Raw genomic sequence first — 55,691 nt, forward strand, 5'->3', positions numbered from 1 at the left:
GAGTTGGGCGAGTACCACCGACCACAAGACCATCGGCACCATGTACCTGGTCACGACATTCGTCTTCTTCCTGCTCGGCGGCGTGATGGCGCTGCTGATGCGGGCCGAACTCGCCCGCCCGGGGCTCCAGTTCCTGTCCGCCGAGCAGTACAACCAGGCGTTCACGATGCACGGCACCGTGATGCTGCTGATGTTCGCGACACCGCTGTTCGCGGGGTTCACCAATTGGATCATGCCGTTGCAGATCGGCGCGCCCGACGTGGCGTTCCCACGGCTGAACATGCTGGCCTACTGGCTCTACCTGTTCGGCTCGGTGATCGCCGTGGGCGGTTTCCTCACCCCGCAGGGTGCGGCCGACTTCGGCTGGTTCGCCTACTCCCCGTTGTCCAGCGTGGTGAACTCCCCCGGTATCGGCGCGGACATGTGGACCATGGGGCTGGCGCTGTCGGGGTTCGGCACGATCGTCGGCGCGGTCAACTTCATCACCACCATCGTCTGCATGCGCGCCCCCGGCATGACGATCTTCCGCATGCCGATCTTCTGCTGGAACGTGCTGCTCACCTCGCTGCTGGTGCTGTTCGCCTTCCCGGTGCTGGCGGCCGCGCTGCTGTGCCTGGAGGCCGACCGGAAGTTCGGCGCGCACGTCTTCGACGCGGCCAACGGCGGCGCCATCCTGTGGCAGCACCTCTTCTGGTTCTTCGGCCACCCGGAGGTCTACATCATCGCGCTGCCGTTCTTCGGGATCGTCACCGAGGTGATCCCGGTGTTCGCCCGCAAACCCATCTTCGGATACCTGGGCCTGGTCGCGGCCACGATCTCCATCGCCGGTCTGTCGGTCACGGTGTGGGCGCACCACATGTTCGTGACCGGGGCCGTGCTGCTGCCGTTCTTCTCGTTCATGACGTTCCTCATCGCGGTACCGACCGGGGTGAAGTTCTTCAACTGGATCGGCACCATGTGGCGGGGGTCGCTCAGTTTCGAGACACCGATGCTGTGGTCCATCGGCTTCCTCGTCACCTTCCTCTTCGGCGGGCTGACCGGGGTGATCCTCGCCTCGCCGCCGCTGGACTTCCACGTGTCGGACTCGTACTTCGTGGTCGCGCACTTCCACTACGTCGTCTTCGGCACCGTGGTGTTCTCGATGTTCGCGGGCTTCCACTTCTGGTGGCCCAAGATGACGGGCAAGATGCTCGACGAGCGCCTCGGGAAGATCACCTTCTGGACGCTGTTCTTCGGGTTCCACGGCACCTTCCTGATCCAGCACTGGCTGGGCGCCGAGGGCATGCCGCGCCGCTACGCCGACTATCTCGCCGCGGACGGGTTCACCACGCTCAACACCGTCTCCACCATCAGCTCCTTCCTGCTCGGCCTTTCGATGCTGCCCTTTCTCTACAACGTCTGGAAGACCGCGAAGTACGGGAAGAAGGTCGACGTGGACGACCCCTGGGGCTACGGCCGTTCGCTGGAATGGGCGACCTCCTGCCCGCCCCCGCGGCACAACTTCGTGACGCTGCCGCGCATCCGCTCCGAGTCCCCGGCGTTCGATCTGCACCACCCGGAGATCGCGAGCTTCGACGACACCACCAACCGCCCCGACCAGGCCGTGGTGATGGCCCCGGGCGAGAAGCACAAGCTGCAGTAGGAGCCCAGGGCCGACGACCGGAGGAGCACGCGTGCGCACGGACAGCACGGACGGCACGGGAGACACCGACCGCACAGGTGGCACGGAGGGCGGGAACGGCACAGGAGGCGCCCGGGGCCGGCACGGCGACGACCCCTCGGGGCTGCACCGGATCGAGGGTTACCTGCTGTGGAGCGCCGAGGTGGCGCGGGCCCGCCGCGAGGCCGGCGGGTTCACCGAGCACCTGCCGTGGCTGACGACCGCCCAGCGCGAGGAGGTCGAACGGGTCTACGTCGCGGACCGGCTGCGGCTGTCCCGCGAGACGCTGCGGCGCATCGTCGACCGGGCCGCGGAACTGCGCGAGGAGTACGCCGCGCGCTACCGGGAGCTCCGGCGGCGCTGCGTGGCGGCGGCCGTGGTCGGGGGTGGGGCGGCGGCCGGCGCGCTCGGTGCCGCCGCGTACCTGGCCAGGTGACCGGGGCCGGACACCCGGCCGGTTCACCGGGGCCGGACGCCGCGGCCGGGTGACCGCCACGGGAAGCCCGTCGGGCGGGCAGGGGCGGACGGGGAGGAGGGATCGGGCGGGACCCCCGCGCCGGTAGGATCGCCCCTGCCATGGAGAAGCCAGCCACGTATTCCAGCCTCGTCGCCGTCGGTGACTCCTTCACCGAGGGCATGTCGGACCTGCTGCCCGACGGTTCCTACCGCGGGTGGGCGGACCTGCTCGCGGCCCGGCTCGCCGCGGCCGCCCGGGAGGCGGGCGGCGACGGCGTGCGGTACGCCAACCTCGCCGTGCGCGGCAAGCTGATCCGGCAGATCGCCGACGAGCAGGTGGACGCGGCGGCCGCGATGCGGCCGGACGTGATCACGCTGGTCGGCGGGCTCAACGACGTCCTGCGGCCCGGCTGCGACGTGGCCGAGGTGTGCCGGGTGCTGGAGAGCTGCGTGCAGCGCCTCGCGCCGGCCTGCGAGAGGCTGGTGCTGATGCGCAGCCCGATCAGGCGCGGCCCGGTGGCCACCCGGTTCCTGCCGCGGATGGTGGAGCTGTTCGACTTCGTGGAGTCGCTGGCGGCCGCGCACGGCGCGGTCGTCGTCGACCTGTACGGGGCGCACGTGCTGGGCGACGGCCGGATGTGGGCGGAGGACCGGCTGCACCTGACCGCGGAGGGCCACGAGCGGGTGGCCGAGGCGGTCTGGCAGGGGCTGGGCCTGCCCGCGGGCGCGGACTGGACCCGGCCGCTGCCGCCGGAGGTGCGCGCGGGCTGGGCCGCTCGCCGCATGTCGGACGCGCGCTTCACCCGTACCCATCTGCTGCCCTGGATCGGCCGCCGGCTGACCGGACGCTCCAGCGGCGACGGGCGCAGCCCCAAGCGGGCCGAGCTGCTGCCCTACGACCTGCCGCCCGGCCTGCCGCTGCCCGGCGCGGTGCCCGGTAGCGAGGGCTGACCGCACGCGGCACCCCCCGCGACCAGTAGAATCAGCACACGTGACAGCCAAGCCGCGTATCCCGAATGTCCTCGCCGGTCGCTATGCCTCAGCGGAGCTGGCCGCGCTGTGGTCGCCCGAGCAGAAGGTGGTGCTGGAGCGCCGGCTGTGGCTGGCGGTGCTGCGGGCCCAGGCGGACCTGGGCATCGAGGTGCCCCCGGGCGCGATCGCGGACTACGAACGGGTGCTGGAGCAGGTCGACCTCGACTCCATTGCGGAGCGCGAGAAGGTCACCCGGCACGACGTGAAGGCCCGGATCGAGGAGTTCAACGCGCTCGCCGGGCACGAGCAGGTCCACAAGGGCATGACCTCGCGCGACCTGACCGAGAACGTCGAGCAGCTCCAGATCCGGCTGTCGCTGGAGCACGCGCGGGACCGTACGGTCGCGGTGCTGGCCCGGCTCGGGCAGCTTGCCGCGCAGTACGGCGAGCTGGTGGTGGCCGGCCGCTCGCACAACGTCGCGGCGCAGGCGACCACCCTCGGCAAGCGGTTCGCGACGGCGGCCGACGAGTTGCTGGTGGCGTTCGGGCGGGTCGAGGAGCTGCTGGAGCGCTACCCGCTGCGCGGCGTGAAGGGCCCGGTCGGCACCGCCCAGGACATGCTGGACCTGCTCGGCGGCGACAGCGGCAAGCTCGCCGACCTGGAGCGCAGGGTCGCCGAACACCTGGGCTTCTCCCGGGCGTTCAGCTCCGTCGGCCAGGTCTACCCGCGCTCGCTGGACTACGAGGCGGTGACCGCGCTGGTGCAGTTGGCGGCGGCGCCGTCGTCGACGGCGAAGACGATCCGGCTGATGGCCGGCCACGAACTGGTCACCGAGGGCTTCAAGCCCGGCCAGGTCGGCTCCTCGGCGATGCCGCACAAGATGAACACGCGTTCCTGCGAGCGGGTCAACGGCCTGATGGTGGTGCTGCGCGGCTACGCCTCGATGACCGGGGAGCTGGCCGGCGACCAGTGGAACGAGGGCGACGTGTCCTGTTCGGTGGTGCGCCGGGTGGCGCTGCCCGACGCGTTCTTCGCGTTCGACGGGCTGCTGGAGACGTTCCTGACGGTGCTGGACGAGTTCGGGGTGTTCCCGGCCGTCGTGGCGCGCGAGCTGGACCGCTACCTGCCGTTCCTGGCCACCACGAAGGTCCTGATGGGCGCGGTGCGGGCCGGGGTGGGCCGGGAGGCCGCCCACGAGGCGATCAAGGAGAACGCGGTGGCGTCGGCGCTGGCGATGCGCGAGCAGGGCACCGAGCGCAACGAGTTGCTGGACCGGCTGGCCGCCGACACCCGTATCCCGCTGGACCGCGGGGCGCTGGACGCGCTGATGGCCGACCGGTTGTCGTTCACCGGTGCCGCCGCCGACCAGGTCGCGGAGGTCGCGCGCCGGGTCGAGGAGGTCGTCAAGGCCCACCCGCAGGCGGCCGCCTACCGGCCCGGGGCGATCCTCTGACCCCGGAGGAGGAGGCGCAGGCCCGCACCCGCAGGCTGCCCGACATCGTCGGGCCGGGGCTGAGGGTGCTGTTCTGCGGGATCAACCCCGGGCTGCTGTCGGCGTACCGGGGCGAGCACTTCGCCCGGCCGGGCAATCGGTTCTGGCCGGCGCTGCACGCCTCGGGCTTCACCCCGCGCCGGTACGCGCCCGCCGAGCAGCACGGCGCGCTCGCGCTCGGCTTCGGGCTGACGAACCTGGCCGGGCGGGCGACCGCGCGCGCCGACGAACTGGCCGGGGAGGAGCTGGTGGCCGGCGGTGCGCGGCTGGCGGCGAAGGTCGCCCGGTACGAGCCGCGGTGGCTGGCGGTGCTGGGGGTGAGCGCCTACCGGGTGGCGTTCGCCGACCGGCACGCCGCCGTCGGCCCGCAGCAGCGCACGCTGGGCGCGACCCGCGTGTGGGTGCTGCCGAGCCCCAGCGGGCTCAACGCGCACTGGCCGCCGGCGGCGCTGGCCGCGGAGTTCGCCCGGCTGCACGCGGCTGCCTTCCCCGGTGCCCCGGGCGTGCACCCGGGCGGCGTGCACCCGGGCGACGTCAAGGGCGCGCGTCCACCGGCGGTGTGAGCAGGCGGCACGCGGCGTCCACGAAGTCCGCGACGAGCGGGCTGCCGTCATCCGCGCGGGCGGCCACGACGACCTGGCACGGCTCGATGCCGTCCACGGGCACCACCGCGAGGTCGTCGCGCTCGGCGCAGCGCCGGTCGTAGGCGGGTACCAGGGCCACCGAGCGGCCGTCCGCGACGCCTTCGAGCTTGTCCTCGAAGGTCTCCGCGAGCAGCGGGCCGAGCGGGGCCCGGGTGCCGTCGGGGTGGGGGTCGAGCCGCCAGAAGCCGGTCCAGGCCGCGGCCATGCCCGCGCAGGCGACGAGGGGTTCGCCGGCGAAGTCGTCCGGGCCGACCGACTCCTTCCCGGCCAGGCGGTGGTCCGCCGGCACCAGCAGCGCCCGCGGCTCGTCGTAGAGCACGCTGACGCGCAGGCCGTCGTCCGGGATGGGCAGCGGGGTGCGGGCGACGAGCACGTCGACCTTGCGCTCGGGCAGGGCGCGGGTCTCGTCCCAGTCCAGGTGCCGGGTGCGGACGTGGGCCCGCGGGTGGCGGCGGCGCACCTCCCGTACGGCGGCGGTGACGACGAGGTCCTCGACGTATCCGACGGTGACGGTGTGCTGCGGCCCGGCCGAGCGGGCGGCGCGGGTCGCCTGCCCGGCGGCTTGCAGGAGGGCCTGCGCCTGCGGCAGGAAGGCCGCCCCGGCCGCGGTGAGGGCGCTGCCCTGGGTGGTGCGGTCCAGCAGCCGCACCCCGAGGGTTTCTTCCAGCCGCTGGATCTGGCGGCTGAGCGAGGGCTGGGCGATGTGCAGTTCCTGCGCGGCGCGGGCGTAGTGCAGATGCTCGGCGACGACGGTGAAGTACCGGACCAGCCGCAGGTCGAGGTCCGGGTCGGGGCCGGCCGCCTGCGGGCCGGGCGCCGTTGCGGGCTCGGTGGCATCGGTCATTCCGCCAGCGTACTCGTGATGCAGATCGCGTATGACGTGGTGCGAAACAGGTCTTGGACGCCCCCGTCCGGGCGGAGGTTGACTCGTGTCAGTCCCGCCGAGGCCGCTGCCCGGGGGACGTCGACCAGCAACCCACTCCTGAACCGAGGGTGTCCGCCATGGGCAAGTACACAGGCAAGAACGTCGTGATCACCGGAGGCAGCACGGGCCTGGGCCTGGCCACCGCCCGGCTCTTCGTGGACGGGGGCGCCCGCGTCCTGATCACCGGGCGCGGCCGGGACGCGCTGGACGCGGCCCGCGCGCAGCTCGGCGACCGGGCGGTCGCGGTGCGCGGTGACGCCTCCTCGCTGCCGGACCTGGAGGCGCTGGCCGACCGGGTGAAGGCCGAACTGGGCAGCGTGGACGCCCTGTTCGCCAACGCCGGCATCAACGGCTTCGCGCCCTTCGAGGCGACCGGCGAGGAGCTGTACGACCAGCTGATGACCGTCAACGCCAAGGGGCCGTACTTCACCGTGCAGAAGCTCGCCCCGCTGCTGGCCGAGGGCAGCGGCGTGGTGCTCACCACCTCGGTGGTCAACGTGCTCGGGATGCCGACGCTGAGCGCCTACGCGGCGAGCAAGGCGGCGCTGCGCTCCATGACCCGCAGCCTGGCCCGCGAGCTGCTGCCGCGCAAGGTCCGCGTCAATGCGGTCAGCCCCGGCCCGATCGACTCGGGCATCCTGGAGAAGTCGATGCCCGCGGAGGCCGCCGAGCAGACCCGGGCGCAGATGGCCGCGCAGCTACCGATGCTGCGGGTGGGCACCCCGGACGAGGTGGCCCGGGCGGTCGCCTTCCTCGCCTTCGACGCCACCTTCACCACCGGCGCGGAATTCCCGGTGGACGGCGGCGGCTCCCAGTTGTGACGGCGGCGGTCACCTGGGCGTCCGGCGCCTGGTAACTTCGCCGGACGGCGGGTCGGCGCCGCGGGGGCGCGGCGGGCGGCGGGGCGCCGGCGGCACTCGCCGCGCGGCTCCGCGCCGGGTACGATCCGCCACACACAGGTACAGGCTGGGAGGACACACCTTGGAGCGCCTCACCGGCGGGGACCCCTCCCTGCTCAGGCGGATCAACTCCGCGGTCGTCCTCCACGCCCTGCGCGGCGCGCAGACCCCCACCCTCACCGAGCTGGTGCACAGCACCGGGCTGTCCCGGCCCACGGTCGAGGGGGTCATCGAGGGCCTGACCGAGTCCGACCTCGTGGTCGAGGTCGCCCCGGAGCCGGGGGACACCCGCAAGCAGGGCCGCCCGGCCCGCCGCTTCCGCTTCCACGCCGAGGCGGGCCACCTGCTGGGCGTGGAGATCGGCGCCCACCAGGTCCGGGCGGTGCTCGCCGACCTGAGCGGCCAGGTGCTCGACACGCTCGGCCACGAGGTGGCGGAGGCGGCCTGCGCCGACGACCGGATCGAGCGGGTCCGCGGCACCGTGGCGGACCTGCTGCGCCGGGCCGGCGTGGCGCGCAGCACCCTGTGGGCGGTCGGGGTGGGCAGCCCGGGCATCGTGGAGGCGGGCGGCGAGGTGCGGCTCGGCACCGCGCTGCCGGGCTGGACCGGGCTGCCGCTCGGCGAGCGGCTGCAACGCTCCTTCCGCTGCCCGGTGCTGGTGGAGAACGACGCGAACCTGGCGGCGGTCGCCGAGCACTGGAAGGGCGCGGCGGTCGGCACCGACGACGTGGTCTTCGTGCTCGCCGGGCTGAGCCCGGGCGCCGGTTCGCTGATCGGCGGGCGGCTGCACCGCGGTTTCGGCGGCGCGGCCGGGGAGATCGGCGCACTGCACCTGCTGGGGCGCGAGGTGACGCCCGAGCACCTGCTGTCCACCACCGGCACGCCCCTGCACCCGCTGGACGAGCCCGCCGTGGAGCGGGTGTTCGCGCTGGCCCGCGAGGGGGACGTGCAGGCGAAGGACGCGGTGGACCGGTACCTGCGGCGGCTGGTGCACGACGTGGCGGCGCTGGTGCTGGCGATCGACCCGGAGCTGGTGGTGATCGGCGGCTGGGCGGCCGGGCTGGACGGAGTGCTGGAGCCGCTGCGCGCGGAGTTGGCCCGCTACTGCCTGCGGCCGCCGAACGTGGTGCTGTCCGCGCTTGGCCAGGAGGCGATCGCCACGGGGGCGCTGCGGCTGGCGCTGGACCACGTGGAGGAGCAGTTGTTCGCGGTCGAGCAGACGTCGCTGCCCCGGCACTGAGCCCTCCGGCGGGCGGCCGCTCGAAGGGACCGCCGCCCGCCGCCGACAGACGCCGCCGGCCCGCGCCCGTAGGGATACGGGAGCGGGCCGGCGGTGTCGGTCCGTACGGCGGCGGGCGGCGGGCGCCTGCGCGGTGGGTCAGGACGCCCGGCGGGTGTCGGGCTGGTCGTGCAGGACCTCCAGCGCGCCGGAGTCGCCGAAGGTGAGCCGGCAGGTGTCGGCGCGGTAGGTCGCGACGGAGGCGGCCGCGACGCCGCCCTGGGCGTAGTACCGGGTGGTGACCACCAGCACGGGCGCACCGGGCAGCCGGTCGAGTTGCCTGGCGTCCTCCGCGCGGGCCGAGCCGAGCTCCACGGCGCGGTCCTCGCCCTCCAGGTCCAGCGCGTGCAGTTCCCGCAGCACGGCGGGGCCGTGCTCGGCGGGGGTCAGCAGCGCGGAGAGGCCGGGCACCGAGGCGGTGGGCACGTAGAGCAGCTCGGTGGCGACCGGCTGGCCCTGCACGACCCGCTCGCGGCGGACGGTGTGCACCGCCTCCTCGCGGCCGGTGCCGAGCAGCGCGGCGATCGGGGCCGGTGCGGCCGCCTCGACGCAGCCGACGGTGCTCCACGCGTCGCGCACGGCGCCGGGCCACACGTTGGCCGACGGGCCCACGGACACACCGATCCGGGGCGGCGCGACGGTGGTGCCGACACCGCGCCGGCGCTGGAGCCGGCCCTCCAGCTCCAGTTGTTCGAGCGCCTGGCGGAGCGTGGCCCGCGCGACGCCGAAGCGCGCGGCCAGGTCCCGCTCGTTCGGCAGGATCTCGCCGACCTCGAACTCCGAGTCCAGGGCGTCGTTCAGCACGGTCTTGAGGTGCCAGTACTTCGGCTCCTGCACCGCTTCGAGCTGCGTGGTCCCCACCCTGTCCTCGCAATCGCCGTGATCGTGGCCGCCGGGACCGGCGGGGTCAGATCTTGTGAAGCCTTGTTTCCGAACCAGTCTTTATTAAAGGTCCTTGCACTACTAGGACGATAGAGGCGCGTCGCGAACTTGGTCAAGACCAATCCTCGAAGCCGCCCGCGCCCGGTGCGGCCCGGTCCATCCGGCGTTCACGCGATGTTGACGGTGTGCTGCAATGGGCGCCGGTGGAGCAGGACGATCATCGAGGAGCAGGACGATGGACCAGGTCAGCGTGGTCACCGGCGGCAGTCGCGGCATCGGGGCGGCGGTGGCGCTGCGGCTGGCCGGGGCCGGCCACCGGGTCGCGATCGGCTACGAGCGCGCCCGGGACGCGGCCGAGGACGTCGCCCGGCAGGTCCGCGAGGCCGGCGGGACCTGCCTGGTGCACCAGGTCGACACCAGCGACGAGCAGCAGGTCGACGCGCTCTTCGACGCGGTGCGCGAGGCGCTCGGCCCGGTCACCGGCCTGGTGAACAACGCGGGCGTCACCGGGCCGCTCGGCCGCTTCGCGCAGACCCCCGTGGAGGTGATGCGCCGGGTGGTGGACGTCAACGTGATGGGCGCGCTGATCTGTGCCCGCCGCGCGGTGCTGGACATGTCCACGCGGCACGGCGGGGCCGGCGGCGCAATCGTGAACGTGTCCTCCGGCGGGGCCACCCTGGGCAGCCCGGGCGAGTACGTCCACTACGCGGCGAGCAAGGCGGCGGTCGACGCGATGACGCTCGGCCTGTCGAAGGAGCTGGCCGAGGAGGGCGTGCGGGTCAACTCGGTGCAGCCCGGGATGATCGTGACCGACATCCACGCGGCCATGGGCGACCCGCAGCGGCCGTGGCGCAAGAGCGACCGCATCCCGATGCGGCGGCCGGGGCAGCCGGAGGAGGTGGCCGGCGCGGTGGCGTGGCTGCTGTCGCCGGACGCGTCGTACACCACGGGCGCGGTCCTGCGGGTGGCCGGCGGGCTGTAGCCGCAGGACCGGTCTCCGGCACCGGACCGCGATCTTTCCGCGGCGGAAGTGTTGACCTGGGCATGTCCGAAACCCGACGGTGATACGGGGTAACGCCGGGGAAACCCGCGCGGGGCCGAGCGGGGGCACAATCCCTGTGCCCCGCAACCGACTTCGGACAACTTCAGAGGAGCACCATGCCCGGTTCCGTCGCCGCCGACGCCGCGAAGCCCGCACCCGCACCGCCGCCGGGGGGTGACAACATCCTGGAGCGGTGGTTCCGGATATCCCAGCGCGGCTCCACGCCCGGACGGGAGGTGCGGGGCGGTTTCGCGACCTTCTTCGCGATGGCCTACATCCTGGTGCTCAACCCGATCATCCTCAGCGGCGGCAGCGCGCACCCGGTGCTGGACAAGTACGGCCACCACCTCTCGCAGGGGCAGGTGCTGACCGTGACCGCGCTGGTGGCCGCGGTGATGACGGTGATCATGGGGGTCGGCGGCAACCTGCCGCTGGCCATCGCCACCGGGCTCGGCCTGAACGCGGTGGTCGCCTACCAGTTGGCGCCGAAGATGAGCTGGCCGGACGCGATGGGCCTGGTGGTCCTAGAGGGCCTGCTCATCTGCGTGCTGGTCGTCACCGGGCTGCGGCAGGCGATCATGGACGCCATCCCCGAGGCGATCAAGAAGGCGATCGCGGTCGGCATCGGGATGTTCATCTGCTTCATCGGCCTGGTCGACGCCGGTTTCGTGACCCGCATCCCGGACGCCGCCGGGAACACCACGCCGGTTCAGCTCGGCGGGTCCGGCACGCTGACCGGCTGGCCGGTGCTGGTCTTCTGCGTCGGGGTGCTGCTCACCATCTCCCTGGTGGCCCGCCGGATGCGCGGCGCGATCCTGATCAGCATCGTGGTCATGACGATCGTGGCGCTGGTCGTCAACAAGGTCGCGGACATCCCGGACCTGGCCTGGGGCCTGAACCCGCCGACCGTGCCGCACAAGGCGGTCTCGACCCCGGACTTCGGGCTGGTGGGGCACTTCAGCCTGTTCGGCGGGTTCCGCGACGCCGGGGTGGTGACGTGCGTCCTGTCGGTGTTCACGCTGGTGCTGTCGGACTTCTTCGACGCCATGGGCACGATCATGGGCATCTCCAGCGAGGCGGGGCTGCTCGACGACGAGGGCCGGGTGCCCCACATCGGCCGGGTGCTCTTCATCGACGGCGCGGCGGCGGTCGCGGGCGGGGTGGCCTCGTCCTCCTCGAACACCGCGTACGTGGAGTCGGCGGCGGGTGTCGGCGAGGGCGCGCGCACCGGGCTGGCGAGCGTGGTGACCGGGGCGCTGTTCGCGCTGGCCCTCTTCCTCTCGCCGCTGGCGGGCGTGGTGCCCTCGCAGGCCGCGGCCCCCGCGCTGGTCGCGGTCGGCTTCCTGCTGATGGCGCAGGTGCGGACGATCGACTGGACCGCGTACGACACCGCCATCCCCGCGTTCCTGACCATCGCGGTGATGCCCTTCACCTACAGCATCACCAACGGCATCGGCGCGGGCTTCCTGTCCTACGTGGTGCTCAAGGCCACGCTGGGCAAGGCGCGCGAGGTGCACCCGCTGGTGTGGTGCGTGTCGGTGTTCTTCCTCGCCTACTTCGCGATCGACCCGCTCCAGCAGGCGTTCGGCGTCAAGTAGCCGCCGGGCGGTCCGCCGGGCCCGCCTCCTCCCGCGTACGCCGTCCGCGGTCCGCCGGAGGAGGGGGCCGGCGAACCGCGAACGACCTTCGAAGCTCCGACCGGGACGGGGGCGCCCGGTCGGAGCCGCTGGCCGGGCCGGTGCGCGACCGGCCCGTACCAAGACAACTCCGCCCATCCCGGCTGAGTTCCCGTCCCCCGCGCGTGAATGCGCAGCATCCTCATCGTCCCCGAGATCGCCACCGAGCTCTCCCGTCCCCCGCGCGTGAATGCGCAGCGCGTCCCGCGGGGCGCGGCCCCGGCCGGCTCCGGCGGAGCGCGGGGCCTGGCGTTCCCGCCGCCGGCCGCCTCGGCACGGGTGAGGCTTCGGGCGAGGCGGCAGGAATGCGGCGAAGCCTCGGAAAGGGCGAGTTGACCGGAAAGGTGGCGCCTTTACCATCCGGTCACGGTGTGTTCGTGGTCGCGCAACACGGGTTCGGCAGGGTGGGCTGCATGCCGCATTCGACCTCCGCTGCCTCCGCCCCCGCACGGCGCCGTCACAGGGGCCGTCACCTCACCCTCGCAGCAGTGCTGCCGGCCGCGCTCGCCGCGGCGTTCATGGCCGCCGGGCCGGCCGGAGGAGCGGCGCCGACCGTGTCGGCGGCCGTGCTGGCCACCGTCGCCGCCGGCCTGCTGTGGCACCGCGGCCGGGGCACCGCGCGACGCTCGCCCCGTACCGGCGCCTGCGCCGGCGGGAGCACCGGAACCACCGGGATCACCGGCGGCGGGGCCGCTCCGGCCGAAGCCCCGTCCCCCGCCGCCGAAGGCACCGGCACCGGCACCGGCACCACGCTGTGGCGGCTGCGCACGACCGTACGCGACACGCCCGGCACGCTCGGCGCGGTGTGCACGGCGCTGGCCGACCGGCGGATCGACATCGTTTCCCTCCAGACGCACCCGCTGGCGGACGGCACCGTGGACGAGTTCCTGCTGCGGGCGCCGTCCGGGCTCCCGGCGACGGCACTGGAGGCGGCCGTCGAGGGCGCCGGCGGCGCCGACACCTGGCTGGAGCGGGCCGACGCCCACGATCTGGTGGACATGCCCACCCGGGTGCTCGGCCTGGCCACCCGCACCGCGCTGGACGCCGCCGAACTGCCGCTGGCACTGCGCCGGCTCCTCGGCCGCTGCACGATCGGCTCGACGCCCGCCGGGCAGCCCGGGCAGCCCGAGGAGCTCGGCGGGGGCGCGCGCGAGGAACCGTACGGGCACGGGCCGCTCCAGGAGGCGGACGCGAGCGGCGGCACACCCGAGGCGCTGCCCACGGTCATGCGGCTGCGCGATCCCGCCGGCGGCCTGATCACCGTGCGGCGGGCGCAACCGCCTTTCACGCCGACGGAGTTCGCCAGGGCGCGTGCGCTGGTGGAGCTCGACGCCCTGCTCGGGACGCGGGTGCCGCGCCGCCGCGACGTCCTCACCGTCCCCCAGGGCAGCGAGATCGGCCTGCGCCGCGCCCGCCCCGAGGACCGGCCGGCGGCCCGGTCGATGCACGCGCGCTGCACCCCGGCGACCCTCGCCCGCCGCTACCACGGCCCGGTCGGCGACGCGGACCGCTACCTCACCCACCTGCTCGACCCCCGCTTCGGCCAGTCGCTCGCCGTCGAGACCCCCGACGGCCGGGTCGTGGGCCTCGGACACCTGCTGTGGGACGGTGACGAGAGCGAGGTCGCGCTCCTCGTCGAGGACGCCTGGCAGCGCCGCGGCGTCGGCACCACCCTGCTGCGCCGACTGGTCGAACTCGCCGCGGACGCGGGCCGCGAGAGCGTCTACGCGGTGGCGCAGTCGGCCAACACCGGCATGGTCGCCGCGATGCGCGCGCTGGAGTTGCCGCTGGACTACCAGGTCGAGGACGGCACCCTCGTCATCACCGCCGCGCTTCCCACCGCGTCGGGCGGCGGGCCGGCGGCGCTGCCCTGGACGGTGAGCGACCGCCCGGCCTGACCGCGCCCCGGGCCGCGCCACCCGGGTGCCACCTCCCGAGCCGCGCCACCCGGGCCCCCTCCGCCCGGGGCCCCTGTCGCACCGCGCGCCCGCCGCACGCGCGGCGGCCGGGAGGGGCGCACGTGCACGGCCGGGGAGCGCGGCCCCGGCCCGTTCGGGGCCCCTGACCAGGCGTTGCGCCGCCCGCCCGGCCCCGTGCGGCCATCCGGGGTGACGCCGCGCCACCCGGCGTACGAAGATGACCGCATGTCGTCTCTCACCAGCAGTCCACTGCCCCGCCAGGTCGCCGACGCCTACGTCGACGAGTTGGTCGCTCTCGACCCGGCCCTCGGCACCTACCTCGGCGCGCCGGGCAGCGCGCGCCGGCTGCCCGACCACTCGCCCGCCGGCACGCGGGCCCTGGCCGACCTGGCCCGCCGGACCCTGGCGGCACTGGCCGAGGCCGAGGCGCGGCCCGGCGGCGACAGCCCGCAGGAGCGGCGCTGCGCCCGCCTGCTCCGCGACCGGCTCTCCGCCGAGATCGAGATCCACGAGGCCGGCGAGCACCTGCGGGCGGTCAGCAACATCAGCTCCCCGCTGCACACCATCCGCGAGACCTTCACGCTGATGCCGCTGGCGACCGCGGAGGACCACGCCGACCTCGCCGCCCGGCTGCGCGCGGTGCCCGCCTCGGTGGCCGGCTACCGCGCCACGCTGGAGGAGGGCCTGGCCGCCGGCCTGCTCGCCGGCCCCCGGCAGGTGGAGACGGTGATCGGCCAGCTCGGCACGTGGGTCGGCGACGAGGGCGGGAGCAGTTGGTTCGCGCAGCTCACCGTGGACGGCCCGGCCGATCAGCGCGCCGAGCTGGACGCGGCGGCCGGCGAGGCCACCGCGGCCTTCGCACAGGTCCGCGACTGGCTGCGGGACACGTACGCCCCGGCCGTCGAGGGCGCCCCGGACACCGTGGGCCGCGAGCGGTACGCCCGCTGGGCCCGCTACTGGATGGGCGCGGACCTGGACCTGGAGGAGGCGTACGCCTACGGCTGGTCGGAGTTCCACCGGCTGCTCGCCGAGATGCGCGCCGAGGCGGGCAAGATCCTCCCCGACACCGACCCGTGGGAGGTGCTGCGCCACCTGGAGGCGCACGGCACCGTCGTCGAGGGCGTGGACGAGGTCCGCGCGTGGCTCCAGTCCCTGATGGACGAGGCGATCCGCGCGCTGGACGGCACCCACTTCGAACTGGCCGAGCGGGTCAAGCGGGTGGAGGCGCACATCGCCCCGCCCGGCGGCGCCTCGGCGCCGTACTACACCGCGCCCACCGAGGACTTCAGCCGGCCCGGGCGCACCTGGCTGCCGACGATGGGGCTGACCCGCTTCCCGGTCTACGACCTGGTCTCCACCTGGTACCACGAGGGTGTGCCGGGCCACCACCTCCAGCTCGCGCAGTGGGCGCACATCGCCGACACCCTCTCCCGCTACCAGGCCACGGTCGGCATGGTCAGCGCCAACGTCGAGGGCTGGGCGCTGTACGCGGAGCGGCTGATGGACGAGCTCGGCTTCCTCACCGACCCGGAGCGGCGACTGGGCTACCTCGACGCGCAGATGATGCGGGCGGTGCGGGTGATCATCGACACCGGCATGCACCTGGAACTGGAGATCCCCGCCGACTCGCCCTTCCACCCCGGTGAGCGCTGGACGCCGGAGCTGGGCCACGCCTTCTTCTCCTCCCACAGCGGCAGCCCGGCGACGCTGATCGACAGCGAGCTGATCCGCTACCTGGGCATGCCGGCGCAGGCGATCGGCTACAAGATGGGCGAGCGCACCTGGCTGGCCGGCCGCGCCGCCGCGCGCGCCGCCCGAGGTGACGCGTTCGACCTCAAGGCGTGGCACATGGCGGCGCTGTCGCTGGGCTCGCTGGGTCTGGACGACCTCCTCGCGGAGCTGTCCGTGCTGTGAGCCGGGCGGCGGGAGCGGGCTCCGGACGGCCGCCCGGAGCCCGGTCCCGGGCGGTGCGGGGGAGGCGCTGCCGGGCCGGGTGACCAGGGCGTAAGGTGCGGGAGAGAGGGTCGGCACCACGCTCGCGCGCACCTGCGGCGTCCGGTGCGCGGGGTCCGGCTCCCGCTTCCTTCCGTTGGCGACAAGGCGGTTCGGCCCGATGACTCTGCATGCTTCCCACGACGGCGGGAGCCTGGTGCTCAGCCAGGGCCGGCTCATCCTGCGCGAGCAGTTGCCCGAGGAGGCCGCGCTGCTCGCCGAGGGCAAGCCCGGCGCGTTCACCTGGATCGACGGGGTGCCGGGCGAGGGCACGTCGAGCGCGGCCACGATGACCGTCGCCGCGGCGAGCGCCGGGGTCTACCGGCCCGGCTGGGGGCTGTTCGTGATCCAGCGCGCCGAGGACCTGACCGCGCTCGGCGGGGTCGGCTTCCACGGCGCGCCGGACCGCGGCGCGGTCGAGATCGGCTACGACCTCGCGGCGTCGGCACGGGGCCGGGGGTGGGCCACGGACGCGGCCCGCGCGCTGTGCCAGTGGGCGCTGGGGCAGCCGGACGTGGCGGTCGTCCTGGCCACCACCGAGCCCGGCAACCGCGCCTCGCAGGCGGTCCTGGAGCGCATCGGCTTCGTCCGGGTCGCGGACCGCGGGGAGCTGTGGGCGTACGAACTCACCGCGATGCCCGGCTGACATCCGCGCCCCGCCGGGTTCGCGCGGCTCAGCCGGCGGCGGCCCGCAGCCGCACGCTGGAGCCGTCGCGGTCCTTGACCACCCGGAGCTGCGCGGGGATACGCTGCCGCAGGTCGGCGACGTGGCTGACGATGCCGACGGCGCGGTCGCGTTCGCGCAGCCCGTCCAGCACGTCGAGCACCTCGTCGAGGGTCTGCTCGTCGAGGCTGCCGAAGCCCTCGTCGATGAAGAGCGTGTCCAGCCGCATGCCGCCCGCCTCGTCGGTGACGACGTCGGCCAGGCCGAGCGCCAGCGCGAGGGACGCGAAGAACGTCTCGCCGCCGGAGAGCGTCGAGGTGTCGCGTTCGGTGCCGGTCCAGGCGTCCACCACCACCAGGCCCAGGCCGGACTTGGCGCGGTTGCCCGCGCGGGCGTCGCTGTGGGCCAGCGTGTAGCGGCCCGCCGACATCCGCTGGAGCCGCACGCCGGCGGCCGCGGCGACCTGTTCCAGGCGCGCGGCCAGGACGTAGGTCTCCAGCTCCATCCGGTACCGGTTCTCGGCCGAGTTGCCCGACGCCAGGTCCGCCAGCCGTTTGAGCCGCTCGAACTCCGCCCGGGCGGGGGCGAGTTCGCGGGCCCGGGCGGTGGCGACCCCGGTCAGGCGGTCCAGTTCCCGGCAGCGGGTCGCGGCGGCGGACTCCGCCGCGGACGCGTCCCGCAGCCGCCGGTGCGCCTGGTCGGCGTCCGCCCGTGCGCGTTCGGGGGCCGCGGGCGGCAGCGCGGCGGCGGCAGCCGGCTCCGGTGCGGCGAGCGCCGCCTCGATCGCGGCCTCCTCGCGCTCCCAGGCTGCCACGTCCCGCTCGGCGCGGGCCAGTTCGGCCGGCGGCAGCAGCGCCGCGGCGGCCTCGGCTGGCGACCCGAACCCGGCCGTACGGGCGGCCGCGGCGAGCGCGGCGGCCGCGTCGGCGAGCTGTCGCTCGCAGTCGGCGCGGTCCCTCGCCGCGTCGGCCGCGCGTTCCAGCCGGGCGATCCGCGCGCTCAGGTCCGCGTGCCGGGCCCGTACGGTGGCGTGGCCGGCGCGCGCCCTGGCCAGTTCTTCCGCCACCTGCCGGTGCTGCTCGTCGAGTTCCTCGCGCCGGGAGGTGCGCGCCGCGGTCCGGCTGAGGGCCTGCTCGCGCTGGGCGGTCCGCCGCTGGTGCTCCTCCTCGGCCCGGGCCAGGTCGCGGCGCGCGTCGGCGAGACCGCCGGCGCCGCGCACCGCGGCCGCGTGCTCGGCGGCGGCCTCCGCGTGGGCGGCGACGAGTGCGGGGTACGGCGCGGTCCCGGCGGCGGCGCCCGCCGCGTCGAGGGCCGCGCGCAGCCGGGCGGTCGTCTCGCCCGCCGCGGTGTGCGCCGAACGGCGCCGCTCGTAGGCGGCGTTCGCGGCGTCCTCGTCGGCGGAGCTGACCTGCCGGCCGGCCTCGGGCCGGGCCGGGGCGGGGTGGTCCTCGGCGCCGCACACCCGGCACGGCTCGCCGTCGACCAGGCTCGCGGCCAGTTCCGCGGCGATCCCGGCGATCCGGGCCTCCCGGGCGTCCTGCCACGCCTCGCGGGCGTCGGCGGCGAGGTCCCGCGCCTCGCGCGCGGCCTGCTCCGCCCGAGTCACCTCCGATGCCAGCCGGTCCCGTTCGGCCGCGGCGTCCCGGCGGGCCCGGGCCGACTCCACCTTCCCGGCCAGGCCCTCGGCGCGCGCGGCGGACTCCGCGGCGGCCTCCACCCTGTCCTGGAACCGGCCGCGCTCCCCCGCCCAGCGCTCCAGCCACGCCTGCGCCTCGCGCACCGCGCCCTCGTCCGCGCGTTCCTCGCGGGCCAGCGCCTCCCGACGGCGGCCGATGTCCTCCAACCGCGCCTCCGTCGCTGCGGCCGCGGCCAACCCTCCCAGTTCCTCCCGCAGTTGCCCGACCCTGCGGGCGATCGCGGCGTCCGGGCCCCCGGCGGCCCGCTCCCCCACCCGGACCGCGCCCTCACTCGCCCGCTCCACCCCCGGGCCCGGTCGGCCGTCGGCTGCGGAGCGCGCGGCGCCCGCACCGTCCCGCTCCCCTCCACCGCCCGTGCCCGGCGCGCTCCCAGCGGCCGGAGGGGGCTCGGTGTCCCGGCGGTCCCCCGCCGCGGCGCCGGCCCGCTGGGCGGGCAGCACCTCCGAGCCGCCGCCCCGGGCCGCCGGCGGCCTCCCGGCCACCTCCCCGTCCCGCACCTCCCCGTCCCGCGCGAGGAGTTCGCCGACGGCCGCGGCCGCCTTCCGCGTCTCCCGCTCGGCGGCGCGGGCCTCCTCGCAACGAGCGGCCGCCTTCCCGTGCAGGCCCAGCGCGGGATCGACGGTGAGGGCGCGCCGGGCCCGATCGAGGCGGGCCCGGACGGCACGGCGGGCGTCCTGCTGCGCGGCGGCCTCGTCCGCCCGCGCGCGGGCCTCGCGGTACCGGCCCTGGAGGGCGGCAAGTTCGCGTGCGGCGGCGGCCTTCTCGGCGGCGTCGAGGTGCGCGTCCTCGGCGAGGCGTACGGCACTGCGGGCGATGTCGTACCGCTCCCGGGCGTCGGAGCGGGCGAGGGCGGCATCGGCGAGCAGGGCCGTGTCGAAGCCTGAGCCGGGGTCCGTGCCGGCCCCGGGGGCGGCGTCGTCGTGCCCCGCCGCCTGCCGCATCCGCGCCGCGATCTGCCGCAGTTCGCCGTCGGCCGCGGCGAGCCGCTGGTCGGCCTCCTGCCGGCGGTCACGCAGCCAGCGTTCGACGGCCCTGAACCGGCGGGTGTCGAAGAGACGGCCGAGCAGCGCGGCCCGCTCCACCGCGCCCGCGCGCAGGAACGTCGCGAACTCGCCCTGCGGCAGCAGCACCACCTGGCAGAACTGCTCGCAGCTCATCCCGACGAGTTGCCGCACCTCCTCCCCGATCTCCTGGTGCGACTTCGACACGCCCCGCCACTCGCCGCCGACGTGCTCACGCAGCAGGGTGACCGCCTTGTCCACGGTGGTGCCGGTGCCGCGCTTCTTGGCGCGCACCTGTTCCGGGCGCCGGGTGACCTCCAGCCGCCGCCCGGCGAGGGTGAGTTCGAGTACCACCTCGGTCGCGGTGCCGGCGGCGGCGTGGTCGCTGCGCAGCCGGTTGGCCGGCCGGGCTCCGGGCACCTGTCCGTACAGCGCGTAGCAGACCGCGTCGAGGACGGAGGTCTTGCCGGCGCCGGTGGGCCCGTGCAGCAGGAACAGCCCCGCGGCGGACAGCTCGTCGAAGTCGACGTGCTGGGTGCCGGCGAAGGGGCCGAACGCGGTGAGGTCGAGGCGGTGCAGGCGCATCAGTCGCGCTCCGTCCGTACGGCGTCGGCCCGCACCGCGTCGAACGCGTCCCGCAGCACGCCGCGTTCGGCCCGGTCGGGGGTGGTGCCCCGGACGTGCGCGACGAAGTCCTCGGCGATCTGCCGGTCGGTCCGGCCGCGCAGCCTGCGGGCGTAGGTGGCCAGTGGGTCCTCGGCCTCCCGGTCCGGCTCGAAGGCGAGCGCGAGGACGTGCGGGAAGCGCTGGGCGAGGGCGGCCATGGGTTCGTGCGGGCGGTGGGGGTCGGTCAGGGTCGCCTCGACCCAGGAGCCGGTGTGCGGTTCGAGCGCGGGGTCGGCGAGCAGGTCGTCGAGGCGGCCGCGCAGCCGGGCGAGCGGGCGCGGCACCGGGGTGTCCAGGCGCCGCGCGCCGACCGCGCCCTGCGGATCGAGGTCGACCAGCCACATGCTCTTGCGGTGGTGCTGCTCGGAGAAGGAGTAGGCGAGCGGCGAACCGGAGTACCGCACCCGGTCGTTGATGCTCTGGCAGCCGTGCAGGTGGCCGAGCGCGACGTAGTGGACGCCGTCGAACACCTCGGCGGGGACCGCCTCCACACCGCCCGCGGTGATGTCGCGCTCGCTCTCGCACGGGGCCGCTCCGGTGACGAAGGCGTGCGCGGCGACGACGGCGCGGGTGCCGTCCGGCCGGGTGGCGAGGTCGGCCCGCACCCGGTCCATGGCGGCGCCGAGGACCGCGGTGTGGTCGGCCCGCTCGGCGTCGAACTCGGCCCGTACCAGAGCCGGTTCGAGGTAGGGCAGGCCGTAGACGGCGACGTCGCCGTGCGGCGGGTCGGGCAGCAGCACGGGGTGGTGGCAGGTCGCGGGGTCGGTGCGCAGGTGGACGCCGGCGCGGCCCATCAGCCCGGCTCCGACACCGAGCCGGCGCGCCGAGTCGTGGTTGCCCGAGGTCAGGACGGTCGGCACGCCGAGGTCGGCGAGCGCGTGCAGCACCCCGTCGTAGAGCTCGATCGCGGCCAGCGGGGGCACCGCGCGGTCGTAGACGTCGCCCGCCACGATCACGGCGTCGACCTGTTCGGTGCGCGCGGTGGCCACCAGGTGGTCGAGGAAGGTGCGCTGGGCGCCGAGCATGCTCACCCGGTGGAAGGACCGACCGAGGTGCCAGTCCGAGGTGTGCAGGAATCTCACGCCGCCGCTCCGAACCGCACCCGTCCCCCTCACCGTTCCGGGCGTCCGCCCGCCGACCAGCACCGTACTACCGATCACCGCGCGCCTTTGACCGCACACCCCCGATGGGCCCGCGCGTCCTGGCCGGCCCGCCCGGCCCCGGGGCCCGGCCCGGCGCCGCACCCGGCACCCGGCACCCGGCACCCGGCACCGGTGGACGGCCGGGGCGGGGGTCAGGAGACGTCCACGTACGCGCTGCCCTCGGTGGCGCAGGCGGCGGCGCCGGAGGTGGCGTCGGCGAGCCAGGAGCGAAACGCGGCGACGTCGGGTTCCGGCACGCCGAGGTGGAAGGTGACGTCGGCGCCGTACTCGACCTCGCGCACCGCGTGGCCGGCGGCGCGCAGTTCGTTCTCCAGCCGTCCGGCGCGCTGGTGGCCGACGGTGACGGTGAGCAGCGCGAGCAGCCGCCGCTCGACGGTGCCGACCGTGTCGAGCGCCGCGGACACGGCGCCGCCGTAGGCGCGGGCCAGCCCGCCGGCACCGAGTTGCACGCCGCCGTAGTAGCGGGTCACGACGGCCACGGTGTCGCGCATCTCGCGGCCCAGCAGCACCTGGAGCATGGGGGTGCCGGCGGTGCCGCCGGGCTCGCCGTCGTCGCTCGCCCGGTGCAGGCGGCCGTCGGGACCGACGACGTACGCGAAGCAGTTGTGGGTGGCGGCCGGGTGCTCCCTGCGGACCGCGCGCACGAACGCCTCGGCCTCCTCCTGGCTGGGGGCCGGGGCCAGCGCGCACCGGAACCGCGAGCGTTTGATCTCGCTTTCGTACACGCCCGGGCCCGCCACCGTGAGATACCGATCCACCACCTGTTCAGCCTAAGGGCTGTCCCGCATTCCCCGACGGGCGTGCGACGACAGCTACGGCGCCTCGCTTCGTTGTCGGGCTCATCCACATACGACCCGGTATGAGGACGACCCTCCGCCTTGCGATCCACCGCATCTGACGCCGCACGCTGATCCGCCGGGGATTGCGGGACAGCCCTTGGTGCGGCGGGAATCATGGCGCCGGGTGGGGCGTTGACCGGGCAGGACGCGCGGGGAAGCGCGCGGACGACGGGCGGGTCCGAGGCGAGGGGCTGGTTGGCGGTATGTACGCGGACACGGACAGGGCGCGGAAGATCCTGACCGAGGGCGGTGACACCTGGGCCGTGGTCGGCCTGTCGAACAACGCCTCGCGGCCGGCCTACGGGGTGGCGGCGGCGCTCCAGCGCTTCGGAAAGCGCGTGGTTCCGGTGCACTTCAAGGCCGAGACGGTCCACGGCGAGCAGGGGTACGCGAAGCTTGCGGACATCCCCTTCCCGATCGACGTGGTGGATGTCTTCGTGCACTCCGCGTGGGCTGGCGCGGTGGCCGACGAGGCGGTGGAGGCGGGTGCCAAGGCGGTCTGGTTCCAGCTCGACGTGATCGACGAGAAGGCGTACGAGCGGGTGCGCGCCGCCGGGGTCGACATGGTGATGGACCTGTGCCCCGCGATCGAGATACGGCGGCTCTGAGCGGGCCGAGGCGCTGAGCAGCGGGGCGGGGCCCGCCGACCCCGGGGTCGGCGCGGTCGAGGGACGCGGGTCCGGCGGCGGGTTCGCCGGGCACGGCGGGTCCGGTCAGCCCGGTCGGCATGGTGAGCCGGCGCGGTCGGCCGGCGCGGCGGGTCCGCGCGGCGTGGCGGGTCCGCGCGTTCAGACGCCGAGGCCGTCGAGCAGCACCGCGCCGGGCAGCGACGCGACCAGTTTGCCGGGCACGATGAGCTTGCCGCGCCGCGCTCCGCTGCCGATGACCACGTAGGGCTTCTCGGCCACGGCGGCGTCCACGAGGAGGGGCCAGCCGTCCGGCAGCCCGACCGGGGTGATCCCGCCGTACTCCATGCCCGTCGCGCTCACCGCGGTGTCCATCGGGGCGAAGGACGCCTTGCGGGCCCCGAGGTGGCGGCGGACGGTGCCGTTGACGTCGACCCGGGTGGTGGAGAGCACCACGCAGGCGGCGAGGGTCACCTCGCCGCCTCGCTTGCCCGCGACCACGACGCAGTTGGCGGACTGCTCCAGCAGCTCGCGGCCGTAGGCCAGCACGAAGTCCGCGGTGTCCGCCTTGTCGGGGTCGGTGTCCACGTGCACCATGTCCGCGGTCACCGCGGCGGCGACCGGCGCGGGCAGCAACTCGCGTCGCTCGGTGGCGGGCAGGGCGTCGTCGAATGAGCCGATCGGTGCGCGCATACCGGCAATCTAGCAACGCCGGCCGGGTGGTCGCGCAGGCCGGCGGCACGCCGTCGAGCGGGGTCGGGCTGCGTCGTGCGAGGTGCCGGCGCGCCCCCGGCGCACGCACGGCGGGGGTGCCCTGACCGGTGGCGGGGCGGCGGCCCGCGCGCGTCGTGCGGAGCGGCGCCGGTGCCGGGTGGGGGTGCGGGCAGGGGCACCGCCGGGTGCGGGTGCCGCGCGGGTGCCGGTGCCGGTCAGGCTCCGGCGGGGGTCTCCAACCCCGGGAGGTCGAGGCGCTGTTCGGGCGGCACCCCAGCAGGGTCCGGGGTCGGAGCCGGGGTGCGCAGGGGCGGCTGCCAGCCGGTGTCGGCCGCCCAGCGGCGCACGATCCTGGCGGGGGCGCCCGCCACCACCGCGTGGTCGGGCACCTCCCCCCGTACGACGGAGCCCGCGGCCACGACCACGTTCCGGCCGAGCCGGGCGCCGGGCAGCACCACGCTGTCCACACCCAGCCAGCTACCGGAGCCGATCTCCACGGGCGCGGAGCTGGGCCACTGCTCGCCGATCGCCTGGTCGGGGTCCTGGTAGGAGTGGTTGGTGCTGGTCACGTAGACGTTCGGGCCGCAGTAGACCTTGTCGCCGATGGTGATCGGCGCCATGGCCACCACGTGGCTGTCGCGGCCGATGACGACGCCGTCGCCGATGCGGATCACCGGGTCGGGGCCGTAGTCGAGGTCGGCGGGCGCCAGGCCGACGGTCAGGGTGACCTGCTCGCCGATGATGCAGCACGCGCCGAGGTGGATCCACGGCTCCCCGAAGACGGTGCCCTGCGGGAAGGCGAGCCGCGTGCCCCAGCCGATCCGGCCGAAGCTCAGCAGCCCGGGGCGCTCCGCGGTGACCGCGCCCGCGTTCTGCACGCGGCGCCAGGCGCGGTGCACCAGGCGGGTTGTGGCGCGCCGGCGCCAGGCCGCGGCGCCGGACATCAGGGAGAAGAACACGTTCTCGTTCTCGCGCACACCGCCACCGTATACGGTGCTGCTGGACGGTGGTGGAGCGGCGCGAAATCGGACGGAGCGGGGATGACGGACTCGGTGGCGCAGGCGGGTTCCGCGGACGGGGCGGGCACGGCGGGGGCGCCGGGCCCGGCAGGTGGCGCGGGCGGCCCGGGAGGGCATCGCGGGCCCGGAGCACTGGTCGCGGAGGTGGCCGGCCGGCAGCCGCGGCTGGACCCGACCGCGTACACCGCGCCGACCTCCGTGGTGCTGGGCGACGTGGCGCTCGGCGAGCGGGCGAGCGTCTGGTACCACGCGGTGCTGCGCGGCGACTGCGAGCGGATCCGGATCGGCGCCGGCTCGAACATCCAGGACAACTGCACGGTGCACGCCGACCCCGGGTTCCCCGCGATCGTCGGGGCGGGCGTCACCGTGGGGCACAACACGGTGCTGCACGGGTGCGTGATCGAGGACGGCGTGCTGGTGGGGATGGGCGCCACGGTGCTCAACGGGGCGCGGATCGGCGCCGGTTCGCTGGTGGCGGCCGCCGCGCTGGTGCCCCAGGGCATGGTGGTCCCGCCGAACTCGCTGGTGGCGGGGGTGCCCGCCAAGGTCAGGCGCGAGCTGACCGAGGAGGAGCGGGAGCGCTTGCGGCTGAACGCGGAGCACTACGTGGAGCTTGCCGGGGCCCACCGGGAGGCGCTGGGCTGAGCGTGCCGCTCCCCCGGCGTCGGCCCGCGAGCGGCCCGCGGGTGCGCACCGCCGGCCGCGAGCCTCAGCCTGCCGAACGCCTCAGCCGGCCCGGCGCCCTGCGGGGCCGGCCGGCCCGCGGCCGGTCACTCGCCGGACTGCGCGACCGCGACCTCGGGCTCGTCCGCCGTCTCCAGCTCGGCCTGCATCCTGGCGGCGCGGCGCCGCACGTAGAGGAACGACCCGAGGCCGACCAGGACCGCGATGCCGAGGCCGACGTAGCCGAAGCGGGTGAGCCAGGGCTCGGCCACCACGCCGACGTAGTAGATGATCGCGGTGATGCCGCCGGCCCAGACCAGGCCGCCGAGCGCGTTGGCGATGAGGAACTTGTGGTACGGCATCTTCAGGACGCCGGCCAGCGGCCCGGCGAAGATCCGCAGCAGGGCCACGAAACGGCCGAAGAACACCGCCCACATGCCCCAGCGCTGGAACGAGCGCTCGGCGGTGGCGACGTGGCCGGGTGAGAAGTGGCTCGGGAAGCGGCGGCCCAGCCAGTCCATCAGGGGTCTGCCGCCCTTGTGCCCGATGGCGTAGCCGATCGAGTCGCCGACGATCGCGCCGACGATCGCGCAGGCGCCCACCACCCAGGGACTGACATGGCCCTGCGAGGACAGCAGGGCCGCCGTCATCAGCACGATCTCGCCGGGCAGCGGGATGCCGAGGCTCTCCACCCCCACCACGAGACCGACCATCAGGTAGACGGCGACCGGCGGAATGCCGTCCAGCCAGTCCTGCACGTGCACAGCAGGTCCCTCCCCGGGGTGGCGGTCGAACGCGCGCCCGCAGCGCGCTTCCTGGAAGCCTAACCGACCGGAAGGACGAGACGTCCGCCCAGCGGGGCGCCCCGGCCGCCCCGGACCCGGACTCCCGGCGTCCCCGTCCCCGGACCCCCGGCCGCCCCCGGCCGCTCCGGGGACGGGGCCCTCAGCGGTTGGGGCGCAGGGTCCAGACGACCGTCATCCGGCCGGTCTCGGCCCCGTCCTCGCGGGTGAGCACCACCTCGATCGGGAACTCCGGCCGCCGCCCGGCGTCGAGTTCGGCGACGACCTCGGCGGCGGGCCGGCCGAGCGTCGCGGTCGCGCGCACCTCGCCGGTGGCGATCTTGGTGTAGGCGACCTCCACGCGCACCGGGAGCGGGACCGCGCGCGTCAGCTCGTCACCGAACGCGCCGAGCACCACGGCGCCGGACGCGGACTCGCCGGCGGTGAACATCGCGCCCGCGTGCGGCCCGCCGACGTGGTTGCGGTAGTCGGGGTGGTCGGGCAGCGACACGACCGCGCGCTCGGCCGTGGTCTCGACGTACCGCAGGCCGAGGGTGCGGACCATGGGCACGGTGGAGCTGAGGACTTCGCCTATGTGGGGCAACGTGTCGGACATGGCCACATGTTACCAGTCGGTATCATGGTCCGACGTGGAACCCGGAGGCCCGCTCCCCTAGTGTTTCCAGCCATGTGGCCAGGAGACCAGCAGCACGGGGGAGAGCAGTACCCGCAGGGCGGCCCCCCGCAGAACCCGCACCAACCGCAACAACCGCAGGCACAGCCGCAGGGGCAGCCGCAGCAGCCCCCGCAGGCGCCGTACGGGTATCCGCCCAACCCGTACGCGCAACCCGGCTACCCGCAGCAGCCGGGATACCAGCAGCCCACGCCGCCACCCGCACCGCCGTACGGCCAGAGCGCGCCGACCCCGCCGTACGGCGGCCAGCAGCCCGCCCCCGACAACCCGTACGCGCAACCCGGCTACCCGCAGGCGCAGCCGGGGCAGCCGGGGCAGCCGGCCGGCGGCTACCCGACCCCGCAGTCCTGGGGCCCGACCGTTCCGGGTGCCCCCGGCGGTCCGGGCGGGCCCGGCGGCCGGCCGCCGGGGAAGGACAACCGGAAGCTGACCATAGGAATCGCGATCACCGCGTCGCTCGCGGTGATCGCGGCCGTGGCGGTCGGCGCGGTCTACTTCACCGGCGACCACGACAAGAAGGACGACGCGAAGGGGCCCGCCACGCCCACCGCGACCACGCCGGCCAAGCCGACCGCCACGCCGTCCCCGACGGACACCGCGACCGGCACGGACGACGACAACCCGCGCAACGGCGGCACGGAGATCAAGCCGGTGATCCCCGGCTGGAAGGTGGTCCGCCGCGACCAGCGCAACGTCGCCTTCGACGTGCCGCCGGACTGGACCGTCGACAGCCAGGGCATGAGCATCGGCTTCAGCGACGACAAGGGCGACCCGGAGGTCATCATGGGCGCGCCCGCGTACTACAAGCAGGCGTGGTGCAAGTCCTCCGACGGCGAGGCCGACCGCGCGGCCGTGGGCACCAAGGGCGGCAGCGGCGCGAAGAGCCTCAAGGAGGCGGCCGACAACGAGGCCGAGGCGTGGGCGTACTGGGCCTACCAGGACAAGGGGAAGGGCACCTTCTCCAAGGCGAAGGACAGCAAGGCGTTCACGAACTCGCACGGCATCAGCGGCTGGCAGTCGGAGGCCACGGCCACCAACGTGGTCAAGGCGAACAAGTGCGTGCCGCCGAGCGGGATCGCCTACACCGTCGCCTGGAAGGACCCCTCCCAGACGACGCCGACCCCGGTGGTGTGGGTGCTGTACGCCGACACCGGCGTCTCCGACCAGCTCTCGCAGTCGGTCGTGGACAAGATCAAGAGCACCATCCGGCCGCTGGAGACCAGTTGAGGCCCGGGCCGGGGGTCCGCGCCCGGACCCGTGGGCAGGGCCGCACCCGATAACCGCTGGCGCTCCGCCCGGGCACTCCTGGATAGTGCCCGGGTGAAGCGCACCGCCCCCCGCCCCCGCCCCGGCTCCCACCGGCCCCTGCTCGACAGGCTGCCGGCGATCCCCCCACCGCCCTCATGGGCCGGGCGGGACTTCCGGCTGCTGACCGGTGCCTCGCTCATCGCCAGCCTCGGCAACGCCGGGGCCACCATCGCCGCCGCGTACGCCGTCATCGACCAGGGCGGCAGTGCCACCGACGTCGGCTTGGTGGTCGCCGCCCGCACCCTGGCGCTGGTCCTGTTCCTGCTGATCGGCGGAGCCGTCGCCGACCGCCTGCCCCGCCAGCGGGTGATGGTCGGCGCGAACCTGCTCAACGCCACCTCCCAGGCCGCCTTCGCGGTGCTGGTGCTCACCGCCTCGCCCGCGCTGTGGACCATGGCGCTGCTGGCGGCCGTGGGCGGCACCGGCCAGGCGTTCTTCTCGCCGGCGTCCGAGGGCATGCTGCTGTCCACCGTGGACCCGGCGCACGCGGGCAAGGCGTTCTCCGTCTACCGGCTGACCATGAACGGCGCGGGCATCGGCGGCGCGGCGCTGGGCGGCGCGCTGGTCGCCGTGGCGGGCCCGGGCTGGGTGCTCGCCGTCGACGCCGCCGCCTTCGCGATCGCCGCGGCCCTGCGCGGGAGGCTGCGCACCCCGGCCGTGGAACGGCCCGCCGGCTCCGGCGGCATCCTCCGCGAGTTGCGCGAGGGCTGGCACGAGTTCGCGTCCCGCTCCTGGCTGTGGGCCATCGTGATCCAGTTCGGCGTCGTGAACGGCGTGGTCACCGCGTCCGAGTCGGTCTACGGCCCGCTGGTCGCCCGCGACCACCTGGGCGGCGCCGCGCCGTGGGGGCTCGCGATCGCCGCGGGCGGTGTGGGCACCCTGTGCGGCGGGGTGCTGATGATCCGCTGGCGGCCGCGCCGCATACTGCTCGCCGGCACCCTCGGCGTCTTCCCGATGGCGCTGCCGGTCGTCGCGCTGGCGGGTGCCGTCGCGGTGCCGCTGCTGTCGACCGCCACCTTCGTCGCGGGGGTCGCCGTGGAGGTCTTCGCCGTCGGCTGGATGCTGGCGCTGCACCAGGAGATCCCCGAGGACAAGATGTCGCGGGTGTCGGCGTACGACTGGCTCGGGTCGATCTCGCTGACGCCGATCGCCACCGCGCTGGCCGGTCCGGCCGCGACCGCCTTCGGGCGGACCCAGGCGCTGTGGGGCTCCGCGGCGCTGGTCGTGCTGCTGACCGGCTCGGTGCTGCTGGTGCCGGGCGTGCGCCGGCTGGAACGCCACGCGAAGGCCACCCCGCCGCCCGCCGACCGCCCCGCCTCGCCCGGTCCCGCACCGGCCGGCCCCACGACGACCGCGCCCTCCGCCGCCGCCGCGACCTCCGGCGCCGCCGTGTCCCCCGGCGCCGCCGCGACCGCACCGCTCCCGGCCGGCGCCGACGGGCCGCACTGAGGGCTGTCCGCCGGACCGGCGCTATCCGACCGTGAACGCCCCGCCCGGTGGCTCGGGCGAGTCGGCCGCCTGCGCGTCGTGCACCGGCGCGCCCGGGAACGCCCGCACCGCCTCAGCCGTCCGCAGGACCCGCGCCGGAAACGGGTCGGCGGCGCACCGCCGCGCCACCGCGGCCGACGGCAGCAAACCGCGCGCGGCCGCGAGCACCGCGTTGCCGTACCGGCGCCCGCGCAGCACCCCCGGTTCCAGCAGCACGCACACGTCGGCGTCCGCACCGAACGCCGCCCGTACGGTGGCCAGTTGCGAGCCCAGGAAGGCGAAGGGCGCGGCGTCGGCGAGGTTCGCCACGTACAGCCCGCCGGGGCGCAGCACCCGTGCGGCCTGCACGGCGCACTCGACGGTGGTCAGGTGCGCGGGGACCCGGGAGCCGCCGAAGACGTCCGCCACCAGCACGTCGGCGCTCGCGTCCGGCCGCCCGGAGAGCCACTCCCGGGCGTCCGCGACATGGGTCCGGATGCCGGGCGCGTGCAGCGGAAGGTACTCGGCGACCAGGTCGGCCAGGCCGCGGTCGGCCTCCACCACGTCCTGCGCCGCGCCCGGCAGGGTCCGGGCGAACCTGCGCGGCAGCGTCAGCGCGCCGCCGCCGAGGTGCACGACGTCCACCGGCGCGTCCCGCGTGTCGCAGACCGCCTCCACGACGTACGCGACGCGCCGTACGTACTCGAACTCCAGGTGTTCGGGGTCCCTCAGGTCGACGTACGACTGGGGCGCCCCGTCGACCGTGAGCAGCCACGCGTCGGCGCGGTCCACGTCCGGCAGGAGTTTCGCCGTACCGAGGTCCACGGTCCGCATCACCGCCACAGCTTCGCCTTCCACCCCGCCATCCTCCCCCATCCGCGCCGCTCCTCCGCCCTGCACCGCACCCGGCACCGCTCCCGGTGCCCCACCGGGTGACGCAACCGTCAACGCCTCTTCATCCGGTGGTGACGTACGGGAATTCCGCACGTGGGAGACTTTGTTCCATCGATGAACTTAAAGTCCGTCCCCACCCTCGTTCCGCAAAGGACCCCTCCATGCCCCTGGCCATCCTCGCCCTCGCGGTGAGCGCCTTCGGCATCGGCACCACGGAGTTCGTGATGATGGGCCTGCTGCCCAACGTCGCGGACGACCTCGGTACCTCCGTGCCCACCGCCGGCTACCTCGTCTCCGCCTACGCGCTCGGCGTCGTCGTCGGCGCCCCGCTGCTCACCGCGCTCGGCTCGCGCGTCCCCCGCAAGCGCATGCTCCTGCTGCTGATGGGGCTGTTCACCGTCGGCAACCTCGCCTCCGCCGTCGCCCCCGGGTACTGGACGCTGCTGGCGGGCCGGTTCCTGTCCGGGCTGCCGCACGGCGCGTTCTTCGGCGTCGGCGCGGTCGTCGCCTCGCGGCTGGTCGCCGAGGAGCGCCGGGCGCGGGCGGTGGCCGCGATGTTCCTCGGGCTGACCGTCGCCAACATCGTCGGCGTGCCCGCCGCGACCGCGCTCGGCCAGCACCTCGGCTGGCGCGCGACCTTCGTCGTGGTCTCCGCGATCGGCCTCGTCGGGCTGGCCTCGCTCGCGCTGCTGGTGCCGCGGCTGCCCGCGGAGGAACACGTCGGCGTCCGCCAGGAGATCCGGGCGCTGCGCGAGCCGCAGGTCGTCCTCGGCCTGCTCACCGCGGTGTTCGGGTTCGCCGGGGTGTTCGCCGTCTACAGCTACCTCGCCTCGATGATGACCGAGGTCACCGGGTTCGCCGACTCCTCGGTCACGCTCCTGCTCGCGCTCTTCGGCATCGGCATGACGCTCGGCGCGCTCGCCGCGGGGCCGCTCACCGACCGCGCGCTGCGCCCGACCCTCTACGGCTCGCTGGCCGCGCTCGCCGTGGTGCTGGTCGGCTTCCACTTCGCGGCCCATTCGAAGATCGCCGCGCCGATCGCGGTGGTCGTGCTGGGCGGGGTCGGCTTCATGACCACCACGCCGCTCCAGATGCTGGTCATGAACAAGGCCCGGCACGCCCCGACCATCGCGTCCGCCTCCAACCACTCCGCGTTCAACCTCGCCAACGCCGGCGGCGCCTGGCTGGGCGGCGTGGCCATCTCCGCCGGCTGGGGCTGGACCTCGCCCACGCTGGTCGGCGCGGTCCTGGCGGTGGCCGGCCTCGGCATCGCGGTGACGGCGGGGCTGCTCGACCGCCGCCCGCCGGCGACGGTGTCGGAGGTGGTCGCGGAAGGGGGGCCGCGGGCACGGCGGGAGGTGGAGGAGCCGGCGTAGAGCCGGCCCGGCGGATCGTGCGGGACGGGCTCGCGGCGTCCGGTGCCGCGCTTCGCACGGCGGAGAACCGTCCTCGTACCGGTCCCCCGTACCGGGTCGTCCGCGGAGGGTCCGGCCACGCGGGCAGGCACGGTGCCGGGTCTGCCCGCGCGGCCGGCACGACCGCCGGCCAGGCCCCGGAACGCCGCGCCGACGTTACGCGTGGCCGAGCCAGAGGTCCGGGCCGAAGACCTCGTAGTGGACCGACCGCGCCGGCACCCCGGCACGCAGCAGGTCGCCGCGCACCGCGCGCATGAACGGCAGCGGGCCGCACAGGTAGGCGGTCAGCCCCTCGGGAAGGTCCAGCGCGCCCACGTCCGCGCGCCCGGCCGACGCCCCGGGCACGCGCTCGGCTCCTTCCTCGTACCAGAGGTGCAGCGCCGCGTTCGGCAGGGCGCCGACCAGGCGGAGCTGCTCCTCCCGGTGGGCGTGCGCGGCGGGACTGCGGTCCGCGTGCACCACCGTCACCGCCCGTCCGGCGCCCTGGGCGGCCAGGTGGTCGAGCATCGACAGCATGGGCGTACCTCCGATCCCGGCCGACACCAGGAGCAAAGGCCCCTCCCCGTCCACGAGCGCGAGGTCGCCGAACGGGGCGGAGACGTCGAGGACGTCGCCGACCCTGGCGTGCCGGTGCAGCCAGGAGGAGACCTCGCCTTCCGGCGCGGCGCCGCCCCGGACGTGCTTGACGGTGATCCGCCACTGCGGCCCGCCCGGCGCGCGGGACAGGCTGTACTGGCGTATCTGCCGCGCGCCGTCGGCGAGGGGGACCCGCACGCTGACGTACTGCCCCGGGCGGAAGGACTCCGCCGGGCGCCCGTCGGTGGGACGGAGGGTGAACGACACGGTGTCGGCGGTCTCCTCGCGCCGCTCGGTGATCTCCGACGGCCGCCACGCCTGGCCGCCCGCGCGCTCCGAGGCACGGTAGAGGCGCGACTCGACGGCGATCAGCGCGTTCGCCATCAGCCAGTACACCTCGTCCCAGGCGGCGGCCATCTCCGCGGTGACCGCGTCGCCGAGGACGTCCCCGATCGCCGCGAAGAGGTGCCGCCGGACCAGCTCGTACTGGTCGGGGGCGATGCCGAGCGAGGCGTGCTTGTGGGCGATCCGGCCGAGCATCGCGTCGGGGCGGGCGGTGGGATCCTCCAGCAGCATGCCCGCGAAGGCGGCGATCGAGCCCGCCAGCGCCTTCTGCTGTTCGCCGTTGGCCTGGTTGCCCCGGTTGAACAGGTCGCGCAGCAGTTCCGGGTGCTCGTCGAAGAGCCTCCCGTAGAAGCGTTCGGCGATCTCGCCGATCGCCGCGCCGACGGCGGAAAGGGTGGCCCGTATGACAGGGGCGGACTGCTCGGAGAGCACGGCAACTCCTCAAACTCGTATCCGACATTCGCATTTACGCCGACACGACGGCTGCGGTCGCACGGTCCCTCACTCGGAGCGCGGGGCCCGCAGTCCGACCAGCACCGGGCCGGTAGGCGATGCCACCAGGTCACCCACGGTCAACGGGTCGAGCGTGGCGTAGAACGCCTGCTGCGCCTCGCGCAGCGCCTCCCGGAGCCGGCAGGCCGCCCGCAGCGGGCAGGGCGGGTCGCCGTCGCAGGAGACGACCTCCTCCTCCCCTTCCAACTCCCGCACCAGCCAACCGACCGAGGCGCGGCGGCCGAGCGCGGTCACCTCCAGCCCGCCCCCTCTCCCCCGCCGGGCCTCGACCACACCCAGGTGCGTCAGCCGCGTGATGGCCTTCGCCATGTGGGCCTGCGGCACGGCCATCGCCGCGGCCACCTCGCGGGTGGTCAGGCTCTCGGCCGGCCCGGCCGCGGCCAGGCGCATCACGGCGCGCAGCGCCAGGTCGGTGAACTTCGTCAACCGCATGAGGCGACGCTATCAAACAGGTAAATGGGATGCGTATTTGGGGGGGTCGGGTCGAGGGGCCGGTCACCGCCGGCGCGGACGCGGCGGCAGGGGCGATGGCGCCCCGTGCGCCGGCGGCGGCCGGAGGCCGCCGGAGGCCGCCGGAGGCAGGCGGGGGCAGGCGCCCGGAGCCGCGGGGAGCCGGCCAGCCGGGGAGTCGGGCACCCGGCCAGCCGGGGGCCTGGGGGCCGGTTACCGGGGGCGCCCAGCCGGCGGGCTGGGCTGGTCGAGGGCCGCCTTCGACTCGTCGACCAGCCCGGTCAGGTGCGCGACCTCGACATCGGTCAGCCGCTCGGCGATCCCGGCGGCGTCGACGTTGGACCGGAGGTGGCCGGGGTCGCTCGTGCCGGGGATGGCGACCACGGCGGGCGAGCGGCGCAGCAGCCAGGACAGGGCGATCTGGGCCGGTGTGGCGCCCAGGCGCTCCGCCGGCCCCGTCAACTCCGGGTGCTCGCCGAGCCGTCCGGCGGCCAGCGGGAAGTAGGGGACGAAGAGGATGCCCTGGGCCTCGCAGTCGGCGAGGACCTGGACGCCGCTGCGGTCCAGCAGGTTGAAGCGGTTCTGCACCGCCGCGACGGGGGTCGTCCGCTGGGCGCGCGCCAGCATCCGCGGCGAGGCGCCGGACAGGCCGATCCGGCGGATCAACCCCTGATCGCGCAGTTCGACGAGGGCGCCGAGCGACTCCTCCAGCGGCACGTCGTGGTGCGCGCCGGGGGTGTCGCCGGCGAGTCGGAGGTAGGTCAGTTCGCTCACGTCCGTACGCAGGTCGGCCAGCGCCTCGTGGACCTGCCGCCGGACCGTCTCCGGGCGGCCGTCGACCACCCACGACCCGCCCGGGCCGCGCACCGCGCCGACCTTGTTGCCCACGACGACGCCCTCGGGGTTCGACCCCAGGGCCTGGCCGATGAGCTGGTTCACCGTTCGCGGCCCGTAGGCGTTCGCGGTGTCGAAGAAGGTCACGCCCAGTTCGACGGCCAGGCGCAGCATCCGCCGCGCGGCCTCCGGATCGTCCGGGAAGCCCCAGACGTCGGGGCCCGCGAGCTGCATGGCGCCGTATCCCACCCGATGCACTGTAGTCCTCCTGCGTATCGCCGATACGCCTCAGCGCGTATCGTTGGAGGAACATTGATACGCCCCATCGCGTAGCATTGCAACCGTGGACGATGAGAAGACCCGCACCCGTCGGCAGATCCTCGAAGCGGCAGCCGAACTCCTGGAACGGGAGGGCGTCCAGGCGCTCTCCACACGCGCCGTCGCGGCAGCGGCGGGCATCCGGGCCGCATCCCTCTACCAGTTCTTCGGCGACAAGGACGGGCTCCTTTCGGCGCTGGCCGTCCACGCCTTCGACCTCTACCTGGCGCAGAAGCGCACCCTGCCGTCCGGCGGGGACCCGGTCGACGACATGCGCCGCGGATGGGACGCGCACGTCGACTTCGGTCTGGAACACCCCGCCTTCTACCTGCTGATGTACGGCACGGACCGCCCCGGCCGCCGTGCCCCCGCCGCAGGGGAGGCCCGGGAACTCCTCATGGCGTTCCTCCGCCGCACCGCCACGGCCGGCCGCCTGCGGGTGCCGCCCGCCCTCGCCGCCGACCTGCTCTTCGCGGCGGTCACCGGCGTCACGCTCTCCCTGATCGGCGTCCCCGAGGCCGACCGCGACCCCGAGGTGTCACCCCGCATGCGGGAGGCGGTGGTCGGCGCCCTGACCACCGAGGCGGGCCCGGCACCGGAGCCCGCCCTCGCCGTTCGCGCCCTCGCGCTCGACGCGACCCTCGGCGAAGCCGATCCGTCCGCCCTCGCGCTGCGCCCCGTCGAGACGGCGCTCCTGCACGACTGGCTCCAGCGTCTCGCCCGCCAGGACGAGCCGGGTCCCGGAGGCGCCGACCGGACACGCCATGAGGACGGCCCGCTCGGTTAGGCTCGGCGAATGGCGAAGCCCGGGGCCGACTTGACGCCCGCACCACCGAGGCGGGGTGGGCGCGACACCAGCGGCATCAGCGATGTCCGAGGCGTCCGCGACGTGCGAGGGGTGCAAGGGGTGCGCGACGTGCGAAGGGTGGGTGACGTTCGAGGGGTGCGCAGAGCGGCGGCGCGTGCCGTCCTGCGCTGCTCGCGCGGGATGGCGGCGCCCTGGGCGCGGTTCGGGCTGCTCGTCGCGGTGTTGGCCGCCGGGATCGGGCTGGCGCTCGCGTGGCAGCCCCAACGGCTGCTGACCAGGGGGTGGCCGCCCCAGACCTCGGGCGTCACCGCGGTGCTGGTGTTCGCGGTCGCGTACGGCGTCGCAACGGTGGTGTTCGTCCCCCGCCCGTTGCTCAACGCCGCCGCCGGCGCCCTCTACGGCATCCACGCCGGGCTGCCCGCGGCGATCGGCGGCACCGTCCTCGGCGCCGGGATCTCGTTCCTGCTCGGGCGGTTCCTCGGGCGCGACGCCGTACGGCCGCTGCTGCGCGGACGGTTCGTGCTGTCGCTGGACCGGCAGCTCAGCCGGCACGGGTTCCGCAGCACCCTCGCGCTGCGGCTCTTCCCAGGGGTGCCGTTCGCCGCGGCGAACTACGCGGCCGCGCTGTCCCGTATCCGCCTCGTCCCCTTCCTGACCGCCACGGCCGCGGGCAGCGCCGCCAACACGGCCGCCTACGTCGTGGCGGGCGCCAGGGCCGCGTCCCCGACCTCGCCGACCTTCCTGCTCGCGCTCGGGTTCCTCGGGGTGACCGGGGTCGCGGCGACGGCCTTCGCGCGGCGCAGGACGCGGACGCCTCAGGCTGCCTCCGGCGGTCCGGCGGTGGGCGCGGACGCGCCCGCGGACGGCGACCCGGCAGTGCCCGCGACCAGCGGCCCCGCCGGCCCCCCGGACGGCGGGGCGGACGCCGGGGCGGACGGCTGGACCGACGGCCGGACCGACGGCCGGACGGGCGGGGCCAAGCCGCGCGGGGTCACCCGCCGAGCGGGTTCGGCCACTCCGCCAGCGGGATCCGCTTGATCTCCAAGACATCGCCGAGCGCGCCCCACTCGTCCTTCCCGAGCCGCGCGAGCGGGCGCAGCTTGCGGACGTCCGGCAGCCCGTCCTCCGCCATCACGGCCTCCGACACCGCCGCGTACACCACGCGCCCGAACACCACGGTCGAGTCGCCCAGCCGGAGCGTGCTGTGCAGTTCGCACTCCAGCGACACGGGCGAGGCCGCCACCCGCGGCGGCTTCACCCGCGCGCTGGGCTCCCGGGCGATCCCGACCGCGTCGAACTCGCTCACCCCGCGCGGGAATTCCGTCCCGGTCGCGTTGATCTGCTCGAACAGGTGCTCCGGGGCCAGGTTCACCACGAACTGGCCGGTCTCCTCGACGTTCCGCACCGAGTCCTTCCGCCCCACGGACGTGAACTGCACGATCGGCGGGCTCACACACGACACCGAGAAGAAGCTGTGCGGCGCGAGGTTGTCAGAACAGTGGTCTCGGCTGGTCGTCGACACCCAAGCGATCGGTCGGGGCACGACAACCGAGGTCAGAAGCCTGTAGAAGGCGTTGCGGTCCGTCTGCTCAGGGTCGTAGTCGATGCGCATGGGCCCCAGTATCCCTGCGCGGCTGCACTCCCCTAGCAGCGGATCGCGGCGCCGCCGAACGACGCGGCCCTCGGAACGCGGGACGACGGCGCCGGGAGGTCGGTCTCCGCGGCGGGGGCGCCGGCCTCGGGAGGACCGGAGGGGCGCATGCGGGGGGAAGACCGTCCCCGGATCAAGGGCGGGGCCGGAGCCGGTCGTCGAGCGCGGCGCCGACGTCGGGGCAGTTCTTCCGGATGGTGTCGAGGAAGGCGCGCAGCACCGGCGAGTGATCGCGGGCCGCGAAGGACAGGACGAGATCGGGCAGGGGCGTGCACGGGGTCACGTCACAGAACCGCACTCCCGGACGCGGGACCGCCCTCATGCGGGAAGGTCCCAGGCCGACGCCCACGCCCGTGGCGGCCAGGCCGATGATCGTGTGCACGTCCCTCGCGACGGTCGCGCCACCGAGAGCCGACGAGTCCGTGCCCAGCAGGGTACGCAGTCCGGCGACCACAGCCGGCTCGTCCGCGCCGGCCGACACGATCAGCGGCTGTCGCCGCAACTGAGCGGCACTGACCGACTGTTGACCCGCGTACGGGTGCGCCGTACCGACCACAGCGATCACGTGGTCGCGTCCGACGGGGACGGACACGAGATGCTCGGCTCCGGCACCCCGTGGGGGGCCGAGGGTGAAGGCCACGTCCAGTTCCCCGGCGACGAGGGCCGGGCCGCTGCGGCTGGTCGCCATCTCGTGCAGTTCCAGTCTCACATCGGGCCGTTCACGGCCGAACCGGCTCAGGACGCCCGGCAGCGGGTCGAGCAGTGCCGAGGCGACGAAGCCGAGGCGCAGGCGTCCCGTCTCGCCGCGCCCGGCCCGGCCCGCGTCGACCGTGGCCGCCGCGATCTCGTCGAGCGCCCGGCGCGCCCGCGCGAGGAACGCCTCGCCGGCGGCGGTCGGGAACACCCCCTGACGCGTGCGGTCGAACAGCCGCGTCCCGACCTCGCGCTCCAGATCGGCGATCTGCCTGGACAGCGGCGGCTGCGCGATGCCCAACTCGCCCGCCGCCCGGCCGAAGTGTTCGTGCTCGGCGAGGGCGACCGCGTACCGCAGGTGCCGCGCTTCCATGCCCCGCTCCCTGTCCCACCGACCGCTGGCGATACCTCAAAGGTATCGCCATGCCACTTACCGGATCTACGAAGGGATGGCGCAGGGGTTCCCGTCTGGAATGGGGCCATGGAGAACGCCTCTTCGACCGACACCGTCTTCGTCTTCGTGCACGGCGCCTGGCACGGCTCCGGACAGTGGGCGGCGACGCAGCGCGCCCTGGCCGGACTGGGTGCCGCAAGCGTGGCCGTCGACCTGCCGGGGCACGGGTTCGACGCCCCCCTGCCCACCGGATACCTGCTGCCCGGCCAGCCGGGCCTGCTGACCGAGAGGTCACAGCTCGCCGCCGTGACGATGGACGACTGCGCCGAGGCCGTACTGAGCGTCCTGCGCCAGGTGCGTCGCCATCGCACGGCCGTGCTCGTGGCGCACAGCGCGGGCGGCGGTCCGGCGTCCCTGGCCGCGGAGCGGGCGCCCGAACTGGTGGACCGGATCGTCTACCTGTCGGCTTTCGTCCCGGGCGGGCGGGCGCGGTTCTCCGACTATCTGGGCTCGCCCGAGAACGCCTCCGCGCTGGGCCGGAACCTGGATCTCGGCGACCCCGAAGCCCTGGGCGCCGTACGGATCAATCCGCTCTCGCCTGATCCCGCCTACCTCGACGAACTGCGGGAAACCCACTACCACGACACCCCCCTGGACCGCTTCGACCGGTGGCGGTCCGCGCTGAGCCCCGATCTGCCCCTGGCGATACCGACGGCTCCGGTCACCCTGACCGCAACACGGTGGGGACGGATTCCACGGACCTTCCTGCGCTGCGCCGAGGACCGGGCGCTGGCACCGGCCGCGCAGGACCTGATGATCGCGGAAGCCGACCGGGCCTTCCCTCGCAGCCCGTTCACCGTGCGTACCCTGCCCGGCAGCCACACCCCGTTCGCCGCCCGGCCGGGCGAGCTGGCCACGGTCCTCGTCTCGTGAGCCGCGCACCGTCGACAGGACGATCCCCGCGCTGCCGGACGGCTCCGGTGGTCGCCCACGGTTCCGCCTTCACCCGCCGCTCGACACCCGCCATCCGCCACCCGCCATCCGCCGCTCGCTGGGCGCTCTGTGCCGGACGGGGCTTCGGTGACCCGTGGTTCGGGCACTTCGCATGTTTCCTCCCTCAAGTGATCAGATAGTCATCCCAGGCATCTTGCGCCGATGTGGAGATCTTGTGCAGGATCGTCGTGGCCGGTGGGGAACCGGCCAACGAGACCCACGGAGCGTGACGTGCCCGATCTCGCGGAATCGCGCTCCGCGTCCTTCGACCGAGCGACCCCGGGTGTGCCGCGGCACGCACCGCGCCGCGCCCACGCCGCCGACGACTTCTCCGGCGGCCGGCCCCGCCTGATCGCGCTCATCCCGGCGCACAACGAGCAGGACCGTATCGCCGAGGCGATCGACGGCCTGTACGCCCAGACGCGGCGCCCGGACCTCGTCGTGGTCGTCGCCGACAACTGCACCGACGCCACCGTGCGGGTCGCACGGGAAGCGGGCGCCGAGGTCTTCGAGACCCGGGGCAACACCCACAAGAAGGCCGGCGCGCTCAACCAGGCCATCGCGTGGGCGCTCCCCCACCTGTCGGACCGCGACCTGGTCCTCGTGCAGGACGCCGACACCGTGCTCAGCCCCTGGTTCGTGCAGACCGCCGAGGGAACCTTCAACCGCAGGGTGGGCGCGGTCGGCGGGGTGTTCTACGGAGAGCAGGGCGGCGGGCTGCTCGGCCTGCTCCAGCGCATGGAGTTCCACCGCTACGCCTGGGAGGTCGAGCGCAGGGGCGGGAAGGCGTCGGTGCTGACCGGCACCGGGACGATGTTCCGCGCACGCGTCCTGAGGGAGGTCCGCGCCTCCCGCCGGGAAGGCCGGATCGGCGGCGGCTCGGACTACTACAGCCTCGCCTCCCTGACCGAGGACGACGAGATCACCAAGGCCGTCAAGACCCTCGGCTACCGCACGATGTCGCCCGCCGGCTGCGCGGTGACCACCGAGGTGATGACCACCTGGCCCAAGCTGTGGCACCAGCGGATGCGCTGGCAGCGCGGGGCGTTGGAGAACCTGCGGGACTACGGCTGGACGCGCGTGACGGCGCGGTACTTCGTGCAGCAGTTCATGATGGGGTTCGGCGCGGTCAGCTTCCTCGTCTACCTGTCCTTCATGGCCTTCACGCTCAGCTCGTACGGCTGGCCGGGCCTGTCGCCGTTCTGGACGGCCATCGGCGCCCTCTTCCTGGTGGAGAAGGTGGTCTCGGTGCGCAGGGCCGGCCCGCGCGCGGTCGTCGTGGCCGCGCTGATGGTGCCCGAGATGCTCTACGACCTCTTCCAGCACGCCGTGTACTTCTCCTCGTTGTGGGGGCTGTTGCGCCGCAGCGAGGAGAAGTGGGTCGCCACCTGATCCGGGCGATGTCCCCCTGCTTCCCCCCACGTCGCTCAACCTGTCAACCCGTCAACCCGTCAACACAGAGGAGACAAGGACCATGTACGGAAGAACCATCGGCGCCGGCACCACCGGCACCGCGGGGGCCACGCTGGCGGCGACCGGCGTGTGGGCGCACAGCGTGGCGCTGTTCGTCGCGGCCGCCACCCTGGTGGCGGCCGGCCTGGCGCTCTACAAGCTGGCCCCGCGGCGCCGCGCCCGCTGACCCGGGGCGCGCAGGTGCGCGTCGGAGTCCCGGTCGACCCCGCGGGGCCGGCCGGGACTGCGGGGCAGACGGGGACTGCGGGGCGGACCGGGATTGCGACGGGGCCGCCGATCAGAGCTTGCGGGTGTCGCGCGGCTCGACGTAGGGCTCCTCGCCGAGGGGCTGCCCGCCTTCCTCCGCCCGGGCGCGCTCGGATTCCGCGCTGTACTCCAGGCCCAGGAGCAGGGCGATGTTGGAGATCCAGAGCCAGACGAGGAAGATGATCACTCCGGCGAAGGTGCCGTAGGTCTTGTTGTAGCTGCTGAAGTTGGCGACGTAGACGGCGAAGAGCGCCGAGGCGACGATCCACAGCAGGACGCTCAGCAGGCTGCCGCGGGTGACCCAGGCGAACTTGTGCCTGACGTTCGGTGCCGCCCAGTGCAGCACCGCGACGACCAGGGCGAAGAGGACGACCATGACGGGCCACTTGGCGTAGTTCCACACCGTCACCGCGGTGTCGCCCATCCCGAGAATGTGCCCGGTCCGGCGGGCCAGGCTGCCGGTGAACACGATTCCCACGGAGATCGCGGCCAGGACGATGACGATGAAGACGGTGATCGCGAACCGGGTGGGCAGTGCCTTCCACGCCGGGCGCCCCTCCCCGATGTCGTAGACCGCGTTGCCGGCCCGCATGAAGGCCGCCACGTACCCCGAGGCCGACCACAGGGCGACCACGACCCCGATGATCAGCGGGATGAGGGCCTTGTTCCCGCTGGCCTGGACCTGGGACACGATGCTGGTGAGGGTGGACCGTACGGCGCCGGGCGCCACGCTGGTGATGTTGTCGGTCAGCGACTTGGCGGACGACTTGCTCAGGAGCCCGACGATCGAGACGAGGGCCAGCAGCGCCGGGAAGATCGCCAGGATCGCGTAGTACGTCAGTGCCGCGGCCAGGTCGGCCAGGTTGTCGGCCTTGTACTCCTTGAGGGTGCGTTTCAGGATTCCGCGCGAGGAGCCCTCGGGCAGGTCCGACGGTTTCTCCGGCGCGCGGCCGGGCTCGTGGACGGTGGCGCCGGTGTGTTCCGGCTCGGGTCGCTCCATTGTTCGCCTCCTGTCCTTTCCGGCACCGCGTGCGGCCCTCAGGGGGCCGGCGCCACGGCTTCCGGGCCTCGCGCGGTCGGGGATGTCCACCGCCCGCGCCGGCCGGCCGCGCCTGCGGTCGCAGGCCGCGGTCACTTCTGCGGGTCGTGGCCCCAGTTCATCAGCGAGTACCGCCACGTGGTCGCGGTGACGTCGCCGGAGGGGCGTTGCGCGAGGTGTCGGCGGACGTAGCCGGACACCTTGCGCATGTGGCGCTCGTCGTCGGCGTCGAGGTCGCCCCTGCGCGAGCGCAGCAACTCCACGATCCGGCGGCCGGACGCGTGGCCGGTGCTCTCGCCACCGCCCTTGTGCTGCCCGGCGTGGCGGGACTCGTCGGTGGCGAGCCACTCCTCCAGTTCCGAGGCGGTCATGTTCACCGCGTCGTGGAAGTCGCGGACGGCGTCCTCCCGGTCTTCGTCCGCGCCGCCCGTCACCGGCCCTTCCCCTTGCGCCTGGGCCGCCTGGTCAGGGCGCCGGGCTTGTGGACGGCGGTGCCGCCGGACTTCTCGCTCCGCACCTCGTACTGCGGCTCGTGCGGGGAGGCGTCGACCGTCCGTCCGGCCGCCCGGCCCCGGCGGGTCAGCTTGCGCCTGACGGTGCCGATGGCGGTGCTTCCGTGGCTCCTCCAGCTCACCCGGTCGCCTTCGGTGATCTTCGCGTGCTTGGCCACGATGTCTCCGATCGTCGATTCCCCCTCAGGTCCCGCTGCCCCCATATCGGACTTTTATCTCCCTTCGCCCCTCCCTTCGACTCCCGCGCGACATCTCGCGCCGCCCCGTCGCGGAGCGGTTCGGGTCCGTCGCGGAAGGTGACCGCCGCGCCGGGGTGTCGCCGAGGACGCCGGCCGTCGCCGGTGGGGAGGACCGCGTCCGCTCCTTCCCACCGGCGACGGGCTGGTGCGGTGGCGGTCCTCAGTCCTCGAACAACTGGAGGGCGCTCAGCCAGATCGCCCAGGGGTTCACCCGCTCGGAACAGCGCCGCTTCACGGCCTCGAAGTAGTCCGCACGGTTCGTGGACCGCTGGATGACCTCACCGGCGACGTCGAGGTAGCGACGCGTCTCCTCGATGTCGGAGGCGGGATTTCCACGCCGGACGTCCTTGTGACCGGCCACCACGAACCGCGGTTCGAGGGCGGCGACCTCGTCGAGCGCGCGGTACCACGCCTCCAGGCCGCCGTCCCGGGCCTCGCCCAGGTACTGGTGGGTGTTGTTGTAGACGACGTCACCGGCGACGACCAGGTCCAGCGACGGCACGTGCAGGACGCTGGTGTCGTCGGTGTCGGAGTGGCCGACCTCGTGGGCGAGGAGTTCGTGCCCGTCGAGCCGCAGCCCGTCCGCCGGGAACGCGGAGCCGCGGGGAGTCACCGGAGGCTGGGGCAGGGCGTCGCCGAAGAAGTTCCGGTACCTCTCGGCGAGTACCCCGCCCGGGGTCTGGCGGGCGATGCGGGAGAGCACCGCCCGGCTTGCGACGACCGTGGCGTCCGGGAAGCGGCGCAGCAGGTGGTTCGTGGTCGCGAAGTGGTCGAAGTGCGCGTGCGTGAGGTAGATGAACCGCAGTGCCACGTCGTGGCTTTCGATCCACCCGGCGAGGACGTCGGCCTGCGCCCGGGTGATCGGAGGATCGGTCAGCAGCGCCTCGGTCCGGCCGTAGACGAGGGTGTGGGAGAGGGACGACCAGCGTGACGGGCCGTTGTCGGGGCGGGGAGGGGTGGCGACCGGGGCCGCCTCCGAGACGAAGACCTCGTATCCGAGGGCGGGCGCCGCGCTCATCGGGTCACCGCCCGTCCGTCGGCAGCGGCGAGGGCTTCCGGCCACGGCACTTGCCCGGCGGCGCCCGACCCGCCCACCCGTGCCGACCAGCGCCCCCGCCGGAACCGCCGCCCGAACCGGCCGGGACGCCTGAGCCCCCACCAGGGACCACCGTGCAGCGCGCGGCCCGCGCACCGGACCGTCCGCCCGCTCGCTCGCTCGCCCGCTCGCCGTGCACTTCGCCGGTCCGCGCGGCCCACCCGCCCCGGCACGGGCGGGAGGACCGCCGTCGCGCCGCGGACCACCTGTCGGGGCCCGTCGGGAGGACCTTTCCGCCGGGCCAGGGGCGGCATGGGTGAGGACGGACGTCGGATGGCCGCTTCCCGGGTGCGAAGCTTCTGACGTCCCCGCAGGGTGAGGGCATGGCAGAGACACGTGCCCGGCAGTCCCGCCCGTCCTCCCGCCGGCCCGCCACCCGCACCGAGCGGGTGAGCGATGCGCAGGACGCGGCCGCGCGGGCCTCCCGCGGCCTCGGCAAGCTGATCCAGCGCCCGACCGAAGGCTGTTCGGCGGTCGCACCCCTGGAGGAGGGCGGCTGGCGCGTCAGCGTGGACGTGGTCGAGGTCGCCCGCGTCCCGGACACCACCAGTCTGCTCGCGACGTACGAGGTCGAGCTCTCCGAGGACGGTTCGCTCCGCAGCTACCGCCGTGTCCACAGATACCGGCGCGGCGCCGTCGACGAGTGATCCCCGAACCCCCGTCCACTCCGGACTCATCCGCCGGAGTCTCCCCGAAAGAACGGTGTCACCGTGACCGTCATAGCCGATGACGTCGTCTGTGCCCCTCGTGCGGGCACCCTTTACGACGTTCTGGACCTCATCCTCGACCGGGGCATGGTCATCGATGTCTTCGTCAGGGTCTCGCTGGTCGGGATCGAGATCCTCAAGATCGACGCACGCATCGTCGTGGCCAGCGTGGACACCTACCTGCGCTTCGCCGAGGCGTGCAACCGCCTGAACCTGGAGAGCGACTCCACCAGCCGGACTGTCCCGGAACTCTTCGGGGGGGCCTCCGCCGCCGTGGGCAGGACCGGTGCCAAGAAGGCGGCCCGGTCGGTGGGCGACAAGGTCAAGGGAGCCCTCGGCGTCGGAGACGACGAGGACCAGGACGAGGAGGACACCGACGAGGAGGAGAAGGAACCGGAGCGGCCGCGGCGCCGGACCTCGGCCCGCCGCTCCACCAGCCGCGCACGGCACCACGACGAGGAGGACTGACCGCGGTGAGCACCTACGTCTACGCGGTGACCGGAGCCGACGTGTCCCTGCCGCGCGGGGTGCACGGCATCGGCGACCCGCCGGCCCGGCTGCGGGCGCTCGTGGCAGGGCGGCTGGCCGCCGTGGTCAGCGCCGCCCCGCCGCGGCTGCGCGCCTACCGCAGGGACCTGCAGGCCCACCAGAACGCCCTGCTCGCTCTCGCGGACGGCGGCCCGGTGCTGCCCGCCCGGTTCGGCGTGGTCGCCGAGGACGAGGACGCCGTGGTCGCCCGGTTGCGCACGGAGGCGGAGGGCTACGGCGCGGCGCTGGCCCGGGTGGCCGGCCGTGTCGAGCTCAACCTCAAGGTGTCGCCCGTCGAGTCCGGCCTGGCGGACCTGGTCCGCGAGGACGCGGAGGTCCGGAGGCTGCGGGAGGAGGCCCGGCGCAGGCCCGGCTACGACACGAGCGTGCGCCTCGGTGAGGTGGTCGCGGCGGGCCTGCGCCGGCGGGCCGAGGCGGTGGCGCGAGAGGCGGTGGCCGCCCTGACCGCGCTCGCCGACGAGACCCGGCCCGGCCCCGACGTGCCCGGCTGCGTCCTGAACACGTCCTTCCTCGTCGCCGCGGACCGCGCGGACGGCTGCCGGACCGCCGTGGACGCGCTCGCCGGCCGGCACGCCGCCAGCGCCGGTCTGCGGCTGACCGGCCCGCTGCCCTGCTACAGCTTCTCCGACGTGCCGACCCTCGCGGAGATCTGAGATGGGCGTGTTCACCGGCCTGCTGCTCCTGCCGCTCGCCCCGGTCCGGGGCGTCGGCTGGGTCTCCCAGGTGCTGCTGGAGACGGCGGAGAAGGAGATGTACGACCCGGCCGTGCTCCGCGCCCGGCTGGCCGAGCTCCATCGGGCGCTCGACGACGGCGAGATCGACGCCGCCCGGTTCGAGGCCGAGGAGGAGCGCCTGCTCGACGAGTTGGAACGCCGCACACCCCGGCGGCACAGCGCCGCCCACGAATCGGGAGACGTTCGCTGATGGACAGTTCGCAGAAGACCGCGCTCGCCGCGGCGGTGGCCGGCGGCTACCTCATCGGCCGTACCCGCAAGGCGAGGACGGCCATCGCCATCGGTACGTTCGTCGCGGGGCGCAGGTTCGGCCTCACTCCGGCGGGGCTCGCCGCCGAGGGCCTGCGCCAGTTGCGCGAGCACCCCCAACTGGCCGGCCTGCGCGAGCAGATCAGGGGCGAACTCCTCGGTGCCGTGCGCGCGGCCGCGTCCTCCTCCACCGACCGGGGTTTCTCCTCGCTCGCCGGAGCGCTCCGCGACCGAGGACGCGGGCAAGGGCGCGGGCGGGACGAGGAGGAGCCCGAAGGGGCCGACGGGCAGGACGCCGGGGACGGCGAGGGGGACGGCGGCACCGCGGATCGGCCCGCGCCCCGCCGGCGCACGCCGGAACCGGCACGGAAGAAGACGGCGAAGAAGACCGCGAAGAAGGCGGCGCACGGGACCCCGGCCGGGAAGCCCACGACCGCGAAGCGGACCTCGCCGAAGAAGTCCGCCGCATCCGCGAAGAGGCGGACTTCCGACGGGACGGCTGCGGACCCGTCCGCGGCGCGGCGCGGCGGGAAGGCCGAGAAGACGGCATCGGGACGCTCCCGGGCCACGACGAACCGGCGCGGGAGGTAGGCGGAATGGCCAGGCAGAGCAAGAAGTCCGACGGCCCGACCGGGCTGGAGGAACTGCGCGAGGAGTTCGGCCGCTTCCTGTCCGGCCTGGCCCAGGGCTGGATCGACAAGGCCGGCGACAAGGTGTCCGACGTGACCGACCGGCTGTCCGGCATCGGCGAGGGCGAGGGCGGGGCGCTGGGCATCGGCAGCCGTGTCCTGCGGGGCGAGTCGCCGCTCAAGGCGGTGGTCGGGCAGAAGGCCAAGGACGCCAAGGACAAGGTCGTGGACACCGTCAAGGGCGCCGTGGGCGCCGGTGGCGGGGACGAGGGCGGACAGGGCGAGGTCAAAGCCGTCAACATCGTCGAGTCGCTCGACGTCGGAGTCCCGTTGCGCACGGTCTACGACCACTGGACGCAGTTCGAGGACTTCAGCGGATTCACCAAAGGGGTGCGCGGAGTCTCCCAGGAGGACGACACCACCACCACGTGGGACGTCAAGGTCGGTCCGTCCGGCCGGAGTTGGAAGGCGACGGTCCAGGAGCAGGTCCCGGACGAGCGGATCGTGTGGACGTCCGAGGGCGCGAAGGGAAGCACGGCCGGCGCCGTCAGCTTCCACGGGATCGGTCCCTGCCTGACCCGCATCCTCGTGGTCGTCGAGTACACCCCCGCCGGGTTCTTCGAGAAGACCGGCAACCTCTGGCGCGCCCAGGGCCGGCGGCTCCGCCTGGACCTCAAGCACTTCGGCCGCCACGTCACCCTGCACGCCGACGAGGAGGTCGAGGGCTGGCGCGGCGAGATCCGCGACGGCGAGGTCGTCCGCTCCCACGAGGAGGGGCTGGAGGACGACGAGCCCGCCGAGGACGAGGAGGCCGAAGAAGAGGAGGAGCAGAGCGAGGAGCCGGACGAAGAGGAGGCCGAGGACGAGGAGGACGGGAGCGAAGAGGACGAGGACGACGAGGACGTCAAGGCGCCACCTCGCAAGCGCACCCGGAGCCGGCGGTGACGGCGCCGCTCGACTTTCCCGCCGAGTCCGACCCCTCCACCTACCACTCCCCTTCGACGGCCAACCTCGCCGACATCCTCGAACGCATCCTGGACAAGGGCATCGTGATCGCCGGCGACATCAAGATCGACCTGCTGGACATCGAACTGCTCACCATCCGGCTGCGGCTGTTCATCTCGTCGGTCGAGACGGCGAAGAAGGCCGGCATCGACTGGTGGGAGACCGATCCCGCCCTCTCCTCCCGCGCGGCCGAGAACGCCCTGGCCCGGGAGAACAAGGAACTCCGGGCCCAGCTCGCCGAGTTGGAGGCCCACGACGAGCGGCCTTCCGGACGCGCACGGTCCAAGGACACCGCATGAGCGCCACCGACCGGGGTCCCGCGGCGTACGCGCCGGCCGCGGGCGCGGCAGCGACCTGCGTCTTCGCCGTCCGGCGCAGTGGAGATCCCGGCGCGCTGGCGGGCCGGACCGGGCACGCGGGCGGCGGACCGTTGCGCCTGCTCCCGCTGGCCGGGTCGTTGTGGGCGGTCGTGCAGAGCGTGCCCGCCGCGGAGTTCACGCAGGAGGCGCTGCGCCAACGGCTGGCGGACCCGCTCGTGCTGGAGAACTGCGCGCGCAGCCACCATGCCGTGATCACCGCGGCCGCCGAGGACGGGCCGGTCGTGCCCCTGCCCCTGGCCACCCTCTTCACGGACGAACGGCGCGCCGTCGACGTCCTCGACCAGCAGCGGTCCCACCTCGTCGGCGTGCTCGACCGGCTGACGGGGCGCGCCGAATGGGCCGTCAAGGTGCACATCGGGCGCCCTGCCGAGGCGCGGGCGCCGGCGAGGAGCGCCCCGCGGGCCGTCGGCGACCGAACCGGTGCCGATGCCGCAACCGGTACCGGAGCCGGTACCGGTGCCGGTGCCGATGCCGATGCCGGAGCCGCGTACCTCACCCGCGTGCGGGGGCGCGAACGCGACCGTCGGGCATGGCAGGACGCGACCCTGCACGTCGCCCAACAGGTCCACGACACCGCGGCCGCCCTCGCGGTGGCCGCGGTGCGCCGTACCCCGCACGGCCCCCGGATCACCGGACCGGAGCGGCACCAGGTCCTGAACGCCGCGTTCCTCGTGGACGACGCCCGGGCGGAGGAGCTGGCCACGGCGGTGCGGGCCCTGCACGGCGCCTTTCCGGGCCTCGACGTGCACATCGACGTCTCCGGTCCCTGGGTCCCCTACTCCTTCACGGAAGGGAGACGGCCGTGACCGCCCCCGTCGAGCCGGTCCCCTGGCTGGGCCCCGACAGCGGTGCCCCGCTGGGTGTCCCGCTCGTGGACCTGCTCGACCGTGTCCTGGCGACCGGGGTCGTGATCAGCGGCGATCTCGTCATCGCCATCGCCGAGGTCCCCCTCGTCCGGCTCTCGCTGCACGCCCTGCTCGCCTCCGTCAGCGAACGGGTCCCCGCCCCCTGGAGCGACGGGGGGCCGCTGTGAGCGGACCCACCGTCGATCTCGACCCGGACAACGCCGCACGCGACCTCGTGTCCCTCGTGCTGACACTCGTCGAGCTCGTCCGCCAACTCCTCGAACGCCAGGCCGTGCGCCGCCTGGACCAGGACGACCTCACCCCGGACCAGGAGGAGCGGCTCGGCCTCGCCCTCATGCGGCTGGACGAGGCGATGACGGAACTGTGCGCGCACCACGGCCTGCGCCGCGAGGACCTGAACCTCCACCTCGGCCCCCTGGGGCCGCTGCTCGCCGAAGACCCGTGGTGAGCGGTCAGAGCCTCTCCGCGCGGACGACCACCAGCTCCTCCCGGTCCTCGCCCGCGCGGACCAACCCCTGCTCGCGCAGCCACGGCGACCGCCGGCGCAGCACCGGGCCGAAGGGGACGGACGCCCGGGCCGTGACGGAGCAGCTCAGCCCGGACGCCGTGAGCCGTCGCAGCGTCGAGTCGACACCGCTGAGCCCCGACTGCACCATCAGCAGCACCCCGTGCGGGCGCAGCAGGTACGGCGCCTGCGCGCAGATCCGGTCCAGGACGTACCGGCCGTCCTGGCCCGCGTCCCAGGCCCTCGCCCGGCCCCGCGGGGGAGAGCGTCGGCCGCGGGCGGGGACGTAGGGCGGATTGCCCACCACGACGTCGAAGGTGCGGCGGCCCCAGGGACCCGACAGGTCCCCGCGGCGGACCTGCAACCGCTGCCCGGCGCGCAGGGCGTTGGCCCTCGCGGTGATCACCGCACGCCGGGAGATGTCGGTGGCCGCGACGCGGGCGCCCATGCGCGCGGCCTGCACCGCCAGCGCGCCGCTGCCCGTGCACAGGTCCAGGACGTCCATACCCGCGGTGATCCGCTCGGCGCGCAGCGCGCCGGCGAGCAGACGGGTGTCCTCCTGGGGGGCGTACACGCCCGGGAGCGTCCACAGCATCCCGAGATCGGTGAGCCGCACGGGGGCAGTGGTCATCGGGTCCTCCAGGGGACGCGGGTCGGTGCCGTGGCCTTCGGCCAGGCGCTTTTCCAGGGTCGGGGCACGTACGGCCCGCCGCATCCGGAGCGGCGGACACCTGCGTTTGCCCTTCCGCCGCGGCCGTATGCGTGCGCCGGTGCCGCGAATCCCTCCGGGTCCGGCCGTGGGGATCCTCCGGACACCTCGGGAGATGACGGAGTTCGGCGGGCGCCGCCGCTGTCTCCCCCGGCGGCCGTTTCGGTTCCGGGGGACGGGACACCCGGGGTGGAAGCGCACACCAGCGGACGGTCCGACCAGCGGGGAAAGAGCCCGTCACGGGAGTCACCGCCGGCACGGCCCGCGCCGCGTCCCGGCGTGCGAGGGAGGAGGCCGCATGCCCGAGCTGCCCGACGTGGAGGGCTTCCGCAGGGTGCTGCGCTCGAACGGGCGGGGCCGGCGGATCGAGAAGGTCGAGGTCAGGGACTCCGGGGTGCTGCGCGGTGTGAGCGCGCGGCGGCTGCGCCGCGCGCTCGAAGGGCACCGGTTCCTGGAGCCGGAGCGCCGCGGGAAGTGGCTGGTCGCCCGGACCGACGGCGGGGCGGCCGTGCTCCTGCACTTCGGGATGACCGGGGAGCTCGTCGCCTGCCCGCCCGGGGAACCCCCGCACCGGCACGACCGCGTGCGGTTCGACCTGTCCGGGGGGCGGGGCGTGCGCTTCCGGGACCAGCGCAAGCTGCAAGGTCTCCGGCTCGCCGCCTCCGACGCGGGGGTGGAGCGGGCACTGGGCGGTCAGGGGCCGGACGCAGCCGCGGTCGGCGAGGGGACCCTCCGCGAGCTGCTGCGCCGGCGCCGGGCGACGGCCAAGTCGGTGCTGATGGACCAGTCGGCGCTCGCCGGACTGGGCAACCTCCTGGTCGACGAGATCCTCTGGCGTGCGCACCTGCACCCGTCCCGGCCCGCGAACTCGCTGACCCGGGGCGAATGCCGCAGGATCCACACCGCCATGACCCGTGTCCTCGACCAGTCGGTACGCGCGGGCCGGGTACCCGGGCGGCCCACGTGGCTCACCGGCCACCGCGGGCAGACGCCGCCGACCTGCCCCCGCGGGCACGCGCGGCTGCACCGCGACCGGATCGCCGGGCGGACCACCTTCTGGTGCCCGCGCTGCCAGCCGCCCCCGGAGCCCGCTGACGGCTGACCGGCGCACCGCCCGTCGGTGAGGCGGAGCACGGTGCCCGGTCAGCGCCCGGCGAAGGAGACCGGCGACCGGCAGCTCACCGGCCGACGGCAGGCGACCGGCGACCGGCGGCTCACCGCACGGCCGCGGAGTGCGGCAGCCCCGGCCCGGAAGCCGCACTCACCCTTCGACCGCCACCCGGATCGTGTCCAGCGTGCCGTCCGCCGCGTCGGGGACGACCATGCCGGCGGCGACACCCGTACGCAGGTAGCGCACCACCGCTGCGTCCAGCCGCTCGCCGGGCAGGGCGGCGGGGATGCCCGGCGGGTAGGGCGTGAGCATCTCCGCCGCGACCCGGCCGGCGGCGGCCTCGGCCGGGACCGACTCGATCGGGCCGAAGAACGCGTCCCGTGGCAGCATCGCCTGCTCCAGCCGCAGCCTGTCCGGCGTGGGCACCTCCACCCGCCGATCGGCGGGTTCCAGGCCGTCCGGGCTGCCGGCGGTACGGCTCAGGTCCCGCAGCGCGCCCACCAGCCGGTCGGCGCTCGCGGCGTCGTCGGCGTAGGTGAACTGGGCGCTGACCCGGCGGTGGTCGCAGACGTGCAGGTTGATCCGGTGGCGCGCGCGCAGCCAGTCGGCGGCCTGGTAGCCGGTCACGCCGAGCTCCGACACGTCGACGAACACCTGCAACGGGTCCATGTCGTGGCCACGGCCGGGGCCGCAGAAGTCGTCCCGCCCGTGGACGTGCACGCCGTCGATGCCGTCGAGGGTCGCACGGACCTGCGCCGCCAGCGTGAGCGCCTGGTCGAGCAGTTCCGCCCCCTGCTCGACCATCTGGCGCCGCCAGCCGTCCAGCCCCGCGTAGAGCAGCACCGACGGGCTGGTCGTGCCGAGCAGGTCGGCGCGCGCCGCGAGCGTCCCGGGGGTGATCCGGTCGCCCTGGAGGTGGAAGACGGAGCCCTGCTCGAACCCCGAGCCCATCTTGTGCACGGAGGTGACGCACAGGTCGGCGCCCGCGTCCATCGCCCAGGTCGGCAGTTCGGGGTGGAAGGGCAGGTGCGCGCCCCACGCCTCGTCGACGATGACCGGCAGGTCCCGCGCGTGGCCGATGCGGACGATCTCCGCCAGGTCGGCGGTCGTCCCGTACGGGGTCGGGCTGGTCACCAGGGCGCCGCGGGCGTCGGGGTGCTCCTCGAACGCCGCCTCGTAGGACGCGGGGGCCGGAGGGTGGGCGAGGTGCAGGTCGGCGTCCCACTGGGGCTCCACCCACACCGGGCGGATGCCGGCCAGGATCAGCCCCGAGACCACGGACTTGTGCGCGTCGCGGCTGACCACCAGCTTCTCGTGCGGGCCGGCGGCCGCCAGCATGGCGGCCTTGACCGACAGCGAACTCCCGCAGGTGGAGAAGAAGGTGTGGTCGGCGTGGACCGCGTCGGCCATCAGCGCCTCGGCGCGCTGGAGCACGTGCCGGGACGACGTGCGGTCGTCCAGGCCGGCGGTCGCGAGCACGTCCGCGCGGAAGATCTCGTCCCCCAGCGCCTCGCGCACCCGGGGGTCCGCTCCCCGGCCCTGCTTGTGCCCCGGCGGGGTGAACGGCATCTGTCCCTCGGCGTGGTACGCCGCCAAGGCCTCCAGCACCGGCGCTCGCGAGTGATCCATGCGATCCCCCTGCCCGGCCTCCGCCCCCTCAACCCGCACCGGGCGCAACCTCCTCCGGACGGCCCATCCTGCCCATGCGCGACGCCCGGTTCCGCCGGCGGTTCATCCGGGGCCGCTGCCCGTCGTGCACGGATGCGGAATCGGCCATCGGGGGCGACCCGCCGGGTGAACCCGCGCCTCATGCGGGTGTGTCCGAGCGTCAGGAGCGTCGATGGGGGTAACCGCACCCGGCGGGCCGGGAGATCCCTCAGGTCCCACACGCCCCGCACGACACACCACACTCCGCCCCTCCCTTGATCGGAGTCCCGTGAGCGCCAAGAAGAACCCCGTGACAGCCGCCGCAGACAAGGTGGTCGAGAAGGTCCAGGACGCGGTGCGTCCCGGCAACGAGATCCCCGGGGCCCCGGGCTCCCGGCCTCCCACGGTGGAGGAGCCGACGACGCCGAGCGGTCCGCTGCCGCCCAAGCCCGACCAGCGCGGCCCGGACACGTACGGCCCGACCGGTCAGGAGACCGGGGTGCCGCAGAAGAAGGTGGCGCAGGGCGGGGAGCGGCTGACCACCGCCCAGGGCGCGCGGCTGTACGACACGGACCACTCGCTCAAGGCCGGCCCGCGCGGTCCGGTGCTGCTGCAGGACCACCACCTGCGGGAGAAGATCACCCACTTCGACCACGAGCGCATCCCGGAGCGCGTGGTGCACGCCCGCGGCGCCGCGGCGCACGGGGTGTTCCAGGGCTACGGGGCCGCCGAGGGCATCTCCAAGGCCGCGTTCCTGGCCAAGGACGTCGAGACGCCGGTCTTCGTCCGCTTCTCGACGGTGCTCGGTTCACGCGGCTCGGCGGACACGGTCCGCGACACCCGCGGTTTCGCGACGAAGTTCTACACCACCGAGGGCGTCTTCGACCTCGTCGGGAACAACATCCCGGTGTTCTTCATCCAGGACGCGATCAAGTTCCCCGACGTGATCCACGCCGGCAAACCGCACCCGGACCGGGAGATCCCGCAGGCGCAGAGCGCGCACGACACCTTCTGGGACTTCGTCACCCTGCACACCGAGGCGACCCACCACACGCTGTGGAACATGTCCGACCGCGGCATCCCCCGCTCCTACCGGATGATGGAGGGCTTCGGCGTCCACACCTTCCGGCTGGTCAACGCCGAGGGCGCCACCACGTTGGTGAAGTTCCACTGGAAGCCGAAGCTCGGTGTGCACTCCCAGGTGTGGGAGGAGGCGCAGATCACCGCCGGCATGGACCCGGACTTCCACCGCCGCGACCTCGCCGACGCGATCGAGTCCGGTGCCCACCCGCAGTGGGAGCTGGGGGTGCAGACCTTCCCCGACACCGAGGACCAGACGTTCGAGGGGATCGACCTGCTGGACCCGACGAAGATCGTCCCGGAGGAGCTGGCGCCGGTCCGGCCGATCGGGCTGCTCACCCTGAACGCCAATCCGTCGAACTACTTCGCGGAGACCGAGCAGGTCGCCTTCCACCTCGGCAACCTCGTCCCCGGCATCGACGTCACGAACGACCCGCTGCTCCAAGGCCGGCTCTTCTCCTACCTCGACACGCAGATCACCCGGCTCGGCGGCCCGAACTTCCCGCAACTGCCCGTCAACCGCACGCACGCGCCGGTCAACGACATGCTCCGCGACGGCATGCACCAGACCGCGGTCCACAGCGGTGTCGCCCCCTACCGGCCCAACTCCCTGGACGGCGGGTGCCCGTTCCTGGCCGGGGCCGACACCGGCGCCTACATCGAGGTCCCGGTCCCGGTGCCCTCCGCCGCCAAGGTCCGCGAGGCGCCCGTCTCCTTCGACGACCACTTCAGCCAGCCCCGTCTGTTCTGGCTGAGCATGACCCCGACCGAACGCGAGCACATCGTCGCCGCGTACACCTTCGAGCTGAACAAGTGCTACGAGACGGCCGTCAAGGAGCGCGCGCTGCTGGTGCTCGCCAACATCGACGGCGAACTGTGCGCGCAGGTCGCCACCGGCCTGGGACTGCCCGCGCCCGCCCCGACCGTGCCGCTGGCCGAACCGCAGCCGAGTCCGGCGCTCTCCCAGCTCGGCGGGAGCTGGCCGACCGACGGCCGGGTCATCGGCATCGTCACCGCGGGAGACCAGGACCTGACCGGCGTCCGGGCGGTCCGCCGGGCGGTCCTGGACGCGGGCATGGTCCCCCTGGTCATCGCCCCGACCGGGGGGAAGCTCGACCAGGACGGCGAACCCGTCACCGTCCAGCGCACCTTCGCCACCGCGCGCTCCACCGAGTTCGACGCCGTCCTGCTGGCCGGCGCGCCCGCCCCGGGGGCGGACGCCAGTGGTGCCCGCGACGCCAAGGTCGAGGACGACACGGCGGTGGCCGCCGGGATCGACCCCCGGGTGCTGCTGCTGATCACCGAGGCGTACCGCCACGGCAAGGCGCTGGGCGCCTGGGCGGACGGAGCCGACGCCCTCCGGACGGCGGGCGTCGCCCCCGACGCCCCGGGGGTGGTGGTCGCCGACGAGCCCGCGGCCGCGCTGTCCGCGCTGACCGGGCTGCTCGCCCGCCACCGGGCCTGGGACCGCTTCGAACCCGGCCTCTGAGGTCGGCCCAGCGGCTCCCGCCCCTGCCCCGGGGCGGGAGCCGCCCGACGTCGCCCGGGGACCCGCCGTCGCCCGGGGGCGTCCGCGCTGGACCTCACCGGGCGGACAGCGGCCTGTGTTGCCGAAGTGGCGGTAACCGGTGCCCACCCGCTCGACGACGAGGGCGGCCGGCGCGTCGACCCCTTCCGTGGGGTTGCCGGCGGGGTGTGCGGCCCGCCCGTGGAACCGCGCCCTGACCTGGACCTGCGCGGCGAACCGCGCGGCCGTCCCGGCGGCCGCCACCGCGGCGCCCGGAGGGGGATTGCGGGACAGCGCTCAGGGCCTGCCGGTGTCCCGGGGAGCGGCGGTCGTTCCCGCGTCGTCGCCCGGGTGGGCGGCCACCGCGGCGGCCGGGCTGTCGT

55 protein-coding genes and 1 pseudogene (2 of these 56 running past the window's edge) are annotated in these 55,691 nt (G+C 74.5%); 34 read left to right on the forward strand and 22 right to left on the reverse strand.

Features of this window, described 5'->3' with window-relative positions; genetic code table 11:
• The 5 genes from ctaD to mug all read left to right on the forward strand — a co-directional run.
• Nucleotides 1–1,642, forward strand: the 3' portion of a protein-coding gene (gene ctaD, locus RVR_RS00770) for an aa3-type cytochrome oxidase subunit I (RefSeq protein WP_202231921.1). Its footprint begins 95 nt before the window's first position; 1,642 of the gene's 1,737 nt are visible here — the last part of the coding sequence; its start codon lies beyond the left edge, outside the window; the stop codon is at nt 1,640–1,642.
• A gap of 142 nt (nt 1,643–1,784) precedes the next feature.
• The gene (locus tag RVR_RS00775; RefSeq protein ID WP_202238285.1) at nt 1,785–2,096 is read left to right on the forward strand and encodes a hypothetical protein; all 312 of its coding nucleotides are present in this window, start codon (nt 1,785–1,787) and stop codon (nt 2,094–2,096) included.
• Between the two features lie 140 nt (nt 2,097–2,236).
• Complete coding sequence (locus RVR_RS00780; RefSeq protein WP_202231922.1) at nt 2,237–3,067, forward strand: SGNH/GDSL hydrolase family protein; 831 nt, start codon at nt 2,237–2,239, stop codon at nt 3,065–3,067.
• Between the two features lie 40 nt (nt 3,068–3,107).
• Entirely contained in the window at nt 3,108–4,541 is a 1,434-nt protein-coding gene (gene purB, locus RVR_RS00785; protein ID WP_202231923.1) for an adenylosuccinate lyase, read from the forward strand.
• On the forward strand, nt 4,538–5,143 hold the full coding sequence (gene mug, locus RVR_RS00790; RefSeq protein WP_202238286.1) for a G/U mismatch-specific DNA glycosylase: 606 nt from the start codon (nt 4,538–4,540) through the stop codon (nt 5,141–5,143). Before purB ends, mug begins: the two co-directional genes overlap by 4 nt.
• Here the strand turns inward: mug and RVR_RS00795 are convergent.
• The gene (locus tag RVR_RS00795) at nt 5,115–6,068 is read right to left on the reverse strand and encodes a LysR family transcriptional regulator (protein WP_202231924.1); all 954 of its coding nucleotides are present in this window, start codon (nt 6,066–6,068) and stop codon (nt 5,115–5,117) included. The genes mug and RVR_RS00795 overlap by 29 nt on opposite strands.
• 158 nt (nt 6,069–6,226) lie before the next feature.
• Here RVR_RS00795 and RVR_RS00800 point away from each other — a divergent pair, with 158 nt between their 5' ends.
• Both RVR_RS00800 and RVR_RS00805 read left to right on the forward strand, forming a co-directional pair.
• Nucleotides 6,227–6,970, forward strand: coding sequence for an SDR family oxidoreductase (locus tag RVR_RS00800; protein ID WP_202231925.1), 744 nt, complete (start codon nt 6,227–6,229; stop codon nt 6,968–6,970).
• Between the two features lie 160 nt (nt 6,971–7,130).
• Entirely contained in the window at nt 7,131–8,288 is a 1,158-nt protein-coding gene (locus RVR_RS00805) for an ROK family protein (protein WP_202231926.1), read from the forward strand.
• A 138-nt stretch (nt 8,289–8,426) separates the two neighbouring features.
• Here the strand turns inward: RVR_RS00805 and RVR_RS00810 are convergent, their stop codons facing one another.
• Nucleotides 8,427–9,188 (reverse strand): GntR family transcriptional regulator, encoded by a 762-nt coding sequence (locus tag RVR_RS00810; protein ID WP_202231927.1) that lies wholly within the window; start codon nt 9,186–9,188, stop codon nt 8,427–8,429.
• 256 nt (nt 9,189–9,444) lie between these two features.
• On the opposite strand from RVR_RS00810, the gene RVR_RS00815 reads away from it, so the two are divergent.
• The 5 genes from RVR_RS00815 to RVR_RS00835 all read left to right on the forward strand — a co-directional run bounded on the left by RVR_RS00815 (nt 9,445) and on the right by RVR_RS00835 (nt 16,484).
• Nucleotides 9,445–10,191, forward strand: a complete 747-nt coding sequence (locus tag RVR_RS00815) for an SDR family oxidoreductase (protein WP_202231928.1) — start codon at nt 9,445–9,447, stop codon at nt 10,189–10,191.
• Between the two features lie 176 nt (nt 10,192–10,367).
• Nucleotides 10,368–11,849, forward strand: coding sequence for an NCS2 family permease (locus RVR_RS00820; protein ID WP_202231929.1), 1,482 nt, complete (start codon nt 10,368–10,370; stop codon nt 11,847–11,849).
• Nucleotides 11,850–12,340: 491 nt separating this feature from the next.
• Nucleotides 12,341–13,825 (forward strand): GNAT family N-acetyltransferase, encoded by a 1,485-nt coding sequence (locus tag RVR_RS00825; RefSeq protein ID WP_202231930.1) that lies wholly within the window; start codon nt 12,341–12,343, stop codon nt 13,823–13,825.
• Between the two features lie 246 nt (nt 13,826–14,071).
• On the forward strand, nt 14,072–15,760 hold the full coding sequence (locus RVR_RS00830; RefSeq protein WP_202231931.1) for a DUF885 domain-containing protein: 1,689 nt from the start codon (nt 14,072–14,074) through the stop codon (nt 15,758–15,760).
• Nucleotides 15,761–15,959: 199 nt separating this feature from the next.
• Entirely contained in the window at nt 15,960–16,484 is a 525-nt protein-coding gene (locus tag RVR_RS00835; protein WP_202231932.1) for a GNAT family N-acetyltransferase, read from the forward strand.
• Between the two features lie 28 nt (nt 16,485–16,512).
• Here RVR_RS00835 and RVR_RS00840 read toward each other — a convergent pair whose 3' ends face one another.
• The 3 genes from RVR_RS00840 to RVR_RS00850 form a co-directional block, all read right to left on the reverse strand.
• Complete coding sequence (locus RVR_RS00840) at nt 16,513–19,785, reverse strand: AAA family ATPase (RefSeq protein WP_202231933.1); 3,273 nt, start codon at nt 19,783–19,785, stop codon at nt 16,513–16,515.
• Nucleotides 19,785–20,948, reverse strand: a complete 1,164-nt coding sequence (locus RVR_RS00845) for an exonuclease SbcCD subunit D (protein WP_202231934.1) — start codon at nt 20,946–20,948, stop codon at nt 19,785–19,787. Before RVR_RS00845 ends, RVR_RS00840 begins: the two co-directional genes overlap by 1 nt.
• A gap of 212 nt (nt 20,949–21,160) precedes the next feature.
• A complete protein-coding gene (locus RVR_RS00850; protein ID WP_202231935.1) occupies nt 21,161–21,790 on the reverse strand; it encodes a YigZ family protein in 630 nt (209 codons plus the stop codon).
• A gap of 281 nt (nt 21,791–22,071) precedes the next feature.
• On the opposite strand from RVR_RS00850, the gene RVR_RS00855 reads away from it, so the two are divergent.
• Complete coding sequence (locus RVR_RS00855; RefSeq protein WP_202231936.1) at nt 22,072–22,476, forward strand: CoA-binding protein; 405 nt, start codon at nt 22,072–22,074, stop codon at nt 22,474–22,476.
• A gap of 180 nt (nt 22,477–22,656) precedes the next feature.
• Here RVR_RS00855 and RVR_RS00860 read toward each other — a convergent pair whose 3' ends face one another.
• Both RVR_RS00860 and RVR_RS00865 read right to left on the reverse strand, forming a co-directional pair.
• The gene (locus tag RVR_RS00860; protein WP_202231937.1) at nt 22,657–23,187 is read right to left on the reverse strand and encodes a YbaK/EbsC family protein; all 531 of its coding nucleotides are present in this window, start codon (nt 23,185–23,187) and stop codon (nt 22,657–22,659) included.
• A gap of 236 nt (nt 23,188–23,423) precedes the next feature.
• Nucleotides 23,424–24,185, reverse strand: coding sequence for an acyltransferase (locus RVR_RS00865; RefSeq protein WP_430393087.1), 762 nt, complete (start codon nt 24,183–24,185; stop codon nt 23,424–23,426).
• A gap of 174 nt (nt 24,186–24,359) precedes the next feature.
• Here RVR_RS00865 and RVR_RS00870 point away from each other — a divergent pair, with 174 nt between their 5' ends.
• On the forward strand, nt 24,360–24,872 hold the full coding sequence (locus RVR_RS00870) for a gamma carbonic anhydrase family protein (RefSeq protein WP_237405194.1): 513 nt from the start codon (nt 24,360–24,362) through the stop codon (nt 24,870–24,872).
• A gap of 125 nt (nt 24,873–24,997) precedes the next feature.
• On the opposite strand, the gene RVR_RS00875 is transcribed toward RVR_RS00870, so the two are convergent.
• Nucleotides 24,998–25,654: a DedA family protein gene (locus RVR_RS00875; protein ID WP_202231939.1), complete on the reverse strand. Its 657-nt coding sequence runs from the start codon at nt 25,652–25,654 to the stop codon at nt 24,998–25,000.
• A 181-nt stretch (nt 25,655–25,835) separates the two neighbouring features.
• Entirely contained in the window at nt 25,836–26,288 is a 453-nt protein-coding gene (locus RVR_RS00880; protein ID WP_202231940.1) for a DUF4442 domain-containing protein, read from the reverse strand.
• 72 nt (nt 26,289–26,360) lie between these two features.
• Between RVR_RS00880 and RVR_RS00885 the strand changes: the two genes are divergently transcribed.
• Both RVR_RS00885 and RVR_RS00890 read left to right on the forward strand, forming a co-directional pair.
• Nucleotides 26,361–27,593, forward strand: coding sequence for a DUF8017 domain-containing protein (locus tag RVR_RS00885; RefSeq protein ID WP_202231941.1), 1,233 nt, complete (start codon nt 26,361–26,363; stop codon nt 27,591–27,593).
• Between the two features lie 93 nt (nt 27,594–27,686).
• The gene (locus RVR_RS00890) at nt 27,687–29,123 is read left to right on the forward strand and encodes an MFS transporter (protein WP_430393088.1); all 1,437 of its coding nucleotides are present in this window, start codon (nt 27,687–27,689) and stop codon (nt 29,121–29,123) included.
• A 21-nt stretch (nt 29,124–29,144) separates the two neighbouring features.
• Here RVR_RS00890 and RVR_RS00895 read toward each other — a convergent pair whose 3' ends face one another.
• Nucleotides 29,145–30,017 (reverse strand): spermidine synthase, encoded by an 873-nt coding sequence (locus RVR_RS00895; RefSeq protein ID WP_202231942.1) that lies wholly within the window; start codon nt 30,015–30,017, stop codon nt 29,145–29,147.
• 179 nt (nt 30,018–30,196) lie between these two features.
• On the opposite strand from RVR_RS00895, the gene RVR_RS00900 reads away from it, so the two are divergent.
• A complete protein-coding gene (locus tag RVR_RS00900; RefSeq protein WP_202231943.1) occupies nt 30,197–31,411 on the forward strand; it encodes an MFS transporter in 1,215 nt (404 codons plus the stop codon).
• 195 nt (nt 31,412–31,606) lie between these two features.
• Here RVR_RS00900 and RVR_RS00905 read toward each other — a convergent pair whose 3' ends face one another.
• The 3 genes from RVR_RS00905 to RVR_RS00915 all read right to left on the reverse strand — a co-directional run bounded on the left by RVR_RS00905 (nt 31,607) and on the right by RVR_RS00915 (nt 34,417).
• Nucleotides 31,607–32,803: a globin domain-containing protein gene (locus tag RVR_RS00905; RefSeq protein ID WP_202231944.1), complete on the reverse strand. Its 1,197-nt coding sequence runs from the start codon at nt 32,801–32,803 to the stop codon at nt 31,607–31,609.
• Between the two features lie 69 nt (nt 32,804–32,872).
• Nucleotides 32,873–33,316: an RrF2 family transcriptional regulator gene (locus tag RVR_RS00910; protein WP_202231945.1), complete on the reverse strand. Its 444-nt coding sequence runs from the start codon at nt 33,314–33,316 to the stop codon at nt 32,873–32,875.
• A 231-nt stretch (nt 33,317–33,547) separates the two neighbouring features.
• Nucleotides 33,548–34,417, reverse strand: a complete 870-nt coding sequence (locus tag RVR_RS00915) for an aldo/keto reductase (RefSeq protein WP_237404493.1) — start codon at nt 34,415–34,417, stop codon at nt 33,548–33,550.
• 94 nt (nt 34,418–34,511) lie between these two features.
• Between RVR_RS00915 and RVR_RS00920 the strand changes: the two genes are divergently transcribed.
• Both RVR_RS00920 and RVR_RS00925 read left to right on the forward strand, forming a co-directional pair.
• A complete protein-coding gene (locus RVR_RS00920) occupies nt 34,512–35,273 on the forward strand; it encodes a TetR/AcrR family transcriptional regulator (protein WP_202231946.1) in 762 nt (253 codons plus the stop codon).
• A gap of 201 nt (nt 35,274–35,474) precedes the next feature.
• Nucleotides 35,475–36,107 (forward strand): annotated as a pseudogene (locus RVR_RS00925) (TVP38/TMEM64 family protein); the annotation flags it as partial.
• A gap of 178 nt (nt 36,108–36,285) precedes the next feature.
• Here the strand turns inward: RVR_RS00925 and RVR_RS00930 are convergent.
• Nucleotides 36,286–36,906, reverse strand: a complete 621-nt coding sequence (locus tag RVR_RS00930; protein ID WP_202231947.1) for a flavin reductase family protein — start codon at nt 36,904–36,906, stop codon at nt 36,286–36,288.
• Between the two features lie 172 nt (nt 36,907–37,078).
• The gene (locus tag RVR_RS00935) at nt 37,079–38,011 is read right to left on the reverse strand and encodes a LysR family transcriptional regulator (RefSeq protein ID WP_202231948.1); all 933 of its coding nucleotides are present in this window, start codon (nt 38,009–38,011) and stop codon (nt 37,079–37,081) included.
• Nucleotides 38,012–38,119: 108 nt separating this feature from the next.
• Between RVR_RS00935 and RVR_RS00940 the strand changes: the two genes are divergently transcribed.
• The 3 genes from RVR_RS00940 (at nt 38,120) to RVR_RS00950 (ending at nt 40,664) form a co-directional block, all read left to right on the forward strand.
• Entirely contained in the window at nt 38,120–38,965 is an 846-nt protein-coding gene (locus tag RVR_RS00940; protein ID WP_202231949.1) for an alpha/beta hydrolase, read from the forward strand.
• 291 nt (nt 38,966–39,256) lie between these two features.
• Entirely contained in the window at nt 39,257–40,417 is a 1,161-nt protein-coding gene (locus tag RVR_RS00945) for a glycosyltransferase family 2 protein (RefSeq protein WP_430393089.1), read from the forward strand.
• A gap of 82 nt (nt 40,418–40,499) precedes the next feature.
• On the forward strand, nt 40,500–40,664 hold the full coding sequence (locus tag RVR_RS00950; RefSeq protein ID WP_202231951.1) for a hypothetical protein: 165 nt from the start codon (nt 40,500–40,502) through the stop codon (nt 40,662–40,664).
• Nucleotides 40,665–40,775: 111 nt separating this feature from the next.
• On the opposite strand, the gene RVR_RS00955 is transcribed toward RVR_RS00950, so the two are convergent.
• From RVR_RS00955 to RVR_RS00970, 4 genes are all read right to left on the reverse strand, one after another.
• Nucleotides 40,776–41,744, reverse strand: coding sequence for a YihY/virulence factor BrkB family protein (locus tag RVR_RS00955; RefSeq protein WP_202231952.1), 969 nt, complete (start codon nt 41,742–41,744; stop codon nt 40,776–40,778).
• A gap of 131 nt (nt 41,745–41,875) precedes the next feature.
• Entirely contained in the window at nt 41,876–42,154 is a 279-nt protein-coding gene (locus tag RVR_RS00960) for a DUF3140 domain-containing protein (protein ID WP_237405197.1), read from the reverse strand.
• Nucleotides 42,155–42,213: 59 nt separating this feature from the next.
• The gene (locus RVR_RS00965) at nt 42,214–42,453 is read right to left on the reverse strand and encodes a hypervirulence associated TUDOR domain-containing protein (protein WP_237404494.1); all 240 of its coding nucleotides are present in this window, start codon (nt 42,451–42,453) and stop codon (nt 42,214–42,216) included.
• A gap of 241 nt (nt 42,454–42,694) precedes the next feature.
• Nucleotides 42,695–43,552, reverse strand: coding sequence for an MBL fold metallo-hydrolase (locus tag RVR_RS00970; protein ID WP_202231955.1), 858 nt, complete (start codon nt 43,550–43,552; stop codon nt 42,695–42,697).
• Nucleotides 43,553–43,953: 401 nt separating this feature from the next.
• Here RVR_RS00970 and RVR_RS00975 point away from each other — a divergent pair, with 401 nt between their 5' ends.
• The 10 genes from RVR_RS00975 to RVR_RS01020 all read left to right on the forward strand — a co-directional run bounded on the left by RVR_RS00975 (nt 43,954) and on the right by RVR_RS01020 (nt 49,197).
• Nucleotides 43,954–44,277, forward strand: a complete 324-nt coding sequence (locus tag RVR_RS00975) for a gas vesicle protein GvpO (RefSeq protein ID WP_202231956.1) — start codon at nt 43,954–43,956, stop codon at nt 44,275–44,277.
• Nucleotides 44,278–44,340: 63 nt separating this feature from the next.
• On the forward strand, nt 44,341–44,805 hold the full coding sequence (gvpJ, locus tag RVR_RS00980; RefSeq protein ID WP_202231957.1) for a gas vesicle protein GvpJ: 465 nt from the start codon (nt 44,341–44,343) through the stop codon (nt 44,803–44,805).
• A 5-nt stretch (nt 44,806–44,810) separates the two neighbouring features.
• The gene (locus tag RVR_RS00985; RefSeq protein ID WP_346731431.1) at nt 44,811–45,539 is read left to right on the forward strand and encodes a GvpL/GvpF family gas vesicle protein; all 729 of its coding nucleotides are present in this window, start codon (nt 44,811–44,813) and stop codon (nt 45,537–45,539) included.
• Nucleotide 45,540: 1 nt separating this feature from the next.
• The gene (locus RVR_RS00990; RefSeq protein ID WP_202231958.1) at nt 45,541–45,810 is read left to right on the forward strand and encodes a gas vesicle protein GvpG; all 270 of its coding nucleotides are present in this window, start codon (nt 45,541–45,543) and stop codon (nt 45,808–45,810) included.
• On the forward strand, nt 45,810–46,460 hold the full coding sequence (locus RVR_RS00995; protein ID WP_202231959.1) for a hypothetical protein: 651 nt from the start codon (nt 45,810–45,812) through the stop codon (nt 46,458–46,460). The genes RVR_RS00990 and RVR_RS00995 overlap by 1 nt, the downstream gene beginning before the upstream one ends.
• 5 nt (nt 46,461–46,465) lie before the next feature.
• A complete protein-coding gene (locus tag RVR_RS01000; protein WP_202231960.1) occupies nt 46,466–47,443 on the forward strand; it encodes an SRPBCC family protein in 978 nt (325 codons plus the stop codon).
• Nucleotides 47,440–47,802, forward strand: coding sequence for a gas vesicle protein (locus RVR_RS01005; RefSeq protein WP_202231961.1), 363 nt, complete (start codon nt 47,440–47,442; stop codon nt 47,800–47,802). The genes RVR_RS01000 and RVR_RS01005 overlap by 4 nt, the downstream gene beginning before the upstream one ends.
• Entirely contained in the window at nt 47,799–48,689 is an 891-nt protein-coding gene (locus tag RVR_RS01010) for a GvpL/GvpF family gas vesicle protein (protein WP_202231962.1), read from the forward strand. Before RVR_RS01005 ends, RVR_RS01010 begins: the two co-directional genes overlap by 4 nt.
• Nucleotides 48,686–48,916: a gas vesicle protein gene (locus RVR_RS01015; protein WP_202231963.1), complete on the forward strand. Its 231-nt coding sequence runs from the start codon at nt 48,686–48,688 to the stop codon at nt 48,914–48,916. The genes RVR_RS01010 and RVR_RS01015 overlap by 4 nt, the downstream gene beginning before the upstream one ends.
• A complete protein-coding gene (locus RVR_RS01020) occupies nt 48,913–49,197 on the forward strand; it encodes a gas vesicle protein K (protein WP_237404495.1) in 285 nt (94 codons plus the stop codon). Before RVR_RS01015 ends, RVR_RS01020 begins: the two co-directional genes overlap by 4 nt.
• A 4-nt stretch (nt 49,198–49,201) precedes the next feature.
• On the opposite strand, the gene RVR_RS01025 is transcribed toward RVR_RS01020, so the two are convergent.
• The gene (locus tag RVR_RS01025; RefSeq protein ID WP_202231964.1) at nt 49,202–49,885 is read right to left on the reverse strand and encodes a HemK2/MTQ2 family protein methyltransferase; all 684 of its coding nucleotides are present in this window, start codon (nt 49,883–49,885) and stop codon (nt 49,202–49,204) included.
• Between the two features lie 376 nt (nt 49,886–50,261).
• On the opposite strand from RVR_RS01025, the gene RVR_RS01030 reads away from it, so the two are divergent.
• The gene (locus RVR_RS01030) at nt 50,262–51,065 is read left to right on the forward strand and encodes an Fpg/Nei family DNA glycosylase (protein ID WP_202231965.1); all 804 of its coding nucleotides are present in this window, start codon (nt 50,262–50,264) and stop codon (nt 51,063–51,065) included.
• A gap of 159 nt (nt 51,066–51,224) precedes the next feature.
• On the opposite strand, the gene RVR_RS01035 is transcribed toward RVR_RS01030, so the two are convergent.
• The gene (locus RVR_RS01035; protein WP_202231966.1) at nt 51,225–52,703 is read right to left on the reverse strand and encodes an aminotransferase class I/II-fold pyridoxal phosphate-dependent enzyme; all 1,479 of its coding nucleotides are present in this window, start codon (nt 52,701–52,703) and stop codon (nt 51,225–51,227) included.
• Nucleotides 52,704–53,010: 307 nt separating this feature from the next.
• On the opposite strand from RVR_RS01035, the gene RVR_RS01040 reads away from it, so the two are divergent.
• Nucleotides 53,011–55,290, forward strand: a complete 2,280-nt coding sequence (locus RVR_RS01040; protein ID WP_237404496.1) for a catalase — start codon at nt 53,011–53,013, stop codon at nt 55,288–55,290.
• Nucleotides 55,291–55,605: 315 nt separating this feature from the next.
• Here the strand turns inward: RVR_RS01040 and RVR_RS01045 are convergent, their stop codons facing one another.
• Nucleotides 55,606–55,691 carry the final stretch of an STAS domain-containing protein gene (locus RVR_RS01045; RefSeq protein WP_202231968.1) on the reverse strand. It continues 310 nt past the right edge of the window, so the window shows 86 of its 396 coding nt (coding positions 311–396); the start codon falls outside the window, past its right edge; the stop codon is at nt 55,606–55,608.

Source organism: Streptomyces sp. SN-593, assembly GCF_016756395.1.
Classification (GTDB): Bacteria; Actinomycetota; Actinomycetes; order Streptomycetales; family Streptomycetaceae; genus Actinacidiphila; species Actinacidiphila reveromycinica.

Excerpts from the sequence above, each read along its gene's own strand:
- RVR_RS00780 (WP_202231922.1), top strand. The coding sequence starts at position 2,237 with ATGGAGAAGCCAGCCACGTATTCCAGCCTCGTCGCCGTCGGTGACTCC.
- RVR_RS00795 (WP_202231924.1), bottom strand. The coding sequence starts at position 6,068 with ATGACCGATGCCACCGAGCCCGCAACGGCGCCCGGCCCGCAGGCGGCC.
- RVR_RS00800 (WP_202231925.1), top strand. The coding sequence starts at position 6,227 with ATGGGCAAGTACACAGGCAAGAACGTCGTGATCACCGGAGGCAGCACG.
- RVR_RS00815 (WP_202231928.1), top strand. The coding sequence starts at position 9,445 with ATGGACCAGGTCAGCGTGGTCACCGGCGGCAGTCGCGGCATCGGGGCG.
- RVR_RS00820 (WP_202231929.1), top strand. The coding sequence starts at position 10,368 with ATGCCCGGTTCCGTCGCCGCCGACGCCGCGAAGCCCGCACCCGCACCG.
- RVR_RS00825 (WP_202231930.1), top strand. The coding sequence starts at position 12,341 with ATGCCGCATTCGACCTCCGCTGCCTCCGCCCCCGCACGGCGCCGTCAC.
- RVR_RS00830 (WP_202231931.1), top strand. The coding sequence starts at position 14,072 with ATGTCGTCTCTCACCAGCAGTCCACTGCCCCGCCAGGTCGCCGACGCC.
- RVR_RS00835 (WP_202231932.1), top strand. The coding sequence starts at position 15,960 with ATGACTCTGCATGCTTCCCACGACGGCGGGAGCCTGGTGCTCAGCCAG.
- RVR_RS00840 (WP_202231933.1), bottom strand. The coding sequence starts at position 19,785 with ATGCGCCTGCACCGCCTCGACCTCACCGCGTTCGGCCCCTTCGCCGGC.
- RVR_RS00855 (WP_202231936.1), top strand. The coding sequence starts at position 22,072 with ATGTACGCGGACACGGACAGGGCGCGGAAGATCCTGACCGAGGGCGGT.
- RVR_RS00860 (WP_202231937.1), bottom strand. The coding sequence starts at position 23,187 with ATGCGCGCACCGATCGGCTCATTCGACGACGCCCTGCCCGCCACCGAG.
- RVR_RS00880 (WP_202231940.1), bottom strand. The coding sequence starts at position 26,288 with ATGTCCGACACGTTGCCCCACATAGGCGAAGTCCTCAGCTCCACCGTG.
- RVR_RS00885 (WP_202231941.1), top strand. The coding sequence starts at position 26,361 with ATGTGGCCAGGAGACCAGCAGCACGGGGGAGAGCAGTACCCGCAGGGC.
- RVR_RS00895 (WP_202231942.1), bottom strand. The coding sequence starts at position 30,017 with ATGGGGGAGGATGGCGGGGTGGAAGGCGAAGCTGTGGCGGTGATGCGG.
- RVR_RS00900 (WP_202231943.1), top strand. The coding sequence starts at position 30,197 with ATGCCCCTGGCCATCCTCGCCCTCGCGGTGAGCGCCTTCGGCATCGGC.
- RVR_RS00910 (WP_202231945.1), bottom strand. The coding sequence starts at position 33,316 with ATGCGGTTGACGAAGTTCACCGACCTGGCGCTGCGCGCCGTGATGCGC.
- RVR_RS00930 (WP_202231947.1), bottom strand. The coding sequence starts at position 36,906 with ATGCGCATCGACTACGACCCTGAGCAGACGGACCGCAACGCCTTCTAC.
- RVR_RS00935 (WP_202231948.1), bottom strand. The coding sequence starts at position 38,011 with ATGGAAGCGCGGCACCTGCGGTACGCGGTCGCCCTCGCCGAGCACGAA.
- RVR_RS00940 (WP_202231949.1), top strand. The coding sequence starts at position 38,120 with ATGGAGAACGCCTCTTCGACCGACACCGTCTTCGTCTTCGTGCACGGC.
- RVR_RS00950 (WP_202231951.1), top strand. The coding sequence starts at position 40,500 with ATGTACGGAAGAACCATCGGCGCCGGCACCACCGGCACCGCGGGGGCC.
- RVR_RS00955 (WP_202231952.1), bottom strand. The coding sequence starts at position 41,744 with ATGGAGCGACCCGAGCCGGAACACACCGGCGCCACCGTCCACGAGCCC.
- RVR_RS00960 (WP_237405197.1), bottom strand. The coding sequence starts at position 42,154 with ATGACCGCCTCGGAACTGGAGGAGTGGCTCGCCACCGACGAGTCCCGC.
- RVR_RS00970 (WP_202231955.1), bottom strand. The coding sequence starts at position 43,552 with ATGAGCGCGGCGCCCGCCCTCGGATACGAGGTCTTCGTCTCGGAGGCG.
- RVR_RS00975 (WP_202231956.1), top strand. The coding sequence starts at position 43,954 with ATGGCAGAGACACGTGCCCGGCAGTCCCGCCCGTCCTCCCGCCGGCCC.
- RVR_RS00990 (WP_202231958.1), top strand. The coding sequence starts at position 45,541 with ATGGGCGTGTTCACCGGCCTGCTGCTCCTGCCGCTCGCCCCGGTCCGG.
- RVR_RS00995 (WP_202231959.1), top strand. The coding sequence starts at position 45,810 with ATGGACAGTTCGCAGAAGACCGCGCTCGCCGCGGCGGTGGCCGGCGGC.
- RVR_RS01000 (WP_202231960.1), top strand. The coding sequence starts at position 46,466 with ATGGCCAGGCAGAGCAAGAAGTCCGACGGCCCGACCGGGCTGGAGGAA.
- RVR_RS01010 (WP_202231962.1), top strand. The coding sequence starts at position 47,799 with ATGAGCGCCACCGACCGGGGTCCCGCGGCGTACGCGCCGGCCGCGGGC.
- RVR_RS01025 (WP_202231964.1), bottom strand. The coding sequence starts at position 49,885 with ATGACCACTGCCCCCGTGCGGCTCACCGATCTCGGGATGCTGTGGACG.
- RVR_RS01030 (WP_202231965.1), top strand. The coding sequence starts at position 50,262 with ATGCCCGAGCTGCCCGACGTGGAGGGCTTCCGCAGGGTGCTGCGCTCG.
- RVR_RS01035 (WP_202231966.1), bottom strand. The coding sequence starts at position 52,703 with ATGGATCACTCGCGAGCGCCGGTGCTGGAGGCCTTGGCGGCGTACCAC.